Origin of the sequence: Pantoea sp. ARC270, from assembly GCF_003236725.1 — a bacterium.
Lineage (GTDB): Bacteria > Pseudomonadota > Gammaproteobacteria > Enterobacterales > Enterobacteriaceae > Pantoea > Pantoea anthophila.
Genome location: NZ_PUGA01000032.1, coordinates 1 through 42,624, shown reverse-complemented (window position 1 = coordinate 42,624; position 42,624 = coordinate 1). Strand labels below are relative to the sequence as shown.

The 42,624-nt window shown below is 57.7% G+C and carries 40 protein-coding genes, 1 tRNA gene and 1 pseudogene; 18 read left to right on the top strand and 24 right to left on the bottom strand.

Annotation, left to right across the window (positions count from 1 at the left end):
- The coding region (locus CKF42_RS15190; RefSeq protein ID WP_146239945.1) for an ATP-binding cassette domain-containing protein at positions 1–607 on the top strand (607 nt) is incomplete at its 5' end.
- Positions 608–763: 156 nt separating this feature from the next.
- On the opposite strand, the gene CKF42_RS15185 is transcribed toward CKF42_RS15190, so the two are convergent.
- Positions 764–1,480, bottom strand: coding sequence for a 4'-phosphopantetheinyl transferase (locus CKF42_RS15185; protein WP_111208553.1), 717 nt, complete (start codon positions 1,478–1,480; stop codon positions 764–766).
- 71 nt (positions 1,481–1,551) lie between these two features.
- On the bottom strand, positions 1,552–1,755 hold the full coding sequence (locus CKF42_RS15180; RefSeq protein WP_009089095.1) for a hypothetical protein: 204 nt from the start codon (positions 1,753–1,755) through the stop codon (positions 1,552–1,554).
- 481 nt (positions 1,756–2,236) lie between these two features.
- Here CKF42_RS15180 and CKF42_RS15175 point away from each other — a divergent pair, with 481 nt between their 5' ends.
- The gene (locus CKF42_RS15175; RefSeq protein WP_111208552.1) at positions 2,237–2,509 is read left to right on the top strand and encodes a hypothetical protein; all 273 of its coding nucleotides are present in this window, start codon (positions 2,237–2,239) and stop codon (positions 2,507–2,509) included.
- 644 nt (positions 2,510–3,153) lie between these two features.
- On the opposite strand, the gene CKF42_RS15170 is transcribed toward CKF42_RS15175, so the two are convergent.
- The 6 genes from CKF42_RS15170 to CKF42_RS15145 form a co-directional block, all read right to left on the bottom strand.
- A complete protein-coding gene (locus tag CKF42_RS15170) occupies positions 3,154–3,621 on the bottom strand; it encodes a DUF6392 family protein (protein ID WP_111208551.1) in 468 nt (155 codons plus the stop codon).
- Positions 3,618–5,318: an S-type pyocin domain-containing protein gene (locus CKF42_RS15165; protein WP_111208550.1), complete on the bottom strand. Its 1,701-nt coding sequence runs from the start codon at positions 5,316–5,318 to the stop codon at positions 3,618–3,620. The genes CKF42_RS15170 and CKF42_RS15165 overlap by 4 nt, the downstream gene beginning before the upstream one ends.
- A 2-nt stretch (positions 5,319–5,320) precedes the next feature.
- Positions 5,321–5,818, bottom strand: a complete 498-nt coding sequence (locus tag CKF42_RS15160) for a hypothetical protein (RefSeq protein WP_111208549.1) — start codon at positions 5,816–5,818, stop codon at positions 5,321–5,323.
- 607 nt (positions 5,819–6,425) lie between these two features.
- A tRNA-Pro gene (locus tag CKF42_RS15155) sits at positions 6,426–6,502 on the bottom strand.
- 73 nt (positions 6,503–6,575) lie between these two features.
- Complete coding sequence (gene yejM, locus CKF42_RS15150) at positions 6,576–8,330, bottom strand: LPS biosynthesis-modulating metalloenzyme YejM (protein WP_058956728.1); 1,755 nt, start codon at positions 8,328–8,330, stop codon at positions 6,576–6,578.
- 22 nt (positions 8,331–8,352) lie between these two features.
- On the bottom strand, positions 8,353–8,580 hold the full coding sequence (locus CKF42_RS15145) for a YejL family protein (RefSeq protein ID WP_009089108.1): 228 nt from the start codon (positions 8,578–8,580) through the stop codon (positions 8,353–8,355).
- Between the two features lie 158 nt (positions 8,581–8,738).
- On the opposite strand from CKF42_RS15145, the gene yejK reads away from it, so the two are divergent.
- On the top strand, positions 8,739–9,743 hold the full coding sequence (gene yejK / locus CKF42_RS15140) for a nucleoid-associated protein YejK (protein ID WP_009089109.1): 1,005 nt from the start codon (positions 8,739–8,741) through the stop codon (positions 9,741–9,743).
- Positions 9,744–9,861: 118 nt separating this feature from the next.
- Here the strand turns inward: yejK and rplY are convergent, their stop codons facing one another.
- The gene (gene rplY / locus CKF42_RS15135) at positions 9,862–10,146 is read right to left on the bottom strand and encodes a 50S ribosomal protein L25 (protein ID WP_058956726.1); all 285 of its coding nucleotides are present in this window, start codon (positions 10,144–10,146) and stop codon (positions 9,862–9,864) included.
- 153 nt (positions 10,147–10,299) lie between these two features.
- Complete coding sequence (locus tag CKF42_RS15130; protein ID WP_111208554.1) at positions 10,300–12,054, bottom strand: DEAD/DEAH box helicase; 1,755 nt, start codon at positions 12,052–12,054, stop codon at positions 10,300–10,302.
- A gap of 155 nt (positions 12,055–12,209) precedes the next feature.
- On the opposite strand from CKF42_RS15130, the gene rsuA reads away from it, so the two are divergent.
- The 3 genes from rsuA to CKF42_RS15115 all read left to right on the top strand — a co-directional run bounded on the left by rsuA (position 12,210) and on the right by CKF42_RS15115 (position 14,777).
- Entirely contained in the window at positions 12,210–12,929 is a 720-nt protein-coding gene (gene rsuA / locus CKF42_RS15125) for a 16S rRNA pseudouridine(516) synthase RsuA (RefSeq protein ID WP_058956725.1), read from the top strand.
- Between the two features lie 50 nt (positions 12,930–12,979).
- On the top strand, positions 12,980–14,176 hold the full coding sequence (locus tag CKF42_RS15120) for a Bcr/CflA family multidrug efflux MFS transporter (protein ID WP_046102245.1): 1,197 nt from the start codon (positions 12,980–12,982) through the stop codon (positions 14,174–14,176).
- Between the two features lie 283 nt (positions 14,177–14,459).
- Entirely contained in the window at positions 14,460–14,777 is a 318-nt protein-coding gene (locus tag CKF42_RS15115) for a hypothetical protein (RefSeq protein ID WP_009089120.1), read from the top strand.
- Here CKF42_RS15115 and yejF read toward each other — a convergent pair.
- From yejF to yeiP, 9 genes are all read right to left on the bottom strand, one after another.
- Positions 14,764–16,368: a microcin C ABC transporter ATP-binding protein YejF gene (yejF, locus tag CKF42_RS15110; protein ID WP_111208548.1), complete on the bottom strand. Its 1,605-nt coding sequence runs from the start codon at positions 16,366–16,368 to the stop codon at positions 14,764–14,766. The two genes, CKF42_RS15115 and yejF, sit on opposite strands and share 14 nt — an antisense overlap.
- Positions 16,369–17,391: an ABC transporter permease gene (locus CKF42_RS15105; RefSeq protein WP_111208547.1), complete on the bottom strand. Its 1,023-nt coding sequence runs from the start codon at positions 17,389–17,391 to the stop codon at positions 16,369–16,371.
- Positions 17,391–18,482, bottom strand: coding sequence for a microcin C ABC transporter permease YejB (locus CKF42_RS15100; RefSeq protein WP_009089127.1), 1,092 nt, complete (start codon positions 18,480–18,482; stop codon positions 17,391–17,393). Before CKF42_RS15100 ends, CKF42_RS15105 begins: the two co-directional genes overlap by 1 nt.
- A gap of 10 nt (positions 18,483–18,492) precedes the next feature.
- A complete protein-coding gene (locus CKF42_RS15095) occupies positions 18,493–20,304 on the bottom strand; it encodes an extracellular solute-binding protein (protein WP_111208546.1) in 1,812 nt (603 codons plus the stop codon).
- Between the two features lie 49 nt (positions 20,305–20,353).
- Entirely contained in the window at positions 20,354–21,916 is a 1,563-nt protein-coding gene (locus tag CKF42_RS15090; RefSeq protein ID WP_111208545.1) for a cyclic di-GMP phosphodiesterase, read from the bottom strand.
- Positions 21,917–22,137: 221 nt separating this feature from the next.
- Positions 22,138–22,713, bottom strand: a complete 576-nt coding sequence (gene mepS, locus CKF42_RS15085; protein ID WP_046102239.1) for a bifunctional murein DD-endopeptidase/murein LD-carboxypeptidase — start codon at positions 22,711–22,713, stop codon at positions 22,138–22,140.
- 514 nt (positions 22,714–23,227) lie between these two features.
- Complete coding sequence (locus tag CKF42_RS15080) at positions 23,228–23,935, bottom strand: phosphatase PAP2 family protein (protein WP_111208544.1); 708 nt, start codon at positions 23,933–23,935, stop codon at positions 23,228–23,230.
- A gap of 42 nt (positions 23,936–23,977) precedes the next feature.
- A complete protein-coding gene (locus CKF42_RS15075; RefSeq protein ID WP_046102237.1) occupies positions 23,978–24,952 on the bottom strand; it encodes a GTP-binding protein in 975 nt (324 codons plus the stop codon).
- 73 nt (positions 24,953–25,025) lie between these two features.
- Entirely contained in the window at positions 25,026–25,598 is a 573-nt protein-coding gene (gene yeiP, locus CKF42_RS15070) for an elongation factor P-like protein YeiP (RefSeq protein WP_009089138.1), read from the bottom strand.
- Between the two features lie 163 nt (positions 25,599–25,761).
- Between yeiP and CKF42_RS15065 the strand changes: the two genes are divergently transcribed.
- The 4 genes from CKF42_RS15065 (at position 25,762) to fruA (ending at position 30,088) form a co-directional block, all read left to right on the top strand.
- Positions 25,762–26,016 carry a YkgJ family cysteine cluster protein gene (locus tag CKF42_RS15065; protein WP_009089140.1) on the top strand — a complete coding sequence of 85 codons (255 nt, stop codon included), beginning with the start codon at positions 25,762–25,764 and terminating at the stop codon, positions 26,014–26,016.
- Between the two features lie 271 nt (positions 26,017–26,287).
- Positions 26,288–27,418 (top strand): fused PTS fructose transporter subunit IIA/HPr protein, encoded by a 1,131-nt coding sequence (gene fruB, locus CKF42_RS15060; protein ID WP_111208543.1) that lies wholly within the window; start codon positions 26,288–26,290, stop codon positions 27,416–27,418.
- Positions 27,415–28,353, top strand: coding sequence for a 1-phosphofructokinase (fruK, locus tag CKF42_RS15055; RefSeq protein WP_009089145.1), 939 nt, complete (start codon positions 27,415–27,417; stop codon positions 28,351–28,353). The genes fruB and fruK overlap by 4 nt, the downstream gene beginning before the upstream one ends.
- Positions 28,354–28,369: 16 nt before the next feature.
- Complete coding sequence (fruA, locus tag CKF42_RS15050) at positions 28,370–30,088, top strand: PTS fructose transporter subunit IIBC (RefSeq protein ID WP_046102236.1); 1,719 nt, start codon at positions 28,370–28,372, stop codon at positions 30,086–30,088.
- 114 nt (positions 30,089–30,202) lie between these two features.
- On the opposite strand, the gene nfo is transcribed toward fruA, so the two are convergent.
- Positions 30,203–31,048, bottom strand: a complete 846-nt coding sequence (gene nfo / locus CKF42_RS15045) for a deoxyribonuclease IV (protein WP_058956715.1) — start codon at positions 31,046–31,048, stop codon at positions 30,203–30,205.
- Positions 31,049–31,099: 51 nt separating this feature from the next.
- The gene (locus tag CKF42_RS15040; RefSeq protein ID WP_111208542.1) at positions 31,100–32,152 is read right to left on the bottom strand and encodes a YeiH family protein; all 1,053 of its coding nucleotides are present in this window, start codon (positions 32,150–32,152) and stop codon (positions 31,100–31,102) included.
- Between the two features lie 106 nt (positions 32,153–32,258).
- Here CKF42_RS15040 and CKF42_RS15035 point away from each other — a divergent pair, with 106 nt between their 5' ends.
- From CKF42_RS15035 to CKF42_RS15015, 5 genes are all read left to right on the top strand, one after another.
- Positions 32,259–32,624 carry a YkvA family protein gene (locus CKF42_RS15035; RefSeq protein ID WP_046102233.1) on the top strand — a complete coding sequence of 122 codons (366 nt, stop codon included), beginning with the start codon at positions 32,259–32,261 and terminating at the stop codon, positions 32,622–32,624.
- A gap of 18 nt (positions 32,625–32,642) precedes the next feature.
- Positions 32,643–33,509: a DNA-binding transcriptional regulator YeiE gene (gene yieE / locus CKF42_RS15030; protein ID WP_111208541.1), complete on the top strand. Its 867-nt coding sequence runs from the start codon at positions 32,643–32,645 to the stop codon at positions 33,507–33,509.
- 116 nt (positions 33,510–33,625) lie between these two features.
- Positions 33,626–35,092 carry an amino acid permease gene (locus CKF42_RS15025; protein WP_111208540.1) on the top strand — a complete coding sequence of 489 codons (1,467 nt, stop codon included), beginning with the start codon at positions 33,626–33,628 and terminating at the stop codon, positions 35,090–35,092.
- Between the two features lie 306 nt (positions 35,093–35,398).
- Positions 35,399–36,475 carry an iron ABC transporter permease gene (locus CKF42_RS15020; RefSeq protein ID WP_111208539.1) on the top strand — a complete coding sequence of 359 codons (1,077 nt, stop codon included), beginning with the start codon at positions 35,399–35,401 and terminating at the stop codon, positions 36,473–36,475.
- Complete coding sequence (locus CKF42_RS15015; protein ID WP_111208538.1) at positions 36,475–37,263, top strand: ABC transporter ATP-binding protein; 789 nt, start codon at positions 36,475–36,477, stop codon at positions 37,261–37,263. The genes CKF42_RS15020 and CKF42_RS15015 overlap by 1 nt, the downstream gene beginning before the upstream one ends.
- Before the next feature lie 71 nt (positions 37,264–37,334).
- Here the strand turns inward: CKF42_RS15015 and fghA are convergent, their stop codons facing one another.
- The 3 genes from fghA to CKF42_RS15000 form a co-directional block, all read right to left on the bottom strand.
- Positions 37,335–38,177, bottom strand: a complete 843-nt coding sequence (gene fghA, locus CKF42_RS15010) for an S-formylglutathione hydrolase (protein ID WP_111208537.1) — start codon at positions 38,175–38,177, stop codon at positions 37,335–37,337.
- A gap of 12 nt (positions 38,178–38,189) precedes the next feature.
- Positions 38,190–39,314: an S-(hydroxymethyl)glutathione dehydrogenase/class III alcohol dehydrogenase gene (locus tag CKF42_RS15005; RefSeq protein WP_009089162.1), complete on the bottom strand. Its 1,125-nt coding sequence runs from the start codon at positions 39,312–39,314 to the stop codon at positions 38,190–38,192.
- A gap of 91 nt (positions 39,315–39,405) precedes the next feature.
- Complete coding sequence (locus CKF42_RS15000) at positions 39,406–40,317, bottom strand: LysR family transcriptional regulator (protein WP_033736177.1); 912 nt, start codon at positions 40,315–40,317, stop codon at positions 39,406–39,408.
- A 117-nt stretch (positions 40,318–40,434) separates the two neighbouring features.
- Here CKF42_RS15000 and CKF42_RS14995 point away from each other — a divergent pair, with 117 nt between their 5' ends.
- The 3 genes and pseudogenes from CKF42_RS14995 to CKF42_RS14985 form a co-directional block, all read left to right on the top strand.
- Positions 40,435–41,562, top strand: coding sequence for a YbfB/YjiJ family MFS transporter (locus CKF42_RS14995; protein WP_111208536.1), 1,128 nt, complete (start codon positions 40,435–40,437; stop codon positions 41,560–41,562).
- A 124-nt stretch (positions 41,563–41,686) separates the two neighbouring features.
- On the top strand, positions 41,687–42,352 hold the full coding sequence (folE, locus tag CKF42_RS14990) for a GTP cyclohydrolase I FolE (RefSeq protein WP_009089168.1): 666 nt from the start codon (positions 41,687–41,689) through the stop codon (positions 42,350–42,352).
- Positions 42,353–42,402: 50 nt separating this feature from the next.
- Positions 42,403–42,624 (top strand): annotated as a pseudogene (locus tag CKF42_RS14985) (hypothetical protein); the annotation flags it as partial.

Below are 42,624 nucleotides of genomic sequence, written 5' to 3'. Positions count from 1 at the left end.
AGAGCTGGTCTTTCTGATTGGCGGTAACGGCAGCGGGAAATCGACGCTGGCGATGCTGCTGACCGGGCTTTATCAGCCGCAGTCCGGCACGCTGCTGCTGGATGGCCAGCCGATCACGGCAGATGAACTCGATTGCTGGCGCAGTCAGTTCTCGGCGGTGTTTACCGATCTGCACCTGTTTGATCGGCTCATCGGGCGGGAAGGGGTTCCGGCCAATCCGGCGCTGGTTCAGCAGTGGCTGGAGAGGCTGAAGATGCAGGATAAGCTGAAACTTGCCGGTAATAAGGTGCTGAACCTCCGGCTGTCCAAAGGACAGAGCAAGCGCCTGGCACTGCTGCTGGCGGTGGCAGAAGAGCGGGATGTGCTGCTGCTGGATGAGTGGGCGGCCGATCAGGACCCCCATTTCCGTCGCATCTTCTATCGTGAGCTGCTGCCGTGGCTGCAGGAGGCGGGCAAAACGGTATTTGCCATCAGCCATGACGATCACTATTTCATTCACGCTGACCGGCTGCTGGAGATGCGCGAAGGGCAGTTAACCGAGCTGACCGGTAATGAGCGCGACCTCGCCACGCTCGACTCGGTAAAACGCACCGACACCGGCCTTTAGCGGCAGATGGCAAAACTTAGCAAAAAAGCGTATTGGCAGGCCGCGCCTGAAAGCGGTTACTGTAGCGGACAGCAGAAACAGCGGTTTCTGCGATCCTGAAACTTCTTCTTTCGTCTGTGTTTACCCCCGGCTAAGCTGCGTTGTTTAGCCGGTTTTTTAAACCGGATGCACCACCTGCGTTATCACCAGATTCTCACGCCACAAAAATGTCGCCTGTAATAATGTGCCCGCCGGAAATCGCTCGCTGAAGTGCTGAGTCAGCCGCAGCGTGGCGCGCTGTCGGGCACAATCCACCGACACCAGCGCCGCCTGAAGAAAGTCCATCGGCTGATGCAGTTGGGGCCAGAGTGCCTTGTAAACACTCTCTTTCAGAGAGAACAGCAGGGTCGCGGCGGCACTGAAGCTGACCGGCAGCGACCGCAGCAGTTGCTGCTCCTGCGCATTCATCAGCAGCCCGGCCATGTCGTTTGCCGTTGTCTCCGGCATGATCTGTTCAACATCGACCCCGACAGTGCAGGACTGACGCGTTGCCGCGACGACCACAACGCCCGCACTGTGTGACAGCGACGCCTGAATACCCGCTGGCCAGCAGGGAGAGCGATCGGGGGCATTGTTCAGGATAAAGTCAGGGATGCCCAGCTCTGCCATGACCGACCTCACCAGCATCCGGCTGGCCAGATATTCGGCACGACGTTTGCGGACAGCCTGTTGCAGGCGGGCAGGCAGCGTGATGCCCCAGGCAGCAGCCAGTGTGTCATCGTAAGCGTGCGGATTAAAGTGACTCACCGCCAGCAGCGGATCGCTGTGGCTCAGGTGCGAGGAGAGAATAAAGCCGCCTGCAACAGGCGGCAGCGGCAGGTCGGGATAGCGCATGCGGAACCATGATGGATGCCAAAACGGCATTAAATCAGGTGCATGCAAACAGGGCAAGCAGCCTGCCGGGATCAGTCGTTGGGCGGGATGGCAAAACTCTTCAGAGAAACAACAAAATGGTGATGACCTTTGCTGATACGCGCGCCGCGGTCGCACCAGTGGCTTGCCAGGCGAAAGAAATCGTCGCTGCCGATGTCATACGCCAGTTCCACTTTGCTGATGCCTGAGTGCAATAACGTTTCTGCATCTTTCAGGCTCTTTGCTTTAATCGCCATACACATTATCCGTCAGTTTCAGGGGAATTCAGGGTAAGGCGTTTCTGTGACATTTTTGTTTCAGTTTGATGAAAAAGCGTAGCGGGAGGTAATTTCTGTGAGGCGGATCCACCTCTGCTGCAAGCCATAACTGGCTGATTGCAGAGATAATATTAACGGCTGGCAGGATTAATCTGAATATACGAACTGGAACTACGCTGTCAGAAAAAGGCCGCGTCACGCGCGGCCCTGGTGGGTTACTTCTGGTCTGGCGGGGAAGGTTGCTTATCGCCTGACTCAGGTGCTTCTGTTGGATCGTCTTTTTCAATAAAGGTCATAAACTCTCCTCTTGTTACCCACAGGCTGTTAAGTATAGATCGGATTGGCGGGGACGCGAGGAAAGGGGGATTTGATCAAGTCGGCGGCATGAAGCGGCAGGTTTGCTCGCAGGCCCGGTTGTTGTGGGAGGATTAATGTATAACGCCTGGTATGGAGCTCAGAAATGCTAACGGAAAATCAGGCAATTGAAATAGCGAAAGAATATGCGCTGGAAACAGGCTCCGGATGGGATGAGCGTTTTCATGAGGTTAAAAACGCTTTTTTAGACGGTCAATCTGTCTGCGTTGTTTCCACCTCAGACTTAACATATTCTGAAGAACTTCCCTGGATGATGGAAAATATGCCTAATCCAGTGAGATATTACATAGATATGTCCCGCGGTAAGTGTATTGCAGTGGGAGGCAGAGGAGGTGCAATTGTTCGCTTAGACGAGTAAGAATGTGGCGCATGATTCAGAGAGGGGTATCAATTGCACTTGCACAGTAAGGGCCATAAATAAAAAGGGCCAATCTTGCCACGGGAGGGTTTAAATCAGCATTGTAACTATGCTGCCTCAATATCTTCTGGAATCATACCCAAATATCCTGATCGACCAGCATAAGTAAACTGGTGTGCCAGAATTCAGCGTATTTAAATTTTTCCTCCGGAAATCTGCAAGATTAAGTTATCAGAATGAAAAATTTTTCCAGCTATGAAATCAGTAAGTAGTTTCTATCAGGTAAAAATATGGAGGAGCCATATATTCGTACTGATGATGCAAAAACCATCTTTGATAGAATATTAATAAATGGCAATGATTTTTTTCTACTCAGGATTTATCATCAGGTATGCTCGTAAATGCGCCTGATGATGTTCACTAAAGTAACTGTGCTTGGTTTATCGCAATAATTTATCAAGTTCCACGCTTTTCTTTTTACTCTCGCATATTAATTGGCTGTAAATGTTCCTTTTTTGTCCTGCTGGCCTATGTAATCAGCCAATATAAAGTTGCACTTTTCAGTTCAGAAAGTGAACCTGATTTTTTGAAAAAAAAACCGCCGCTTATCACATCTTTTTGGCGGTTAATTGTAGTTTTATAATTTACCAGCGTAGCTCTGACGTTGGAATGAAGGCGACAGATCTGACGTTATCCATAACATCATAGCTGATCTGCATACTGATGGGTAAAGTATATCCTTCTCCTTCGTAAAGATCAGTCCATCCAAAGGCTCTTTTCATAATGACTTTTGGTGGTGCGCTTCTTAATGGAACGCCAAGATTTTCATGCACCCACTGCCGGGACATGTTTTTCTGTAATGGTGACGGCAGTTCATTTGGGAAAACCCAATTACTTACTTTGTCATGCTGAATCCTTAAGACAACGGTCTGTAAAATCCGCCCATCTCGCTTAAAAGATAAATAAACCCCCTCTTTAGCCATATCTAAACTGATTTCGGAGTCACCTGAAAAGCCAGTCGGCGGGGTTTTATAGGGAACAAGATTTGCGGCAAGCAAATCATTATATGATTTTCCAAGGCTATGTATCAACGCTTCTACGTTCACAGTCATTTGTACAATCCCATATCGCTGTTTAACTTGTGTATTTTTGTTCTTGCAGTCTCTATCTGAGCCTCGGTGGCACCCTGATTTATTAACGCGGGTTTAATGGCTTCCAGATTACGATCCACTGCTGCCCGCAAATCTAAAACATCCCTTTTAATCTGCGCCGCATCGTTACGTGTGTTACGTCCACCATAAGTTTCACTAAGTTTCTGATGAATATCTTTGGGAATAATAATTGCAGCCACATTTTGAACAGCCACATCAATATCGTCTGGTAGCATTTCAGGCACATTAGCCTTTAGATACTCACGAACTGCTGCCGCCGATGGCATATGGTCTGCCTCATATTTCCCCTGCCGTGACCGCCGTGTAAAATCACTGTATAGCTCAACCTCCAGAAATTCTACCGGTGGTTTACTCAGATAGATATAAATCGGCGGAATATCCGGATGCGGAAGGATAAGGATGTAATCCGCGAAGCTCTTCTCTTCCGGGGCCGGTGACGTGGTGGACGTAATGCCGGTACTCTCCGGCAGCGGGTCAACGATTACCGGGTTCGGCAGCACCGGCGGCTTCTGGTTGCCGGTGTGTGACGGCGTGTTTACACCGGCATTATCCGGCGTCCAGATGATGGTGATTCGCGGCTCTTCCGTGGTCGTGAACGAGTAAGCCTGATAGCGGCTGTCCCACGTCATTTTGCGCACCCGCACTTTATCCCTGCCCGGCGGCGTGTGCCAGCCGTGCGGCACCGGGTTGCCGCTGCTGTCATTTTCCCAGGTATAACGCACGCGGCTCGGGGCTTCGCTCAGCGATTCCATTCTCCGCCGGTCAAGGTAATCCTGCTCACCGTCATTGAGCCTTCCGGGCATCATCCCCAGCAATACCCCGGCGACTGAGGCACCGGCACCGGCGGTGGCAATCTCAGCGCCGCGAATGGCCCAGGTTCCGTAAGTCAGGGAACGCCCGGCAAGCTGCTCCAGCACACCCGCTCCGGCTGTCGCTGCCTGCGCCCGCGATGCAGCGGCGGCCGTCGTTACCGCCGCCTGATAGTCCATTTCTTCGTAATTGCCGTTCCACCACTTCCATAGTGCGCTGCGCTTTTTCGGCTTCGGGATATCCTGTGGCCCTGCGGGCTTCTTCTTCGCCGTCTGGGCGTGCTGCGGAGCATCAGTATCCGTCGGTGGCAGCGCCCGGAAAAAGCACATGTCAGTAAAGTTGGTGTGGGGTTCGCTCTGCTCTCCGGCATCGTTGCAGCCGTCACCCCGGAGGCAGGATTTCGCAAATACCCGGTTACGCTCCCGCTCATCTGCCCGTCGCTGCGCTGCGGCTTCCTGCTCAGCCTTCAGAGCAGCCAGCATCGCCACATGTTTTTCCTGTGCTATCTGCTCAGGAGAGGGGCCGGAACCCAGCCATTGATCTTTCGGGGCAATAATCCGGTTACTGCCTGGCGGGCAGCCACACCGCACGACAGAGCGATCAACCGCCGCCGCGACGCCGTGCCAGACAGAGTGCGATTCACCGTCAACAATTACCCCATGTTCACCGCACTTCGGACAGGCCGTCGTCGGGTCGCCCACCCGGACAACGGCGCGACCGTGCTCAGTACAGTTCGGCAGGGTGGATAAAATGGTTGCGCCCGTTGTTGTTCTGTCGCCGTGGAGTGCCAGCCCGCGCCCGTAACAGTCAGTCCGGTAGCCACCCATCTTTATTTCTGACCGGCTGTCAGAAAGTCTTCGGGCACCGGTACACCTTTGCGGCCCACCAGCATTCCCTCTGACTGCGGCGTACTGATGATGACGTCACCGTTATCCAGCTCACTGCCAACCAGCGCAACCCCCCGTTCTTTATAAGTATGCCTGCTCCCGGCACTGCTGATAATCCGTGCTGTACTCCCGTCCGGATAGCTTACCGTACAGCCTTCAGTCAGTACGCTGACCCGCTGGCCATTACTGAGGCGATACTTGTATCCCTGATTAGGGGCAGCATTAAACTCAACGCCTGTACCACCGCGCCGGGTCAGACAGCCCGCCACCGCCAGCCGGTAAATGGCGTTAACCGGATGCTGACGACAAAAAGCTGCCTGCTCAGCCACCAGCGCCCGTGCTTCACTGCTCATCTCAGCCAGCTGCTCTGCCGTAAAGGGGGACTGATCCATTGCGGCCAGAAGGGCCGGAGTAAGTTCGTTGGTAAACTGAAGCGTCATTTTAAAATCCCTTTATAAGCCGGAGTAGTTTTCCGTTTCATGCCGCAGCCAATCCAGGCGGAATGATGAACGCGGAAAAATAAAATATTTTCACGCCTGATTAACTAGGCGATCTGACGCAGCGGCGTGCTGATCTTGATCAAGAAGTCGGCGGAGGCAGACGGGGGAGGTTCATGACAGGAACGATGAATTCATTATTTCAGGGCGGGGTGTGATGCAGTTTTCAATCCGGTTCAGTATGTGTTGAATGAGACAAAACAGGCTATTGAGTCAGAACTGATAAAGCATTGCTGCGTTTCTTTTATCCTGATTGCCTCAGATGACCGGCGGCCGGATTCAGTGCATATCAGCATTCCGGCTGATTATCCTCGCGGCGTGATTCGCTGTCAGGTGTCTCCGGATTCCCTCGCGCCTTATTGGGGAATGAATGGTTATAAACCGGAATTTGGGACGATTTTTTAAACCTTAAAATTGTACGTTTACTTGTGCCTTATCTGTAATTGTTCAATTCTGCTAACTACAGATAATAAAAAACCCGCAAACTCAGAGAGAATGCGGGTTTTTTATCGGGTTTCTGTCAGTAACTGATACTGACAGAATATGTATTTGGTCGGCACGAGAGGATTTGAACCTCCGACCCCGGACACCCCATGACCGTGCGCTACCAGGCTGCGCTACGTGCCGAACACTGGAGGATTAGTCTACTGGTTATCGGCATGAATGCAAGACACCAGCTGACTATTTGCCTGATAATTAATCAGTTAGCGATAAATCGCTTCTCCTCAGTTAATACCTGCAACAGCAACGTCAGTTCCGGCTTGTGATCTTTCAGCGCATTGCCCGCGGCATCATAAGCGCGATAGCTGCCGTTGTTGTTGAGCACCAGCGTCACCTGCGGCGTAGTGATCACCAGCTTGTTCTCTTCGCTGCTGGCGACCCAGTCATGGCGACGACGTGCGGCAAACAGATCTTCACCCTGCGAATAGTTCACCGGATTGGTTCGCACATGCAGCAGGCGCTGCATCAGCGTCGTCATCACATCCTGATGATCGGAGAGACGATCAACGGTCTGCGCGGGCGTATCAGGCCAGTGAATCACTAATGGCACCTGCAATGTCTGGCGGTTGCCTGCGCTGTCAGGGTTACCCTCAAGCGCCAGACCGCGCTGCGCGGTGATCACCACCACTGTGTTCTTCAGCAAATCACGCGCCTGCAGGCTGCTCAGAACGGCATGAATCTGCTGATCGACGGCGGGTGCCTGACGCAGATAACTGCGCTGACGGGCTTTGGCGCTGTCGCCGGTGACGTCAGGGCCGTTCAGCGCGATCCAGGAGAACCAGGGCGCCTGGGAACCTGTCTGCTTCTCCAGCCAGTTCTGCCATTGCGCGACGGTGCTGGCGTTCGGCTGGCTGGTCATCGCCGGCAGTGAATAGTCGGTCAGCAGCGCCTGTCGGTAGAGCGGCGGATTAAAGCCCTCAGAGGAGAACAGGCCAAACTGATAACCCTGCGTGCTCAGCGCGCCCAGCAGGGCAGACGGCGTACGGGATGCCAGAATACCGTTCATGTAGCTGGAGGAGATGCCGTAGAAGAGGCCAAACAACCCTTTCTCCGGGGTATCTCCGGCGCTGTAGTGCTGCGTGAAACGCACGTTTTCGCTGGCAAACTGATTGAGTTGCGGCAGCGCACTGGCCATCGTGGCGTTATTCAGGCCATCCACGGTCAGCACCAGCAGGTTATTGCGTGTACCGCCATCGCGGAAGGTAATGTCGCTCAGCGGATACTCCACCGCCAGCGCTTCCGGGTCGCCCTGCTGAACCAGGCGACGCTGATACTCCTGCGCATCCAGCAGACCGTGACGCTCCAGGAAACGGCGGGCGGTCATCGGATAGGAGAGCGGCAGGTTAGCGCGCTGCATGGTTATCGGGCGATAGAAGTTGGCATCAGCCCAGATATACATCAGGTGGCTGGCAAAGAAGGCGCTGATAAACAGGGCCGCGAGCGGCTTACCAAACGACCGGCGATTCAGGCTGCGCAGTTTCTGCCAGCTCCAGGTCGCAAACAGCATCTCGACCAGGAAAATCAGCGGCACGCTGATAAACATCAGCTGCCAGTCGCGCGCCATCTCGCTCTGATCGGGGTTAATCACCAGCTCCCACACCACCGGGTTCAGGTGAAGGTGGAAGCGGCTGAACACCGCGCTGTCGACCATGACCAGCGTCAGACCTGCGGTGGCGACCACCGCGGACACTACCCGCATCAGCCGTTGCGACATCACCACAAACGTCAGCGGGAAGATGATCAGCAGATAGGCGGCAAAAACGATAAAACTGAAGTGGCCAACCCAGCTGGTATAGGCGTAGATACGCCCCGCCAGTGAAGAAGGCCAGTCGGCGACCAACAGGTAGCGACTGCCTAAAATCAGCGCGAATAAGATATTAAACAGAGCAAACCAGTGCCCCCAGCTAATCATCTGGGAGACTTTTTCGCGGTAGCGCTGCCGGTTGGTTACCATATTATAAAATCAAATCAGCCAATTAGTGAGCGTTGTCGTCACGCACTGACGCCTGCAGGGCATCGGCGAAAGATCGGGCCAGAGAGCGACGCTGCGCCGGGGCAACATCGCTGTTAATCAGGTTAGTCACCATATTGCCCAGGACCATCAGGGAGAGGTCGGTGGGGGCCTTATCCTTCTGCAGGATTTGGGCCATTTCCGCGAGGAGTTGTTCCACGCGTTCGTCGCTGTAACGGGATGATTGTGGCATAAGGTCGTCTGAGCTCATTTCAAAAGGCGATATAGTACCGGAACAGCGTACTTTTTTCCGCAATTTTATCGAAAGTACCGCGTCCGCTTTACGTATGGAGTTGAAAGCCGATGCCGGCGGTGTTTGAATACGCGCCTGAGCTAAAAGGAGAGTCTACCATGAGTCTGGATATCGACCAGATTGCCCTGCATCAGTTAATCAAACGCGATGAAAACCAGCTTGAGCTGGCGCTGCGCGATTCGCTGCTGCCTGCCACCAACACGGTCAACGCGATGGTGGAGGAGTTACACCGGGTTTACAGCGCAAAAAGCAAAGCCTACGGCCTGTTTAATGCAGAGAGTGAACTGGCAGAAGCGCTGCGTAATTGTCGTAAGGGCAACGATGATTTTCTCGCCTTTAGCCGTGCCGCCACCGGCCGTCTGCGTGACGAACTGGCGAAGTATCCGTTCGCCGAAAGCGGCGTGGTGCTGTTTATTCACTACCGCTATCTGGCCGTAGACTATCTGCTGATCGCCGTGCTGAACAGCCAGTCCAGCATGCGCGTCAACGAGCAGATGGATATCAGCAGCACCCACTATCTCGACATCAATCATGCGGACATCGTCGCGCGCATCGATTTAACCGAGTGGGAAACCAACCCGGAATCGACCCGCTATCTGACCTTCCTGCGCGGCCGCGTCGGACGTAAAGTGGCTGACTTCTTCATGGACTTCCTCGGTGCCGAAGTGGGATTAGACACCAAGGCGCAGAACCGCGGACTGTTGCAGGCGGTGGATGACTACTGCAATGAATCCGGGCTGGATAAGCAGGAGCGGCAGAATTATCGCCAGCAGGTCTACAGCTACTGCAACGAGCAGCTGCAGGCGGGCGAAGAGATTGCGCTGGAAGATCTGTCAGGCGAACTGCCACCGGTGGGTGAAAAAACCTTTCAGGCCTTTACCCAGGAGCAGGGCTACGAACTTGAAGAGAGCTTCCCGGCGGATCGCAGCACGCTGCGCCAGCTGACGAAGTTTGCCGGCAGCGGCGGGGGACTGACCCTGAACTTCGACGCCATGTTACTGGGCGAGCGTATTTTCTGGGACCCGGCAACGGACACCCTGACAATCAAAGGCACGCCACCCAATCTGCGTGACCAGCTACAGCGCCGCACCAGCAGCAAATAAAAAAGCCGGGCTCAGCCCGGCTTTTTTGACGCTGCGTGGTGATAACCTTTGGCAGCGACAGACAAAATAAAAGGGCCGGTTTCGCAACCGGCCCTTCTACGTTCAACAAGGCTCGCGATTACGCGCGAACGAAGTCGATGTGAAACAGTTTTGGCTTGAACGGGTGACGCTGAACAGCCTGAACTTTCACTTTGGTTTCTTTACCGTCAACAACCAGGGTCAGCACTTCTTCGTAGAAACCTGGTTTTACCTGCAGGTTCATTACGGAGTCGTGATCCAGGTCGATGGCAACAGCCGCTTCAGAACCACCGTAGATGATGGCCGGGAAACGGTTTGCTGTACGCAGGCGGCGGCTCGCACCCTTACCCTGCTCTTTACGTTCTACTGCATTGATAGTGAACATTAATACGTCTCTTTATTTAATTCCTGCTACAGGCGACCCAGTAACAGGCAGGTTATTCAATTCCGCTGATGCACATGCAAAAGCGGGCGGCAGTATAGCGGTTATCCCTGCCGGGAGCAAACGATATAGCCGCCTGCCAGCGGTGCATCCGCGTCAGCGCAGCTCATTCGCGCGGCGGTAGCGGCCCTGATAATCAAACATCTTTTCACGAATCTGCCAGAACTGGCCTTTGGCCCTGGCCACCACAAAATCGGGATGACGCAACAGCGGCTGCAGCGCCAGCACGTCGGCGGCGGTCTGCCAGCCAAGCGGTACGCCGGGTGCGCGCTGATGCGGGCGCATAAAGAGCTGCTCAAACGCTTTCCGCTGCGCGGGCGTCTGCAGCCGGAAACGTTCGCTGACGCTGGTGCCATCCTCGTCATGGTAGGTCGCTTTGAGCCACTCACCTTTGGCATCCGATCCCTGTTCCAGCGTCATGCCAGCACAGCGCAGCACCAGTGCATCCTTGAGTTTCAGTGCCGCTTTGAGCATATCGTCGGGATCGACCAGCACTTTATCGCACTGGTGACAGCGCCGGGCGGCGATATCATTTTCCGCGCCGCAGTCGGGACAGCTCTTAAAGCGGAAGCGATAGTCGCACTGTTCGCGTTCTCCCTCATCATCTTCCAGCACCCCCTGGCAGCGCCGGCCAAAATGTTCGATGACCATGCCATCTTCGGTCGCCTTGCCCCAGAAGGTGTTGGCAAAGCCGCAGGCGGGGCAGAAAACCTGCACCGGCTGATTGTCGCTGGCCCCTTTCGGCGCGCCGACTTCCGGCGTGAAGAGGTCGTGGGGATTACCGGCATAATCCAGGATCAGGCAGTCGCGCTTACCGGGCGAGAGCCGCAGGCCGCGGCCGACGATTTGCTGATAGAGGCTGACCGACTCGGTCGGGCGCAGTATCGCAATCAGGTCAACGTGCGGCGCATCAAAGCCGGTAGTCAGTACCGCTACGTTCACCAGGAATTTCAGCTGCTGTGCTTTAAATGCCAGGATCAGGGCATCACGTTCACGGGCGGGCGTTTCGGCGGAGACCAGCGCGCTGTTTTCGGGCAGCAGCTGCAGGATTTCACGCGCATGATCCACGGTGGAAGCGAAGATCATCACCCCCAGCCGATCCTCAGCGAACTCCACAATCTGACGAATGATATGGGGCGTTACGCGCTGCTGCTGTTTCAGTTCACGATTCAGATCGGCTTCGCTGAACAGGCCGTTCGACTGCGCCGTCAGGCGGCTGAAGTCATACTGCACCACCGGCATATCCAGCCGCTCCGGCGGCACCAGGAACTGATGCTTGATCATGTAACGCAGCGGCAGTTCATAGATGCAGTCGCGGAACAGCGATTTCTCGTCGCCCCGCACCATGCCGTGATAGTGGAACTGATAGATCCAGCCTTTGCCCAGCCGGAACGGCGTGGCGGTCAGGCCAAGTAAACGGAGCTGAGGATTGTGCTGGCGCAGATGACTGAAGATCTGCTGATACTGGCTCTCTTTGTCATCGCCGATGCGATGGCACTCGTCGACAATCACCAGTGAAAAGGCGCTGTCGAACTGTTCGAGGTTACGCGCGATGGACTGCACGCTGCCAAATACCACTTTGCGCTGACTCTCTTTGCGCTGCAGTCCGGCGGCAAAGATGTCCGCCTCCAGCCCGTACGCTTCATATTTGCTGTGGTTCTGTGCCACCAGCTCTTTGACGTGCGCCAGCACCAGCACCCGGCCACGCGCCAGCCGTGCCAGCTCGGCGATCACCAGGCTCTTCCCGGCGCCGGTGGGCAGTACGATCACTGCAGGTTCCTGACGACGACGGAAATGCGCAACGGTGGCATTAACCGCATCCTGCTGATAGGGGCGTAAGGTAAAAGACATGGCGCTCACTTTTGCAAAACTGGCGGCAATTATGCCATGAAAGTCCGGTAAACGCGCTGTCAGGCGGACGCAGATCACGTTATACTTCCCGCACATTTTCAACGGTTAACCAGGCCGTTTCAGATTCCCTCCGCAGTAACAGGCAAAACGAATTCATGCGACTCGACAAATTCATCTCTCAGCAACTGGAAATCAGCCGCGCCATCGCTCATCGCGAAATCCGCGGCCAGCGTGTCACCGTGAACGGGGAGATCGTGCGCGATACCGCGTTTAAACTGCTGCCCGACCACGAGGTCGCCTATGACGGCAACGTGCTGCAGATGCTCACCGGTCCACGCTACTTTATGCTGAACAAACCACAGGGTTACGTCTGCTCAACCGACGATCCCGATCATCCCACCATCCTCTATTTCCTCGAAGAGCCGATGTCTTTCAAACTACACGCAGCAGGGCGTCTCGATATCGACACCACCGGACTGGTGCTGATGACGGATGATGGTCAGTGGTCACACCGGATTACCTCGCCGCGTCATCACTGCGAGAAAACCTATCGCGTCACACTGGAATCGCCGGTCAGTGACGATACGGCCGCGCAGTTTACGGCGGGCGTACAGCTGCACAATGAGAAGAGCCTGACCAAACCGGCACAGCTGGAAGTAATCACGCCGACCGAAGTACTGCTGACCCTGAGCGAAGGGCGTTATCACCAGGTGAAACGGATGTTTGCGGCGGTCGGCAATCGGGTGGTTGAGCTGCATCGTGAGCGCATTGGCGACATCGTGCTGGATGCCGATCTGGAACCGGGCGAATACCGGCCGCTGACGGAAGAAGAGATCGCCAGTATTGGTCTGCCAAAAGAGTTACAGGCTAAATAAGCGGACGGGCTGCCAGCAGCCCGTGCCAGTCCCACAGGGCAGGAGAAGGTGTGCGTAAGGAAAAGAATTCGCCAACAGGTCTGGTCGTCATCCTCGGTCTGTTAGCCATGCTGATGCCATTGTCGATCGACATGTATCTGCCTGCCATGCCGCAGATTGCGCGTGAGTTTGGCGTGTCGGCGGGTAGCGTGCAGATGTCGCTGAATCTCTACATTCTGGGGTTCGCGATCGGGCAGCTCATCTATGGGCCGCTGGCGGACAGCTACGGCCGCAAGCCGGTGATTGCGCTTGGCACGCTGATCTTTGCCTGCGCCGCCGCGGCCTGTGCGTTGTCACAAAGCATTGATCAGCTGATTACCATGCGCTTTCTGCATGGGCTCTCGGCTGCGGCCGCCAGCGTGGTGATCAACGCCCTGATGCGCGACAGTTACTCGAAAGAGGACTTTTCGCGCATGATGTCCTTCGTGATGCTGATCACCACCATTGCGCCGCTGCTGGCGCCGATTATCGGCGGCTGGCTGCTGGTGCTCTGGAGCTGGCACGCCATCTTCTGGGCGCTGTCGGGCGCGGCATTAGTCACCACACTGCTGGTGACCACGCAGATCCGCGAAACCCTGAAGCCGGAGCAGCGCCAGCGGTTCCATCTGCGCACCACGCTGGGTAATTTCGTCACGCTGTTTCGTCACAAACGGGCCTTCAGTTATATGCTGGCGAGCGGCTTCTCCTTTGCCGGTCTCTTCACCTTTCTTAACGCCGGTCCCTTTGTTTATATCGAACTCAATCACGTTTCACCGCAAAACTTCGGCTACTACTTTGGCCTTAACGTGGTGTTTCTCTTCGTGCTGACCCTGATTAACAGCAGGGCCGTGCGCCGCTTTGGCCCGGTCGCGATGTTCCGGCTGGGGTTGCTGATCCAGTTCTCTATGGGGATCTGGCTGCTGCTGGTCAGCGCCTTTGACCTGGGCTTTTTGCCGCTGGTGCTGGGTGTCGCACTGTTTATCGGCTGTGTGTCGATCGTCTCATCCAATGCGATGGCGGTGATCCTCGATGCGTTCCCGCATATGGCGGGCACGGCCTCCTCTCTGGCGGGCACCCTGCGTTTTGGCGTCGGGGCTTTTGTGGGGGCGCTGCTGTCGCTGATGAGTTTCAACAGCGCCTGGCCGATGGTGGGCACCATCGCGCTGTGCGCGACGATTTCCCTGCTGCTCTTTTTCTACGCGTCACGTCCCCATCCTGCGTCCCGCTAGCCGGGCGCAGGAGTTTTCCCCCGTTACCGCTGGCTCTGTTAGCGGCCTTTCTGGTTATGTTTCTTTATTGTGAAAATCTTTAGCTAAAAAAGTAATCATATTGCGTCTAAAATGATTGTTAACGGCGTGTGAACGCGGTACATATAGCCAGAAGTGCGATGCGAGTCGCAAAAAATGCGCGCGGGCAGACGATTAACACTCGTCCGGACTCAGCGGTTGTCGGTCAGCTTTCAGCGTCGGTTGCTGTGTGTTGCGACATAAACTCATTCGGGGAGAGTAAACGATGCTGCAACTTTCAATTGTGCATCGCCTGCCGCAGCGTTTCCGCTGGGCCAGCGATCGCCACAGTGCTATTGAGCCTGATGAAGCCCTGGATGACCAGGAGTTCGTGGCGCTGCGTCTGATCAGCCACGATGGCATTCCGGCGTGGGAAATCCTGCAGCAGTTAAAAGAGGTGCTGGCAGAGATTCAGGTCGACTGTAAAGTGGCCGAATGTGAAGGGCAGCCCTGCCTGTTCATTCAGCGCCGTGACGAGAGTGCCACTAACTGCTGCCTGAAAAATCAGGGCGTGGCGATTGCCGAAACCTTTAACGCAGGCTGAGCCGGGACGACTGCAGCAGCTCGCGGGTGTAGTCGTTCTCAGGTGAAGCAAACAACTTTTCACACTCTCCCTGTTCTGCCACTTCCCCCTGACGCAGCACGATAAGCTGGTGACACAGGGATCGAACCACATCGAGATCGTGACTGATAAACAGATAGCTGAGCTGGCGCTGCTGCTGCAGACGACGTAGCAGCGTCAGGATCTGTTTCTGCACCGTGCGGTCCAGCGAGGAGGTCGGTTCGTCCAGCACCAGCAGTTCCGGTTCCAGAATCAGCGCCCGCGCGATGGCGATACGCTGTCGCTGACCCCCCGAAAATTCGGCCGGATAGCGGTGGCGGCTTTCCGGGTCGAGTCCCACCTCTTCCATCACCGCGATGACGCGCTGCTCCTGTTCTGCCCGGCCGATAGCGGGCAGATGTACCGCCATGCCTTCGGCAATAATCTGCTGCACCGTCATCCGCGGATTCAGGGAGGAGTTGGGGTCCTGAAACACGACCTGAATGCGCTGGCGCAGCGGCAGCAGTTGCCGGCGCGTCAGCTGATGCAGCGGCTGACCATCAAACCAGACTTGCCCGCGCGAGCGAATCAGCCGCAGCAGCGCCAGCCCGGTGGTGCTTTTGCCCGAACCGGACTCGCCGACCAGGCCCAGGCTTTCGCCGCGCCGCAGGGTAAAACTCAGCCCGGCGAGTATGAGCTTTTCGGCCGCCTGCCGCCGGAACAGGCCGCGCCGCAGCGGAAAACTGACCTGAAGCTGTTCGACCCGAAGTATCACCGCGGCGTCCGCAGGCAGCGGCAGCCCGGTTCCTTCCGGTTCGGCGGCCAGTAACTGCTGGCTGTAGGGATGCTGCGGCTGGTCCAGCAGGGCCTGGCTTCGGTTCTGTTCCACGATGCGACCCTGGCGCATCACGCTGACGCTATCCGCCAGCTGGCGCACAATATTCAGGTTATGAGTGATAAACAGCATGCCCATGTTCATCTCCCGCTGCAGTTCGCGGAGCAGCTTCAGGATCTGTGCCTGCACCGTCACATCCAGCGCGGTGGTCGGCTCATCGGCGATCAGCAGCTGGGGTTCGGTCAGCAGTGCCATGGCGATCATCACGCGCTGGCGTTCGCCGCCGGAGAGCTGGTGCGGAAAATCGTTGAGCCGGGCGGCAGGCTGCCGGATGCCGACCCGATCGAGCACGCTGAGTATCTCTCCGCGGGCCGCCGGACGACGCAGTCCGCGATGCAGCGAGAGCACTTCAAACAGCTGCTTTTCTACGGTGTGCAGCGGATTGAGCGACACCATCGGCTCCTGAAAAATCATCGCCATCTGATTGCCGCGAAGGGCACGCAGCCGCGCCTCCGGGGCGCGCAGCAGATCTTCACCCTGAAACAGGATCTCGCCCCGGGGATAAACCACCGACGCCTCATGCAGCAGTCGCATCACCGACAGCGCCGTCACGCTCTTGCCGGAGCCTGACTCGCCTACCAGCGCCAGGGTTTCGCCTGCATTGATGCGCAGGGAGAGATCCTCCACCACCGGGCGAAGCGCATCGCCCTGACGAAAGGCAATCGAAAGATCATTGATGGCCAGTAAGGGTGTCGTCATTCAGACTCCTTTGCCCGGATCGAAGGCATCGCGCACCGCTTCGCCAATAAAAATCAGCAGCGAAAGCAGGATCGCGAGCGTGAAAAAGCCTGCCAGGCCTAACCATGGCGCCTGCAGGTTGTTTTTGCCCTGCAGCAGCAGCTCCCCCAGCGAGGGCGAGCCCAGCGGCAGACCAAAGCCGAGAAAGTCGAGTGAGGTGAGGGTGGTGATCGACCCACACAAAATAAATGGCAGAAAGGTCAGAGTCGCCACCATGGCGTTAGGCAGCATATGGCGCAGCATAATCCGGCCGTCGCTGACGCCAAGGGCCTGCGCCGCGCGAATGTAATCGAAGTTACGGGTGCGCAGAAACTCGGCCCGCACCACGCTGACCAGACTCATCCAGCCGAAGGCGACGGTGACCAGCAGCAGCCACCAGAAGCCGGGCTGGATCACGCTGGAGAGTAAAATCAGCAGAAACAGCGCGGGCATGCCGGACCAGACTTCAACCAGCCGCTGCCCGATCAGATCGATCCTGCCGCCGAAATAGCCCTGCACCGCGCCGACCACAATGCCAATTACGCTGGAGAAGAGCGTCAGCAGCAGACCGAACAGCAGCGAGATACGCGTGCCATAAAGCAGCCGTGCCAGCACGTCGCCCCCGTTGGCGTCGGTGCCAAGCCAGTTCTGTGCCGACGGCGGAGAGGGGAAGGGCTCCTGGGTCGCAAAATTGAGGGTGCTGTCGCTGAAGCGAATCGGCGCCCACAGGGCCCAGCCCTGCCGGGCAATGCGCTGCTGCAGCCACGGGTCCTGATAATCGGCGGCGGTCGGCAGCACGCCGCCATAGTCCGTTTCGCTGTAGTTAAACAGCAGTGGCAGCATCCAGCGCTGCTGGTAATGCACCAGCAGCGGCTTTTCATTGGCAATCAGCTCGGCACCCAGCGACAGCAGAAAAAGGACCAGAAAGATCCACAGCGACCAGTAGCCGCGCCGGTTATGGCGAAAGCGCTGCCAGCGCTGCTGAGTGAGGGGAGAAAGCGGCATCAATGGCTCCTGAAATCGATGCGCGGATCGACCAGCGTATAGGTCAGATCGCTGAGAATGTTCATCAGTAACCCGATCAGGGTAAAAATATAGAGCGTGCCAAACATGACCGGGTAGTCGCGTTGCAGGGTGGCGTCATAGCCGAGCAGCCCCAGCCCGTTCAGGGAGAACATTACCTCGATCAGCACGGAACTGGTAAAGAACATGCTGATAAAGGTGGCAGGAAAGCTGGCGATGACCAGCAGCATCGCATTGCGAAACACATGATGATAGAGAATACGCCGCTCCGGCACCCCTTTGGCGCGCGCGGTCACCACATAGAGTTTGCGGATCTCATCCAGAAACGCGTTTTTCGTCAGCATCGTCAGCGTGGCGAAGCCGCCGATCACCGTCGCCAGCACCGGCAGTGCGATGTGCCAGAAGTAATCCAGCACCTGACCATACCAGGGCAGCGTGTCGTGCTGCGCAGAGGTGAGCCCGCGCAGCGGAAACCAGTCCAGATAGCTGCCCCCGGCAAACAGCACGATCAGCATGATGCCGAACAGGAAAGCCGGAACGGAGTAGCCCACAATAATCAGGGCGCTGCTCCAGATATCAAACGCAGAGCCGTTGCGCACCGCCTTGCGGATACCCAGCGGGATCGAGACCAGATAGATAATCAGGGTGCTCCATAACCCCAGACTGATCGAAACCGGCAGGCTCTCTTTGATCAGCCCCACCACTGAGGCGCTGCGAAACAGGCTGTCGCCAAAATCGAAGCGCAGATAGTTCCACAGCATCTCGCCGTAGCGCTGCCACAGGGGTTTATCGAATCCGTAGCGCTGTTTGATCTCTGCAATTACCTCCGGGTCCAGCCCGCGTGCGCCCCGGTACTGATTGTCGGCGGGATTGAGATGACTGCGCGTGGCATGTGAACCGGCGCTGTCGGCGCCGCTGCCGGGCAGGCCGGTTGTCTGACCAAACTCAATATTTGCCAGCGCCTGATCGACCGGTCCGCCGGGGGCGATTTGCACGATAAAGAAGTTCAGCGTGATGATCGCCCACAGCGTCGGAACGATCAGCAGGACTCTGCGCAGAAAGTAAGCGGCCAACGGTGTCTCCTTAGCGTTTACTGGCCGGCAGGCGTCCGGCTTTGTGTGCGTCGTACCACCAGCTATCCAGACCGGTACTGTAGGCAGGCTTGCGGGCGGGATGGGAAAACTTATCCCAGTAAGCCAGCCGCTGCTCTGCGTTGTACCACATCGGGATCATATAGGCATTCCACAGCAGTACCCGATCCAGTGACTGCGCCAGCGGCCGCAGCGCAGCGGAATCGCCCTGGTGCGCCACGATCTGCTGCACGAAGTGGTCAACGACAGGATCTTTCACCCGCGCGGTATTCCAGGAGGAGCTGATGTAGTCCGACTGCCACAGGATCTGCAGGCTGGAGGTAGGGATCGGCATCGCCTGATAGAGGGTGGCGATCATGTCATAGTCGCCTTCACGCCAGCGCCGCAGATATTGCGAGCTGTCGACCTGCCGCAGGTTCAGGGTGATGCCGAGCCGCGAGAGCGCATGCTGGAACGGCAGTGCCCACTCCGTACTGGTACCGCCGCGCAGCAGCAGCAGCTCAACGGTGAACGGCTGACCGGTTTTGTCATTGACCAGACGCTGATCCTTAATCTGCCAGCCCGCCTCTTTCAGCAGCGCGTATGCTTTTAACAGGCTGGCGCGGTCGTAGCCACTGCCATCGCTCGCCGGAGGCTGGTAGGGCTGAGTGAACAGTCCGGCGGGCAACTGCGCGCGCCACGGTGCCAGCAGGGCCCGCTGTTCCGCATCAGGCGCACCCTGAGCAGCATACTCTGTGTTCTGGAAGTAGCTGCTGGCGCGCTGCCAGGCACCGTAATAGAGCGCCTTATTCATCCAGTTAAAATCGAACATCAGTGAAAAAGCCTGGCGCACGCGACGGTCATGGAACAGCGGTTTCTCATTGTTAAACGCCAGCCAGCGGGTATCAGTAGCGGCCTCGTTGGGCGTGGTCTGCTTCACTATATCGCCCTCGTCGAAGGCGCGGCCGCGATACTGGGTGGCCCATTTCTTCGCTGAGACCTCCTCACGCCAGTCGTAAGCCCCCGCTTTAAAGGCTTCGAACGCCACGTTGTCATCCAGATAGTAGTCGTAGCGCATCCGATCAAAATTGAAGCGCCCGCGATTCACCGGCAGATCGGCGGCCCAGTAATCTTTGACCCGGCTGAACTCAATAAACTGACCCAGCTTCCAGCGGCTGATGCGATAGGGCCCGCTGGAGAGCGGCGGGGCGCTCAGCGGCTCATTAAACTGCTTATCTTTCCAGAATGACGCCGGGATGACCGGCAGCGTCAGCAAGCCCATCAACAGATCTCTGTCCGGTTTGGTGGCGTCGATGCGCACCGTAAGATCGTTCAGCGCGGTCACCGTCACGCCGCGATAGGCCACACGGAACTGAGGCACGCCTTCGGTCATAAACTTCTGAAAGCTGAAAGCCACATCGCGGGCCGTAATCGGTGAGCCATCGTGAAAGCGGGCGCGGGGATTCAGGTGAATCTCAGTCCACGAAAAATCGCTGGCGTAGCGCGCCGACAGGGCGATCAGCGGGTAGTAGCTACCCGGCTCGTCGTCTGAACTGGTGTAGAGCCCATCATAAAGCGCACCGGTATTGATACCCGGATTGCCGCGCGAGGCGTAGCGGTTGAAGTTGTCGTAGGTGCCAATAACCGCCAGGGTGATGCTGCCGCCTTTGGGCGCATCGGGATCGGCATACTCATAGTGGCTGAAGCCGGGCGGATATTTCGCTTCCCCGGCCTGAGTAAAAGCGTAACTTTGCAGAACGGAGGCGGCCAGCAGCGGGGCGCTGAGTAGGGCACCTGTCAGCAGAAGTCCAGCGCGAAGCAGCATAGCGAATGCCCTCTCCAGTAAGTGTTCGGCTCCGCCCGGGCCAGACCGGTCAGGCGCGATGACGCTGAAAATAGTCTATCAGCGTTTCCGGCCGCAGCGGGCGACTAAAGATATAACCCTGCAGGTGAGTCACGCCGCGATTGATCAGCCACGCCGCCTGTTCGCCCGTTTCCACGCCCTCGGCCACGCTTTTCAGGTTCAGCTTTTTTGCCAGCTGCAGCACGGTATCCAGCACCGGCGAGGTCAGCGTCTCGGTGCCGATACTCTGCACAAAGCCGCGATCGATTTTCAGGTAATCAAAGGCGTAGCGCTCCAGATAGATCAGTGCGCTGTGTCCGGTGCCGAAGTCATCAATGGCGATGCGGATCTGCTGCTGATGCAGCCAGTCAAACAGCTCGCCGACATTTTCGTCGCGCACCATGACGCGTTCGGTAATCTCGAACACATAATTAAAGTGGCCGGCCGGCATGCTCTCAAGCCAGTTCAGGACATCCTGACGGAAGCTGCGGTCGGCCAGGTGCAGGGGCGAAATGTTGAGGCTGAGACTGGCATAACGGGGAACGGTGTGACAGAGCAGGTGCGCATCGCGGGAAACCAGCTGAAACAGATGGCGGGTCAGTGGAACAATCAGGTTTTGCGACTCGGCATACTGAATAAAGACATCGGGCGGAATCGGGCCTTCCGTCGGGTGCGTCCAGCGCAGCAGTGCCTCCATGCCATAAGGCTGACTATCGTGAGAAGTAACCAGCGGCTGATACTCCACGTGAAACTCGCCCCGCTTCATGCCCCGAATCAGCTCTCTGCCCGGACGCTGATAGTGGGCGAGCAGCAGCCAGCAGCCACCTGAAACCAGCAGTGACAGCAGCAGACCACTCAGCAGAATGTTCTGATAATCGCTGAAGGCGAGGGTGGAACCGTAGAGAACAAACTGCAGCGGATAGCCTTCCAGCGACCGCTGAAGCAGCGGTGTCGGCAGGTTCTCATTCTCCGTTACGCCATGCTGCCAGCTGGTCAGGGCACTGTGCTGTGCCACCAGAGCCATACCGGTAATCTCCGGATGCCAGGAGGCCATCAGCTGATAGGGGGCCAGGCTGATGTTGAGTGTCGCGAAAACGCCGGTCTGCAGATTGCCGGGATTCTTCACCCACAGGGCCAGGGCCGGTTTATCCGGCTGCAACGGCGTGCCCGGCATCAGCTGCAGATCGGTATCGCGCGAGATATCACTCTGGGGCGAAATCACATTGATCGGCAGACTGAAACTGCCGGTGGCTGAGGAGCAAAAGGCATTGCCATTATTCACCAGCAGGATGGCACGAAGATTCCCGGCAAAGGCGGCGCGTGAGGTCAGTTCACGATTGATGGTGTGGCAGGCATTATGGGTAAACGGGAGCAGGGGACTGAGGGTGCTGTTATACAGGCTGGCGAGCGTTTGCTGTAGTGCCGACCGGCTGTGCTCCAGCAGGCGCTGATGTTGCCGCTCGCGCTTATGCCAGGTGTGATGAATCGCCAGCAGCGTGAACAGGAGAAAGAATAGGCCGCCGACCATCGCGCTACGCCATGCGATTCGGTGAGGATAGGTGGCATGGCGCTGTAGCGCCCCCGACAGTGGCATGAGGAGCTTCCCCTGATCAAATTATTATTATGTTAATGCACACGACTGCTTCGGTTTAAGCGACCGAGAATATAACGAGAATGCCGGAGATGTCTCGTTATTAATCTGAAATACAATGCTTTTATCTGCTATGGCGAAGGCGGATAAAATAAAAGACGAAAAAAAACGCTGCGTAAGCAGCGTTTCATGTTCTCTGGCTGAGAGAAAATCGAATCTGAGGATCAGGACGGGTTACGACTCAGTACCCGGCGCCCTTCACGGTAACGCTTTTTCCAGTAGTCATCATTCAGACTGGAGATCATGACGCCACTGCTGGTTGAGGCATGAACGAAGTTATCGTTGCCCAGATAGATCCCGACATGACGACCGGTTGAACCTGCGCGGAACATCACCAGATCGCCCGGACGCAGTTTACTGCGGGTAATCTCTCTGCCGGTGTCCTGCTGCTCAGAGGTGGAGCGGGGTAATTCCAGGCCAAACTGATCGCGGAAGGTACGTTGTACAAAGGCGGAACAGTCGATTCCGCGTTTGGTGTCGCCACCGAGACGATAGCGCACACCTTTCCAGACGGCGTATTGTTCCATGATGCGCGACTTAACGTCGACATTACGCACCATTTCTTCAAACTCATCCTGAGACGCCTGAAGTAAAAAACCATTCTGGTTGTTAACTTCATGATTCTCGTTATTCGCGTTTTGACTGCTATGGGTACTGCTACAAGCTGAGAGGAGGGTTGCCAGCGCCAGTGCGGGCACAATCCGCAAAATATATCTCAGTATTGGTTGAGACTTGACCATTATTCGGGTTTTCCTTCGATGTCCTTACGACAGAATTGTCGCCAGCCAGATAACAAAACAGGGAGATTAATAAGCGAGACAGACTAAGACAAATCCTTAATGACTAAAATGTGTTAATGGACACATTTTTTCACGGTAAAAATCCGAATTTTCTGCCGCTAATGCCTCACAGGGACTGAGGTTAACTGATTACACACGCCGTGGCGAGTGCTTTTAATCAATTTTATATAGGTTTTTTTGATGTGAAATCAAACCGTAACACGCTGACTAATTTAGCAACAATTATGGGGAAATGATGGCGATAACAAGCGGTAAAAGGGGCGCCAATTCGGCGCATAGAAACGGATTCTGGAATTTTCTTTATTGACAGCGGCGGGTGACGACTATTTAACCACCTGGCGGGGTCATAACCTTTTCCTCTCGCTATTTTAATTAGCAGACTAATAATGATGAGCTGTTTTTTATTAGCGCGGGCAGTTAACATCCTGTCAAATAAACCGACCGCGCTTAACATTTACCTCACGGGCTTATATTTTCCCGGTAATTTGCGATAAAACCAGTTAACCAGCGCGTCACTGGCAGGGGTTAAAAGCCACCAGCTCAGACCCACCAGAACCACGGACAGCGATCCCACGGCAATATCGGTAAACCAGTGCGCCCCGGCCATGACGCGCGGCAGAGAAAATAGCACCACAATTGCCAGCGCGATTAAAAAACGGCTGAAACCAAAATAACGCCAGATAAAGCAGGCGAAAATAATCAGCATCATGCCGTGGTCGCCAGGGAAGCTGTCTTTCGACGCATCTTTGGCGGGAATGCCGGTCAGCTCACTGACGCGATGCACGTTTTCGAAGAAGAGGGTCGGGCTGGAGTGTTTCACCGGCAGCAGATGCCCCAGCTGATTCAGCACCACGGCAGTCAGCAGCATGGTGATACCGATAGCCAGCATCCGGCGGCGTGCCTGAGGCGCTTCATGTCGCCAGATCGACAGATACAGCAGGCCCATCGCCAGCAGTGACACCACATCAAAGCCACGGAAGTTGGTGATGGCGACGATCAGCGCAAACAGCGGATGGGTCACCATCTGATTATTGAAGCCATAAAAAATGGATTTATCGATGCCGAACCAGAAGCCATGCTGAGGCGGCAGATACCACGAAAGAAAGAGCACGACGCCCAGGGCATTCAGCAGCAGGATAGTAATAAGACGAATTGCGCGCATAAGTAAGCTCAATTAAAAAAATAACCGCCGACAATACCTCTGTTAGCGTAAACGGCACTTCAACAACGCCGATTGTAGCCGATTCCAGTCAGCCTGCTCAGAATGAATAATCTCGATGCGGCTGTCAGGTGGTGTGGCGGCGAGTGTCTCACTCTGCAACTCTTTTGCCTGACGGTTAATACGCATTGTGCCTTCGCGGATGCGCATCACGCCTTTGATCCGATCCACCGGCGCCTGCCGGACCCACTCCAGCAGCGCAGCGGCGTCAAACAACGTGTCACCATCAAACAGCCAGCCGCAGGCGCTATAGCCCTGTCCGTGGTTCAGCGCCCGCCGCCAGCGCGCCGCCCCTTCCAGCTGTAAGGCGGCCAGACCGCTCGCCGGTTTCGTCGTGTGAGGGTGATGGTGGTGTGGCAGGGGGAGTTCACGTGGCTGGCGCGGCGTATCAAGCAGGCCGGAGGGAATCCGGCCAAACTCGGTCGCTATCACCGGTCGTGGCGGCTGCATCTGCTGCTGCCAGTCAGTCAGACGCTGACGATCTTCGTCCTCCCAGCAGTCGCGCTTATTGGCAATAATGATGTCGGCGGCGGCCAGCTGGTCGCGGAAGTTCTCATCGGCGACCACGCGCGGGTCGGCAAGCTGGCGCGCATCGAGTAGCGTCAGGGTGGCATTGAGTTGCAGCCACGACTGATAGACCGGCGCGCTGAGCATCTCCAGCACCTGGCGCGGATGCCCCAGGCCGGTCGGCTCTATCAGCAACCGGTCAGGCCTGCTCTTCAGCAGCATATTCAGCCCGACCTGCATGGGCAGGCCATTGACGCAGCAGAGACAGCCGCCAGGGATCTCTTTCAGCGTCGCGCCGCGATCCGCCAGCAGCGCGCCATCAATGCCGATTTCGCCAAATTCATTGACCAGCACGGCCCACTGTTCGCCTGCGGGCCTGGCGGCCAGCAGATGGCAGAGCAGGGTGGTTTTTCCGCTGCCTAAAAAACCGGTGATGAGATTAACGCGCGTCATGGGAAAAGCTCCTGCCGGGATAGCGTGATAATGTAATACTATAACATTATCACGATCGGTTTCCCGCCCTCGCTTACTCGGCGCGCCCCATATAGCGACGTTCGGCAATATGGATGCGGATGCGGTCACCGTTGCTCAGGTATTCCGGCACCTGAATCGAGAGGCCGGTGCTCATTCCGGCGGGTTTGGTGCGGGCGCTGGCTGAAGCACCTTTGATGCCCGGCGAAGTTTCAACGATCTCCATATCGACCGTCTGAGGCAGTTCCAGTGCCAGCACCTGGCCTTCCATCGTCAGCACATGGATACCCGGAATGCCTCCTTCCGGAATAAACAGCAGCTCTTCTTCGATCTGATCGCGTTTGAAGGTGTAGGGGGTGTAGTCTTCGTCATCCATAAAGATATATTCGTCACCATCTATATAAGAGAAGGTCACGCTGCGACGGCTGAGCGAAATCGCATCAATGATCTCGTCGCCCTTAAAGCGCTCTTCAACTTTTAAACCGGTGCGGACATCGGTAAAGCGCATCTTATAGAGGGTGGCGGCACCGCGTGCGCTGGGGCTCTGGACATCAATGTCCTTAACCAGCAGCAGTTTACCGTTGTGCGTGACGGCCATCCCTTTTTTGATTTCGTTAGCTTTTGGCATTGCTGTTCTCGCTATCTTGAGAGTGAAGTGCGCGCAACGTTACTCGCGCCGGTGAAAACTGGCAATATCACGGGTGCGAAATTTTGCGTCAGGCCGCTGCACTCATGGTAATTGTCGCGCCGGACTGCTATTGTCGCCGCGACTTTCTTTGCCGGAGCTCAGCATGCAATGCCGTAGCCAGTGCGGTGCCTGTTGCACGGCACCCTCTATCTCATCCCCCATCCCCGGTATGCCCGACGGCAAGCCCGCCAACACCCCCTGCATTCAGCTTGATGCGCTGCTGCGCTGTAAACTCTTTGGTTCGCCCCTGCGTCCCGCCGTCTGTTCCGGGCTGCAGCCGCAAGCGAGCATGTGCGGCGACTCGCGCGAGCAGGCGATGACCTGGTTGCTGCAGCTGGAAGCGGATACGGCCCCCTGAGGCGCTGACGCAGCTGACGTTTTTCTGACGGCGCGGTTGCCTTACAGCAACAGCTTCAGCCGGATCGGCCTTTCTGCCTCACAACCGTCATGAAATGTGCGTAACATCAAAAATCTGCTACGCCGTTTGCGCATTTTCTTGCCTGCAGAATCGCGCTGTACCACAATCCCTGAAACGTTTCAGCGGTGGTCCGGCAACCTGTCCCTGACAGTGCGACGCAAAAATCTCCCCACCGGCTGAAACGATTCAATCTCAGCAAGCGAGGAGAATTATGTTCCAGCTCGAATTGCAGGCTATCCATACCGGAGCCAGCGCCCAGAATAAAGAAGAGGCCATTCGTCAGGTCGCTGCCGCGTTAACCGCGGCGGGCAATGTGACTGAAGGGTATGTCAACGGCATGCTGGCGCGCGAACAGCAAACCTCCACCTTTCTCGGTAACGGCATCGCTATCCCTCATGGCACCACAGACACCCGCGATCTGGTGCTGAAAACCGGCGTTCAGGTGTTTCAGTTCCCGCAGGGCATTGCCTGGGGTGACGATCAGACCGCCTATGTCGCCATCGGCATTGCCGCGAAGTCTGATGAGCATCTGGCGCTGCTGCGTCAGCTGACCCACGTTCTGAGCGATGACTCCGTTGCCGAACAGCTGAAAACCGCCTCTGCTGAAGATCTTCGTGCGTTGCTGATGGGCGAGAAACAAGCCGCCGAATTCAGCTTCGACACCGCATTAATTACCCTTGATGTCGCGGCCAGCGACCTGATCACCTTACAGGCGATGAACGCCGGTCGTCTGCAATCCGCTGGCGTTGTGGATGCCAGCTATGTGGCGGATGTGGTTTCAGCCTCCCCGCTGAATCTGGGGCAGGGCATCTGGCTCAGCGACAGCAGCCTGGGCAACCTGCGCAGTGGCGTGGCGATCAGCCGTGCTGCCCATCCCTTCGACCATCAGGGCGAATCGGCTGCGATGCTGATCAGCGTCTCGGCAACCGATGAACGTCCGCTGGAGGTGCTGGGTTACCTGAGCGCCTTACTGCAGCAGGGGAAAGCCGAACGTCTGCTGAAAGCGGATGCCGCAGGCGTTTATGCGCTGCTGACCAGCGAAGTCGATGAGCAGGCTGACGTGCTGACCGCTGAATTCACCATCCGCAACGAACATGGCCTGCATGCCCGTCCGGGCACGGCGCTGGTCAGCGTCATCAAGCAGTTCAACAGCGAGATCACCGTGACCAACCTCGACGGCAGCGGTAAACCTGCCAATGGTCGCAGCCTGATGAAAGTGGTGGCGCTGGGCGTGAAGAAAGGGCATCGCCTGCGCTTTACCGCCAGCGGCGATGATGCTCAGCAGGCGCTGAACGCCATTGAAGAGGCGATCAGCAGTGGTCTGGGCGAGGGGGCAGCATGAGCAGACGTGTCGCCACCATTACGCTGAATCCGGCGTATGACCTGGTGGGCTATACCCCTGAAATTGAACGCGGCGAAGTCAATCTGGTGAAAACCACCGGACTGCATGCGGCGGGCAAGGGCATTAACGTCGCCAAAGTCCTGAAAGATCTGGGCATTGACGTGACCGTCGGCGGCTTCCTGGGCAAAGAGAATCAGGATGGCTTCCAGCAGCTGTTCAGCGAGCTGGGTATTGCTAACCGTTTTCAGGTGGTGCCAGGCCGCACCCGCATCAACGTAAAACTTACCGAACAGACCGGCGATGTGACCGATCTGAATTTCTCCGGTTTTCAGGTGACGGGTCAGGACTGGGATCGCTTCACCACCGACTCCCTGACCTGGCTGGGCCAGTTCGATATGGTCTGCGTCAGCGGCAGCCTGCCGGAAGGGGTCGATCACGACGCCTTTACCCGCTGGATGACCGAACTGCGCACCCACTGCCCGTGCATCATCTTTGACAGCAGCCGTGAGGCGCTGGTGGCAGGACTGAAAGCCGCCCCGTGGCTGGTGAAGCCTAACCGCCGTGAGCTGGAGATCTGGGCCGGTCGCAAACTGCCGACGCTGCAGGATGTGATTGGTGCCGCGCACGAACTGCGCGAGCAGGGCATCGCCCATGTGGTGATTTCACTGGGCGCAGAAGGGGCGCTGTGGGTCAACGCCTCCGGCGAATGGATTGCCAAACCCCCGGTCTGCGATGTGGTCAGCACCGTGGGTGCCGGCGACTCAATGGTGGGCGGCCTGATTTATGGTCTGCTGATGCGCGAGTCCAGCGAGCATACGCTGCGTCTTGCCACTGCCGTGGCGGCGATGGCCGTCAGCCAGAGTAATGTTGGTGTATCCGATCGAACTCAGTTGGCCGCCATGATGGCGCGTGTCGACTTACAACCCGTTAACTGACAGCAGGAGAGCGATAATGAAAACGCTGCTGATAAAAGACCCTACACTGGGACTGGCTTCCGCTTACATGGCGCAACAGCGCCTGGCTGCTGCGGCAGCTGCTGCGGGCCTGACCCTGACTGAAAACCCTGCCGATGCTGAACTGGTGATTGTGCTGGGTAAAAACGTGCCGGACGACGCGGCGCTGAACGGCAAAGCGCTCTGGCAGGGCGATGTCCAGCTGGCCGTCCGTGAGCCGGAAACCTTTCTGAACCGCGCGAAAGCAGAAGCCAGGACATGGCAGTCGCAGGCTGCGGTGGCGACACCGGCGGGCGCATCTGCTGCGGCTCCGGCTCAGGCTGGCGCGCAGAAACGTGTGGTTGCCGTTACCGCCTGTCCGACCGGCGTGGCGCACACCTTTATGGCGGCTGAGGCGATTCAGGCCGAAGCAACCCGTCGCGGCTGGTGGGTGAAAGTTGAAACCCGCGGTTCAGTCGGGGCCGGTAACGCCATTACCCCGGAAGAAGTGGCAGCAGCCGATCTGGTGATCGTGGCCGCCGATATCGAAGTCGACCTGGCGAAATTTGCCGGTAAGCCGATGTACCGCACCTCAACCGGACTGGCGCTGAAGAAAACCGCCCAGGAACTGGATAAAGCGGTAGCCGAAGCGAAGCCTTATAAAGCGGCTGCCAGCGGACAGAGCAACGCCAGCGCAGAAGAGGAGAAAAAGCAGGGCGGCGCAGGGGCGTATCGTCATCTGCTGACCGGCGTCTCCTATATGCTGCCGATGGTGGTCGCAGGCGGTCTGAGCATCGCACTCTCATTTGCCTTTGGTATCACCGCATTTAAAGAGCCGGGCACGCTGGCGGCTGCCCTGATGCAAATCGGTGGTGGTAGCGCCTTTGCCCTGATGGTGCCGGTACTGGCGGGCTTTATCGCCTTCTCCATCGCTGACCGTCCGGGTCTGACCCCGGGTCTGATTGGCGGTATGATCGCTACCAGCATCAACGCCGGCTTCTTAGGCGGTATTATCGCGGGCTTCATTGCCGGTTATGCGGCGAAGCTGATCAGCGGCAAAGTTAAACTGCCGCAGAGTATGGAAGCGCTGAAACCGATACTGATTATTCCGCTGTTTGCCAGTCTGATTACCGGCCTGCTGATGATCTACGTGGTAGGCAAACCGGTTGCGGGCATCATGAACGGTCTGACCCACTGGCTGGCGAACATGGGCACCGCGAACGCGGTTCTGCTGGGCGCGATTCTGGGCGGCATGATGTGTACTGACATGGGTGGTCCGGTGAACAAGGTGGCTTACGCGTTTGGCGTTGGCTTACTGAGCTCGCAGACGTATGCCCCGATGGCCGCCATCATGGCCGCCGGCATGGTGCCACCGCTGGCGATGGGTGTGGCCACGCTGGTTGCGCGTCGTAAGTTCAACAAAGGTCAGCAGGAAGGGGGCAAAGCGGCGCTGGTTCTGGGTCTCTGCTTTATCTCTGAAGGTGCGATTCCGTTCGCGGCCCGCGACCCGATGCGTGTTCTGCCTTGCTGCATCGTGGGTGGCGCGGTGACCGGTGCCATCTCCATGGCGATTGGCGCGAAACTGATGGCGCCGCACGGTGGACTGTTCGTTCTGCTGATCCCTGGTGCGATTACCCCGGTACTCGGTTATCTGATGGCGATCGTCATCGGCACCGCGATTGCGGGTCTAAGCTACGCGGTACTGAAACGTCCGGAAGAGCAACTGGCGAAAGCCTGATACGCGGAAGTGAAATAAACAGGGAGCCAGATGGCTCCCTGTTTGCTTTGATAAGGTACCTGCTTCCCTCGCTTTGATGTCATCACCGTCTGGAAAGCCTTCAGGCTCCTTTTCCTAGGCCTGCTGTTCGGCTTTCAGCCACGCAATCTCATCTTTCCAGATATCGGGATTGATGGTTTCCAGAATCAGCGGGATGCCATCGAAGCGGGGATCTTTCATCAGCCAGCTGAACACCGTCCTGCCGATATTTCCTTCTCCCAGACTGTGATGGCGGTCAACGCGGCTGTCGAAGGCGCTCTTGGCGTCGTTCAGGTGCATGCCACGCAGATACTGAAAACCGACGATGCGCTCAAAGCTGGCAAAGGTCGCTTCGCAGTCTGCCTCGGTACGCAGATCATACCCGCCGGCAAACGCATGGCAGGTATCAATGCAGACCCCGACACGCGATTTGTCTTCGACATGCTCAATAATGGTGGCGAGATGCTCGAACCGGAAGCCCAGATTACTGCCCTGACCGGCCGTATTTTCGATGACGGCGGTAACGTTCTGCGTCTGGTCGAGCGCGACATTGATCGACTCGGCGATGCGCTTCAGGCAGCTCTCCTCATCGATCTGATGCAGATGGCTGCCGGGGTGGAAGTTCAGCAGCGTCAGCCCCAGCTGGTCAGCACGCCGCAGTTCATCAATGAAGGCCGCGCGGGATTTCTCCAGCGCCTCCTCAACCGGATGGCCCAGGTTAATCAGAAAACTGTCGTGCGGCAGGATCTGCTGTGATGTGAAGTGATAAGTCTCGCAGGCGGCGCGAAAAGCATCAATGACCTCAGTGGTCAGCGGGGCGGCCTTCCACTGACGCTGATTTTTAGTAAAGAGGGCGAAGGCGGTGGCTTCTAATTCATGGGCGCGGATCACGGCCTGATCCACTCCCCCTGCCGCACTGACGTGTGCGCCAATATATTTCATGCCTTTCTCCTGGGGCTATGCACGGATGAAACGGCATGATACCCGATGCGGTTAGCCCATGAAATGTTGCACCAGCAGATTGATCGTGCCACCGCCTGCGATTAGCCAGCCAAAGACCAGCGCACCCAGCAGCAGGGGTTTAACGCCCGCTTCACGCAGCGCGCTGAAACGGGTGGTTAAGCCCAGCGCGGCCATCGCCATCGCCAGCAGCAGGCCAGCCAGCTGATTCAGTGAGGCCACCAGCGCAGCAGGCAGCAGCTGCAGCGAGTTAAACAGCGCGACCGCAATAAACAGTAAGGCAAACCAGGGAAAGGTCACCGGCTGACGGGCGCCGCCCTGACGCCCGCCGCGCAGCATCGTCCCCAGGCAGAGCAGGAATGGGGCCAGCATCATCACCCGCAGCATCTTGGCAATAACCGCGCTGTTTTCGGCTTCCGGGCTGATACTGTGTCCGGCTGCTACCACCTGCGCCACTTCATGAATCGTGGACCCGGTGAAAACGCCAAACTGTGCAGCACTCAGAGCCGGAAACAGATGATGCGCCAGCGGCCAGAGCAGGGGATAGATGAAGATCGCCAGCGTGCCGAACAGCACCACGGTCGCGATGGCCACCGCGACTTTCGACGGCGCGGCTTTGACCACCGGCTCGGTCGCCAGCACCGCTGCCGCACCGCAGATGCTGCTGCCTGCCCCGATCAGCCAGACGGTTTCGCGATCCAGCTTCAGTAACCGGATACCCAGCAGACAGGTGATAAAGAAGGTGCTGCTCAGGGTCAGCGCATCGATCAGGATGCCGCTGACGCCGACATCGGCAATCTGCTGTAAAGTAATACGAAAGCCAAACAGGATAATCCCGAGCCGCAGCAGCTTCTGCTTCGCCAGCGCGACGCCGCTGTCGCAGTGTGACGAGAGAGGGGAACAGACGCTATTCCCGACCACGATGCCCAGCATGATCGCCAGCGTCAGTGAACCCAGTCCCAGCCCAGCGATTAACGGCTGTTGCGCCAGCCAGTTCGCCGCAGCGGCGAGCGCGGCGGTCAGCAGCAGACCGGGAAACAGGCGCACAACGGGATAGTGCGTTTTAACGATGCTCAGTTCGGCCATAAGGGTCACTCCTCTTCAGTGAGTGTCGATCATGGCGCGCACTGGCTTAAAAGTGAAATTGATAATATATTTATAATCAACCGGAATAAACGATAAGGCCGACATTATGAGCGTTTTGCGTCTGCGCCGCTGGGCAACGCTGATCAAGAGGGATGTGCTGGTACTCTGGTTCGCCTTTCGCGATCCGCGCACGCCCTGGTGGAACAAGCTGGGCATGCTGGGCCTGGTCGCCTATGGCGTCAGCCCGATCGATTTCATCCCGGATGTGATCCCGTTTGTGGGACTGCTGGATGACGCGGTCATCATCCCGACCGGTGTTATGCTGCTGCTGCGCCTGCTGCCGCGTGAGGTGCGCATCAGCAGCAGCGAAAGGGCCGCATCCCGGCGTTCCCGCGGCAAAAAAATCGCAGGCTGGCTGGTGGTGGTGGGGCTGATCTGGCTGGCGCTGATCATCTATCTCGTCAGACATTAACAGACTTAAGGATCGACCATGCACATTACGCTGCGGCAAATCGAAGTCTTTACCGAAGTGCTCAAGAGTGGCTCGACGACCCAGGCGTCGCAGCTGCTGGCGCTGTCGCAGTCGGCGGTCAGCGCGGCGCTGGCCGATCTGGAGAGTCAGCTTGGGGTTCAGCTCTTTGATCGGGTCGGTAAACGACTGGTGCTGAACGAGCATGGCCGCCTGCTTTATCCCCGCGCCGTGGGTCTGCTGGAGCAGGCGGGGGAGATTGAGCAGCTGTTCAAAGAGGACAACGGGGCCATCCGCATCTTCGCCAGCAGCACCATCGGTAACTATCTGCTGCCGGGCATGATGGCGGCCTGGCGACGCGATTTTCCCGGCCTGCCGCTGGAGCTGAGCGTGGGCAACAGTCAGGATGCGATTCAGGCGGTCTCCGACTTCCGCGTCGATGTCGGCCTGATTGAGGGGCCGTGCCATATGACCGAACTGGTCAGTGAACCCTGGCTGGAGGATGAGCTGGTGGTGTTTGCCGCGCCGGATGCGCCTGTTCTGCAGCAGCCGGTCACCCTGAAAACGCTGGCTGACGCCCCCTGGATCCTGCGCGAACGCGGCTCCGGCACCCGTGAAATCGTCGATTATCTGCTGCTGTCTCATCTGCCGAGCTTTCAGCTGGGGATGGAGCTCGGCAACTCTGAAGCGATTAAACATGCGGTGCGCCACGGCATGGGGATCAGCTGCCTGTCGCGCCGGGTGATCGCCGATCTGCTGGAGGCGGGAACGTTGATCGAACTGACGATTCCGCTGCCGCGCCTGACCCGGACGCTCTATCGCATCCATCACCGGCAGAAGCATATTTCCAAAGCGCTGACGCGCTTTTTATCCTACTGCCGTGAGTGACCGCTAATAATTCGGGCGCGATCATGAACTTAACTAATAACAGCGTGGCTCCGCTATACAGAGGCGAGCTGGCTGCTACAATCTCGCCTCATTTTTACCCTTCGTAGCGTTTACACATGCATAATGACTCAAATACAACACAACAACCTGCGTTACAGCGTGCACTAAAAGCACGTCATCTCACCATGATCGCCATCGGCGGCTCCATCGGAACCGGCCTGTTTGTCGCATCGGGTGCCACTATTGCTCAGGCCGGACCCGGCGGAGCACTTCTCTCCTATATGCTCATCGGTCTGATGGTCTATTTCCTGATGACCAGCCTGGGTGAACTGGCGGCCTTTATGCCCGTGTCCGGGTCGTTTGCCACCTACGGCGCAAAATATGTCGAAGAGGGCTTTGGTTTCGCACTCGGCTGGAACTACTGGTACAACTGGGCGGTGACCATCGCGGTTGATCTGGTGGCGTCACAGCTGGTGATGAATTACTGGTTCCCCGACACGCCAGGCTGGATCTGGAGCGCGCTGTTCCTGGGCCTGATGTTCCTGCTCAACTACATCTCCGTCAAAGGCTTTGGTGAAGCGGAATACTGGTTCTCGCTGATCAAAGTGGCCACCGTGGTGATTTTTATCGTGGTTGGCGTGCTGATGATCACCGGCATTATGCGCGGTGCAGAACACGCGGGCTGGCATAACTGGCAGGTGGGCGAAGCGCCGTTTGCAGGCGGTTTTGCGGCGATGATCGGCGTGGCGATGATTGTGGGATTCTCCTTCCAGGGCACCGAGCTGATCGGTATCGCGGCGGGCGAATCTGAAGATCCGGCAAAAAATATTCCGCGTGCGGTGCGGCAGATCTTCTGGCGTATCCTGCTGTTTTACGTCTTCGCGATTCTGATTATCAGCCTGATCCTGCCGTACACCGATCCCAAGCTGCTGCACAATGACATCAACGATATCAGCGTCAGCCCGTTCACCTTGGTGTTCCAGAATGCCGGTCTGCTGTCAGCGGCGGCGGTGATGAATGCGGTGATCCTGACGGCCGTGCTGTCGGCGGGAAACTCCGGCATGTACGCCTCAACCCGTATGCTTTACAACCTGGCCTGTGAAGGCAAAGCGCCGCGGATTTTCGCCAGACTCTCTAAAGGCGGCGTGCCGCGTAATGCACTCTGGGCGACGACGGTGGTGGCGGGACTCTGCTTCCTGACCTCGAAATTTGGCAATCAGGAGGTTTACCTCTGGCTGCTGAATACCTCAGGCATGACCGGTTTTATCGCCTGGCTCGGTATCGCGATCAGTCACTACCGCTTCCGTCGCGGCTATGTCGCTCAGGGACATGACCTGAACGCGCTGCCTTACCGCTCCGGCTTTTTCCCGCTGGGTCCGATTTTCGCCTTTGTGCTCTGCCTGATCATCACGCTGGGTCAGAACTATCAGGCGTTTCTCAATGACACCATCGACTGGTACAGCGTAGCGGCCACCTACATCGGCCTTCCGCTGTTCCTGATCATCTGGTTCGGCTACAAGCTGACGCGCGGCAGCCGTTTCGTGAAGTACAGCGAGATGGAGTTCCCGGTTCATAAAGATTAGTTCTGTGCGCTGACTCCTGCGCACGGTGCCTGCCGCAGTTCTGGCAGGCCGCAGGAATCGTGAAGCGATGGGAGCCTGTGCCTGTAGCAAAGCATAGCGGGCCAGGGATGGTCCGCGCTGAGCCCGCCAGGGATGGCGGGTTTTGCGTCTTTGCGAAAGGCACAGGCTCCCTGAGCCATTCTCCCGCCTGCAACACCGTTTTTTACCCTTTTTTCACGTCTCGCTTATCTTCACGAATTGATAATTATTATCACCTGCACTATTGTGGCTGCGTTTTCTGACAGGATAGCCACACAGGGTTAAAACATGACTACCGAAACTTCGCTGCTGGCGGGAGAAGAGACGCGTCAGCACAGCATGCATAGCTACCACCTGGTGCTGCGTCGCCGCGTCATCTGGATCGGCGTGCTGCTGCTGGCCATCATCGCCTCGCTGGTCCTCGACTTCACGCTGGGTCCGGCCGGACTCTCGCTGGAGACGCTGTGGAATACGCTGCTCAGTCCCGACAGCGTCGACGCCGGAACCCGCGTCATCGTCTGGGACATCCGTCTGCCCTATGCCCTGATGGCGATTGTGGTGGGCCTGTCGCTCGGCCTCGCGGGCGCAGAAATGCAGACCATTCTGAATAACCCGCTGGCCAGCCCCTTTACCCTTGGTGTCTCCTCGGCGGCGGCATTTGGTGCCGCGCTGGCCATTATCCTCGGCATCGGCATCCCCGGCATTCCTGACCAGTGGTTGATCTCCGCCAACGCCTTCGTTTTTGCGCTGTTTGCCGCCCTGATGCTGGACGGCATCACCCGCTGGACCCAGGTCTCCTCGGCGGGCGTGGTGCTCTTCGGCATTGCACTGGTCTTTACCTTCAACGCGCTGGTCTCCATGATGCAGTTCATCGCCAGCGAAGATACCCTGCAGGGGCTGGTTTTCTGGACCATGGGCAGCCTGGCGCGCGCCTCCTGGGAGAAGCTGGGCGTCCTGACCGTGGCGCTGGCGGTCCTGGTGCCGTTCTCCATGATGAGCAGCTGGAAGCTGACGGCGCTGCGGCTGGGTGAGGATCGGGCGGTCAGCTTTGGCATTGACGTGCGTCGTCTGCGTCTGGCGACGCTGCTGCGCATCAGTATTCTCTCGGCGCTGGCCGTGGCCTTTGTCGGGCCGATTGGCTTTATCGGCCTGGTGGCTCCCCATATTGCCCGCATGATGTTTGGTGAAGATCACCGCTTCTATCTGCCAGCCAGCGCGCTGGTCGGAGCGCTGGTGCTGTCGCTGGCCTCGGTCGCGTCGAAAAACCTGCTTCCGGGCGTGATCATCCCGGTCGGCATCGTCACCTCACTGATTGGCGTGCCGTTCTTCCTGAGTATTATTCTGCGTCACCGGGGGACAGTGTGATGGAACAGGGTCTGACGTTACGCGGCTTCAGTGCCGGTTACCCAAAACATAAGGTGATTGAGAATCTCAACGTGGCGCCGCTGCCGCGTGGGGAGATCACCGTGCTGCTGGGGCCCAACGGCTGCGGCAAATCGACGCTGCTGCGGACCCTGGCCGGACTGAACAAAGGGCAGGGCGAAATGTGGCTCAACGGCGAGGATCTCATGACTCAGCCGTTTGCCCGCCGGGCGAAGAACGTGGTCTATCTGCCGCAGTCCCTGCCTGCAGGCGTGCATCTGCATGTGCTGGAGTCGATCATTGTGGCACAGCGCGCCTCCGGCGGCCTGCACAGCGCCAGCAGCGAAGCCGAAATCATGCACCTGCTGGAGCAGCTGGGCATTGCCCATCTGGCGATGCGCTATCTCGATCAGCTCTCCGGCGGACAGAAGCAGTTAGTCGGGCTGGCACAGTCGCTAATCCGTCGCCCTGAGCTGCTGCTGCTGGATGAACCGCTGAGCGCGCTGGATCTCAACTACCAGTTTCATGTGATGGATCTGGTGCGGCGCGAAACCGCCCTGCGCAACATCGTCACGGTGGTGGTGGTGCATGATATCAATATTGCGCTGCGCCATGCGCAGCATGCGCTGATGCTGAAACAGGGGGCACTGGTGGCGCAGGGGCAGCCGGATAAGGTGATTACGCCCGCGACCCTTGCGAAAGTCTATGGCGTCGATGGACGAATCGAGCACTGCTCGCGCGGCATTCCGCAGGTGATGATTGATGGCCTGACCGGTCCGGCGCTGGTCTGACACAACGGCGGGCCGTTACCGGCCCGGCATCGTGCAAAAAAGTTCAGGGCCGCAGTTGCGGCCCTGATTTTTTACGCCAGAAGATGCTGCGCGTGGAAGCGCAGGTGATCTTCCACAAAACTGGCGATAAAGAAGTAGCTATGGTCATAGCCCGGCTGAATGCGCAGCGTCAGCGGGAATCCCACCTCACTGGCCACGCTTTCCAGCCGCTCCGGTTGCAGCTGGTCGGCCAGGAACTGATCGCTGTCGCCCTGGTCGATCAGGATCGGCAGACGATGCGCCACCTCCGCCATCAGCTGACAGCTGTCATATTCCCGCCAGGCCGCCGGGTCATCGCCCAGATAGGCCTGAAACGCTTTCTGACCCCACGGCACCTGCATCGGGTTTACAATCGGTGCGAAAGCCGACGCCGAAGCAAAGCGGTTGCCCAGACGCAGCGCCAGCATCAGCGCACCGTGTCCGCCCATGGAGTGACCCATGATCGACTGACGTTCGCTGACCTTAAAGTTATCCGCAATCAGCGCAGGTAACTCGCTGCTCAGGTAGTCGAACATGCGGAAATGCGCGGCCCAGGGCTGCTGGGTGGCATTGAGATAAAATCCCGCTCCCTGACCCAGATCGTAGCCCTCATCGTTGGCCACCTCATCGCCGCGCGGGCTGGTGTCCGGCATAATCAGCACCAGACCTAGTTCCGCCGCCACCCGCTGCGCGCCCGCTTTGGTGGTGAAGTTCTCGTCGTTGCAGGTCAGCCCGGCCAGAAACCAGACCACCGGTGGCGGCGCATCGCCCTGCGGTTCAGGCAGATAGATGCTGAAGGTCATCGGGCAGTTCAGCACGGCCGACGCATGACGCCAGCGCTGCTGCCAGCCGCCAAAAATACGGTGTTCTTCCAGTAGTTCCAGAGTGGATGCCATAACGCCTCCTGATTACCTGTTGAAATGCACAACCGAGCGGATCGATTTTCCTTCGTGCATTAAATCAAAGGCGTCGTTGATCTCTTCCAGCGGCATTGTGTGGGTGATGAAGTCGTTCAGGGCAAATTTACCGTCAAGGTAATCCTGCACGATACCCGGCAGCTGTGAGCGGCCTTTCACGCCACCGAAGGCGGAGCCGCGCCAGACGCGCCCGGTCACCAGCTGGAACGGACGGGTAGAGATCTCTTCACCGGCACCGGCTACACCGATAATCACGGACTCGCCCCAGCCTTTATGGCAGCACTCCAGCGCGGAACGCATGACGTTGACGTTGCCGATACATTCAAAGGAGAAATCCACGCCGCCATCGGTCAGCTCAACAATCACCTCCTGAATCGGCTTATCGTAATCTTTCGGGTTGATCAGGTCAGTGGCGCCCAGCTTGCGCGCCAGGTCGAATTTGCTGGTATTGATGTCGATGGCGATGATGCGGCCGGCTTTCGCCATTTTGGCACCGATAACGGCCGACAGGCCAATGCCGCCGAGGCCGAAAATCGCCACGGTGTCGCCTTCTTTCACTTTGGCGGTGTTCATGACCGCGCCCATGCCGGTGGTGACGCCACAACCCAGCAGGCACACTTCTTCCAGCGGCGCTTCTTTACTGATTTTAGCCAGTGAGATCTCCGGAACGACGGTGTACTCCGAGAAGGTCGAGGTGCCCATATAGTGGAAAATCGGTTTGCCATCTTTAAAGAAGCGGGTGGTGCCATCCGGCATCAGACCTTTGCCCTGGGTCGCACGGATCGCCTGACAGAGGTTGGTTTTACCCGACAGACAGTACTTACACTTGCCGCACTCCGGAGTGTAAAGCGGGATGACATGGTCACCCACTTCCACGCTGGTCACGCCTTCACCTACGGCTTCCACGATGCCGCCGCCTTCATGGCCCAGGATCGCCGGGAAGACGCCTTCCGGATCGGTGCCGGAGAGGGTGTAGGCATCGGTATGGCAGACGCCGGTCGCGACGATACGCACCAGGACTTCGCCTTTCTGCGGTGGCATCAAATCCACTTCTTCAATTTTCAGCGGTTCGCCAGCAGCCCAGGCAACGGCGGCACGGGTTTTGATCATTTTCATGCAATCCCTCTTCCAGTCAGATTGTGACGCACGGTGGCGCCAGGTGGTCGTGATTAATCAGAGCCAGGCTCTTAAACATAGCGTGGAACGCTTATTCCGCCGCCTGTAAGGGGTAGATCAGCTCATCATTGAGCGGCCGATCGTCAAATTTTTCGATAATCAGGTACTTCAGCGCCTCCACGTTGGGAGTAAAGGCGTCCCGTCGCCACATCAGCCAGGTGGCCGTATTGCGATAAGCAGGGGGGAGGGTGTGCGCCTGCACCCGTGAACGGTCCGGCATCTGTTTCAGCACCGAGGCCGGGATCATGGCGACGCCCGCACCGCCCGCCACGCAGGCCAGCATGGCGTGATAGGACTGAATCTCCATCACATTGTCCGGCGCGGTCTGGCTATCGCGATACCAGCTCTCCAGCTTCACCCGATAAGAGCAGCTGTTGCGGAAAGCAAACAGGGTATCGTCCTGCACGTCGCGGGCGGTGGTGATAGGGGCATGATCCAGACCGGTAATCAGCACCATCTCCTCACGAAACGCGATGCAGCCGTTCAGGTCATCATGCGCCACCGGGCCATCCACCAGCGCAGCCGCCAGGGTGCCTTCACGCACCCGATCGATAATTTCGCCCGAGGTGCCGGTAATCAGCGAGAGGGCAACACCGGGAAAGCGCTGGTGATAGGCGGCCAGTAAACCGGGCAGGCGGGTGGCGGCGGTGCTCTCCATCGAGCCGAGCGCAAAGTTACCCGCCGGTTCACCGGTGCGGGTCATGCTCAGCGCTTCTTCACTCAGGGCCAGAATGCGCTGCGCATAATTGAGGAAGTTATGGCCCATCGGTGACAGGCGAATGCGCTGCTTCTCACGAATAAAGAGGTCCACACCCAATTCTTCTTCCAGCTGACGCAGCCGCGTGGTGAGATTAGAGGGGACGCGATGCAGCTGTTCGGCGGCGCGTGCCAGGGAACCCGTTTCGGCGACGGAACAGAACATACGTAGTTGTACTAAATCCATATCTTCTCTTCCTGTAAACAAGTTGGTCATGATTATTCACTTTTCGTGAGTGTAAACATCCTGCAAGCTGTTAGCAAGTCAGAAAAGATCCCAGCCCGAAACCACAGGAGTTCAGCCATGGCGTTACGCGTCGCGCTCAGCGCGTTTTTAACTTTGTTTGTCGCGATGGGTATTGGCCGGTTTGCCTTTACGCCGCAGGTGCCACTGATGATTCAGGCGCACCAGCTGACCCTCACCAGCGCCAGCCTGGTGGCCGCACTCAATTATCTTGGCTATCTCTGTGGCTCGTTCGATGCCATGCGGGCGCACAAGCGGGTGGAGCTGCGCCTGACGGCGGGCATATGGGGCGCGGTGATCCTGACGCTGCTCTCGGCCTGGGCCAGCGGGCCGTGGCTGCACGGGGCCATTCGTTTCCTGATCGGCTGGGCCAGTGGCTGGGCGATGGTGCTGGTGGCCGCCTGGAGCAATGAACAGCTGCATCGCCATGGCCGGGCGGGGCTGTCGGCGGCCGTGTTTGCCGGGCCAGGCTGCGGCATCTTTGTCAGCGGTCTGCTGGGGGTGGCGCTGCACACGCTGCAGGTCTCCGCGGGGCTGGCCTGGGCCGCCTATGGCGCACTGGCGCTGCTGCTGGTGGCGCTGATTGCCCGTAATCTGCCCCGGCGTGGCGAGCTGCATCGCCCCGATAAGGCCCCGGAGCCGCTGGTGCTGGACCGCAACCTTAAACGGCTGGTGCTGAGCTACAGTCTGGCGGGCTTTGGCTATATTCTGCCTGCCACCTTCCTGTCGCAGATGGCTGCCGCACGTTTTCCGGATGGCGCATTCGCCCAGTTTGTCTGGCCGATTTTTGGTGGCGCAGCGATGGTGGGGATCCTGCTGGGCATCCTCACGCGCAACCGGGGGCGCAGCCACGTCCGTCTGGCGCTGGTGCTCTGGGCGCAGGCGTTAGGGGTCTTTGCGGCGGCGCTGCTGCCGGGTTTCAGCGGCCTGCTGGTGGGCGCATTGCTGGTCGGCGGCGGCTTTCTCAGCGTGGTGCAGCTGTCGCTGCTCTGCGCGCGTGAGCTGGCCCCCAATCATCTGCGCTATATGGCTGGCCTGCTGACCACCGGCTATGCCGTGGGACAACTGGTGGGCCCGCTGCTTTCGTTTCTCTCCACCGCCTTTTTACACCGGCTGGAACCCGCCCTGTGGGTGGCCGGCGCGAGCCTTATCTGGGCGGGCCTGCTGGTCTGGCGGCGGAGCCGATAAACGCTTTCTTCACCAATCTGATTGATTGCTGGATTCCCCGCAAAGAAAGTTTCACAATACGCGCCTGATTACAGGGCCCGCCGCAACAGCCGACGGGCGCAACACCCAGCCGGAGAAGAGTACGATGAGCACCCTAAGTCAGGAAGCTGCCCTGGTTCATGAAGCGCTGCTGGCGCGTGGCCTGGAAACGCCATTACGCGCACCGACACGCGACATTGATGACAACACGCGCAAGAGCCTGATTGCCGGGCACATGACCGAAATCATGCAGCTGCTGAATCTGGATCTTGAAGATGACAGCCTGATGGAAACCCCGCATCGCATCGCGAAGATGTATGTGGATGAGGTCTTTTCCGGTCTCGATTACGCCAACTTCCCGAAAATCACCGTCATTGAAAACAAGATGAAGGTGGATGAGATGGTGACCGTGCGTGACATCACCCTGACCAGCACCTGTGAACACCACTTTGTGATTATCGATGGTAAAGCGACCGTCGCCTATATTCCCAAAGATAAGGTAATTGGCCTGTCGAAAATTAACCGCATCGTGCAGTTTTTTGCACAGCGCCCGCAGGTGCAGGAGCGTCTGACACAGCAGGTACTGGTTGCCCTGCAGACCCTGCTTGGCACCAACAACGTGGCCGTTTCCATTGATGCGGTGCATTACTGCGTGAAAGCGCGCGGCGTGAAGGATGCCACCAGCGCGACCACCACCACCTCACTGGGCGGCCTGTTCAAGTCCAGTCAGAATACCCGCCAGGAATTTTTGCGCGCGGTACGTCATAGTTGAGTTAACGGCGGGCGCATAATGCTGCCCGCCTCAATGGGGCAGGGTGCCGCATGCAACGCTATCACGCGCTGGATTTTATTCGAGGCTGTGCCATTCTCGGCATTCTGCTGCTCAATATCGTCGGCTTTGGTCTGCCCTCTGCGGCCTACCTGAATCCGGCCTGGCAGGGGAGTGTCACCCTCGCTGACGCCTGGACATGGGCCCTCTCCGATACCTTTGCCCAGCTCAAATTCCTTACGCTGTTTGCGCTGCTGTTTGGTGCCGGTCTGCAG

Excerpts from the sequence above, each read along its gene's own strand:
- CKF42_RS15185 (WP_111208553.1), bottom strand. The coding sequence starts at position 1,480 with ATGCGCTATCCCGACCTGCCGCTGCCGCCTGTTGCAGGCGGCTTTATT.
- CKF42_RS15180 (WP_009089095.1), bottom strand. The coding sequence starts at position 1,755 with ATGGCGATTAAAGCAAAGAGCCTGAAAGATGCAGAAACGTTATTGCAC.
- CKF42_RS15175 (WP_111208552.1), top strand. The coding sequence starts at position 2,237 with ATGCTAACGGAAAATCAGGCAATTGAAATAGCGAAAGAATATGCGCTG.
- CKF42_RS15170 (WP_111208551.1), bottom strand. The coding sequence starts at position 3,621 with ATGACTGTGAACGTAGAAGCGTTGATACATAGCCTTGGAAAATCATAT.
- CKF42_RS15165 (WP_111208550.1), bottom strand. The coding sequence starts at position 5,318 with ATGGGTGGCTACCGGACTGACTGTTACGGGCGCGGGCTGGCACTCCAC.
- CKF42_RS15160 (WP_111208549.1), bottom strand. The coding sequence starts at position 5,818 with ATGACGCTTCAGTTTACCAACGAACTTACTCCGGCCCTTCTGGCCGCA.
- yejM (WP_058956728.1), bottom strand. The coding sequence starts at position 8,330 with ATGGTAACCAACCGGCAGCGCTACCGCGAAAAAGTCTCCCAGATGATT.
- CKF42_RS15145 (WP_009089108.1), bottom strand. The coding sequence starts at position 8,580 with ATGCCACAATCATCCCGTTACAGCGACGAACGCGTGGAACAACTCCTC.
- yejK (WP_009089109.1), top strand. The coding sequence starts at position 8,739 with ATGAGTCTGGATATCGACCAGATTGCCCTGCATCAGTTAATCAAACGC.
- rplY (WP_058956726.1), bottom strand. The coding sequence starts at position 10,146 with ATGTTCACTATCAATGCAGTAGAACGTAAAGAGCAGGGTAAGGGTGCG.
- CKF42_RS15130 (WP_111208554.1), bottom strand. The coding sequence starts at position 12,054 with ATGTCTTTTACCTTACGCCCCTATCAGCAGGATGCGGTTAATGCCACC.
- rsuA (WP_058956725.1), top strand. The coding sequence starts at position 12,210 with ATGCGACTCGACAAATTCATCTCTCAGCAACTGGAAATCAGCCGCGCC.
- CKF42_RS15115 (WP_009089120.1), top strand. The coding sequence starts at position 14,460 with ATGCTGCAACTTTCAATTGTGCATCGCCTGCCGCAGCGTTTCCGCTGG.
- yejF (WP_111208548.1), bottom strand. The coding sequence starts at position 16,368 with ATGACGACACCCTTACTGGCCATCAATGATCTTTCGATTGCCTTTCGT.
- CKF42_RS15105 (WP_111208547.1), bottom strand. The coding sequence starts at position 17,391 with ATGCCGCTTTCTCCCCTCACTCAGCAGCGCTGGCAGCGCTTTCGCCAT.
- CKF42_RS15095 (WP_111208546.1), bottom strand. The coding sequence starts at position 20,304 with ATGCTGCTTCGCGCTGGACTTCTGCTGACAGGTGCCCTACTCAGCGCC.
- CKF42_RS15090 (WP_111208545.1), bottom strand. The coding sequence starts at position 21,916 with ATGCCACTGTCGGGGGCGCTACAGCGCCATGCCACCTATCCTCACCGA.
- mepS (WP_046102239.1), bottom strand. The coding sequence starts at position 22,713 with ATGGTCAAGTCTCAACCAATACTGAGATATATTTTGCGGATTGTGCCC.
- CKF42_RS15080 (WP_111208544.1), bottom strand. The coding sequence starts at position 23,935 with ATGCGCGCAATTCGTCTTATTACTATCCTGCTGCTGAATGCCCTGGGC.
- CKF42_RS15075 (WP_046102237.1), bottom strand. The coding sequence starts at position 24,952 with ATGACGCGCGTTAATCTCATCACCGGTTTTTTAGGCAGCGGAAAAACC.
- yeiP (WP_009089138.1), bottom strand. The coding sequence starts at position 25,598 with ATGCCAAAAGCTAACGAAATCAAAAAAGGGATGGCCGTCACGCACAAC.
- CKF42_RS15065 (WP_009089140.1), top strand. The coding sequence starts at position 25,762 with ATGCAATGCCGTAGCCAGTGCGGTGCCTGTTGCACGGCACCCTCTATC.
- fruB (WP_111208543.1), top strand. The coding sequence starts at position 26,288 with ATGTTCCAGCTCGAATTGCAGGCTATCCATACCGGAGCCAGCGCCCAG.
- fruK (WP_009089145.1), top strand. The coding sequence starts at position 27,415 with ATGAGCAGACGTGTCGCCACCATTACGCTGAATCCGGCGTATGACCTG.
- fruA (WP_046102236.1), top strand. The coding sequence starts at position 28,370 with ATGAAAACGCTGCTGATAAAAGACCCTACACTGGGACTGGCTTCCGCT.
- nfo (WP_058956715.1), bottom strand. The coding sequence starts at position 31,048 with ATGAAATATATTGGCGCACACGTCAGTGCGGCAGGGGGAGTGGATCAG.
- CKF42_RS15040 (WP_111208542.1), bottom strand. The coding sequence starts at position 32,152 with ATGGCCGAACTGAGCATCGTTAAAACGCACTATCCCGTTGTGCGCCTG.
- CKF42_RS15035 (WP_046102233.1), top strand. The coding sequence starts at position 32,259 with ATGAGCGTTTTGCGTCTGCGCCGCTGGGCAACGCTGATCAAGAGGGAT.
- yieE (WP_111208541.1), top strand. The coding sequence starts at position 32,643 with ATGCACATTACGCTGCGGCAAATCGAAGTCTTTACCGAAGTGCTCAAG.
- CKF42_RS15025 (WP_111208540.1), top strand. The coding sequence starts at position 33,626 with ATGCATAATGACTCAAATACAACACAACAACCTGCGTTACAGCGTGCA.
- CKF42_RS15020 (WP_111208539.1), top strand. The coding sequence starts at position 35,399 with ATGACTACCGAAACTTCGCTGCTGGCGGGAGAAGAGACGCGTCAGCAC.
- CKF42_RS15015 (WP_111208538.1), top strand. The coding sequence starts at position 36,475 with ATGGAACAGGGTCTGACGTTACGCGGCTTCAGTGCCGGTTACCCAAAA.
- fghA (WP_111208537.1), bottom strand. The coding sequence starts at position 38,177 with ATGGCATCCACTCTGGAACTACTGGAAGAACACCGTATTTTTGGCGGC.
- CKF42_RS15005 (WP_009089162.1), bottom strand. The coding sequence starts at position 39,314 with ATGAAAATGATCAAAACCCGTGCCGCCGTTGCCTGGGCTGCTGGCGAA.
- CKF42_RS15000 (WP_033736177.1), bottom strand. The coding sequence starts at position 40,317 with ATGGATTTAGTACAACTACGTATGTTCTGTTCCGTCGCCGAAACGGGT.
- CKF42_RS14995 (WP_111208536.1), top strand. The coding sequence starts at position 40,435 with ATGGCGTTACGCGTCGCGCTCAGCGCGTTTTTAACTTTGTTTGTCGCG.
- folE (WP_009089168.1), top strand. The coding sequence starts at position 41,687 with ATGAGCACCCTAAGTCAGGAAGCTGCCCTGGTTCATGAAGCGCTGCTG.